This is a genomic window from Paenibacillus sp. ACRSA (genome assembly GCF_022346845.1).
In the GTDB taxonomy this organism is placed as follows: domain Bacteria; phylum Bacillota; class Bacilli; order Paenibacillales; family Paenibacillaceae; genus Paenibacillus.
The window spans coordinates 807,400-865,070 of the sequence record NZ_JAKRNP010000001.1 but is presented as its reverse complement, the minus strand read 5'-3'; the positions used below and the strand labels follow the sequence as shown (position 1 = coordinate 865,070).

The 57,671-nt window shown below is 44.0% G+C and carries 47 protein-coding genes (2 of these 47 only partly in view); 34 read left to right on the top strand and 13 right to left on the bottom strand.

The features are described 5' to 3' along the window. Together MH215_RS03975 and MH215_RS03970 are read left to right on the top strand one after the other, a co-directional pair. Positions 1–545, top strand: the 3' portion of a protein-coding gene (locus MH215_RS03975) for a DUF2625 family protein (RefSeq protein ID WP_239288324.1). Its footprint begins 112 nt before the window's first position; the window shows 545 of its 657 coding nt (coding positions 113–657); its start codon lies off the left edge, out of view; it ends in the stop codon at positions 543–545. Between the two features lie 42 nt (positions 546–587). Beyond that, a complete protein-coding gene (locus MH215_RS03970) occupies positions 588–1,043 on the top strand; it encodes an SMI1/KNR4 family protein (RefSeq protein ID WP_239288322.1) in 456 nt (151 codons plus the stop codon). A gap of 21 nt (positions 1,044–1,064) precedes the next feature. On the opposite strand, the gene MH215_RS03965 is transcribed toward MH215_RS03970, so the two are convergent. After that, a complete protein-coding gene (locus MH215_RS03965) occupies positions 1,065–2,408 on the bottom strand; it encodes an MFS transporter (RefSeq protein WP_239288320.1) in 1,344 nt (447 codons plus the stop codon). Between the two features lie 183 nt (positions 2,409–2,591). Here MH215_RS03965 and MH215_RS03960 point away from each other — a divergent pair, with 183 nt between their 5' ends. Next, a complete protein-coding gene (locus MH215_RS03960) occupies positions 2,592–3,317 on the top strand; it encodes a hypothetical protein (protein WP_239288319.1) in 726 nt (241 codons plus the stop codon). Between the two features lie 110 nt (positions 3,318–3,427). On the opposite strand, the gene MH215_RS03955 is transcribed toward MH215_RS03960, so the two are convergent. Continuing rightward, a complete protein-coding gene (locus MH215_RS03955) occupies positions 3,428–6,079 on the bottom strand; it encodes a cation-translocating P-type ATPase (RefSeq protein ID WP_239288318.1) in 2,652 nt (883 codons plus the stop codon). A gap of 374 nt (positions 6,080–6,453) precedes the next feature. Between MH215_RS03955 and hcp the strand changes: the two genes are divergently transcribed. The 9 genes from hcp (at position 6,454) to MH215_RS03910 (ending at position 18,636) form a co-directional block, all read left to right on the top strand. Continuing rightward, positions 6,454–7,746 (top strand): hydroxylamine reductase, encoded by a 1,293-nt coding sequence (gene hcp, locus MH215_RS03950; protein WP_056701675.1) that lies wholly within the window; start codon positions 6,454–6,456, stop codon positions 7,744–7,746. Positions 7,747–7,968: 222 nt separating this feature from the next. Then, on the top strand, positions 7,969–9,354 hold the full coding sequence (locus MH215_RS03945; RefSeq protein ID WP_239288317.1) for a PTS transporter subunit EIIC: 1,386 nt from the start codon (positions 7,969–7,971) through the stop codon (positions 9,352–9,354). A gap of 358 nt (positions 9,355–9,712) precedes the next feature. After that, positions 9,713–10,552 carry a BglG family transcription antiterminator LicT gene (gene licT, locus MH215_RS03940; RefSeq protein ID WP_239288315.1) on the top strand — a complete coding sequence of 280 codons (840 nt, stop codon included), beginning with the start codon at positions 9,713–9,715 and terminating at the stop codon, positions 10,550–10,552. Between the two features lie 146 nt (positions 10,553–10,698). Then, the gene (locus MH215_RS03935; protein ID WP_239288309.1) at positions 10,699–12,561 is read left to right on the top strand and encodes a beta-glucoside-specific PTS transporter subunit IIABC; all 1,863 of its coding nucleotides are present in this window, start codon (positions 10,699–10,701) and stop codon (positions 12,559–12,561) included. A 13-nt stretch (positions 12,562–12,574) separates the two neighbouring features. Next, positions 12,575–14,026 carry a glycoside hydrolase family 1 protein gene (locus tag MH215_RS03930; protein ID WP_239288306.1) on the top strand — a complete coding sequence of 484 codons (1,452 nt, stop codon included), beginning with the start codon at positions 12,575–12,577 and terminating at the stop codon, positions 14,024–14,026. A 258-nt stretch (positions 14,027–14,284) separates the two neighbouring features. Then, complete coding sequence (locus MH215_RS03925) at positions 14,285–14,734, top strand: V4R domain-containing protein (protein ID WP_239288305.1); 450 nt, start codon at positions 14,285–14,287, stop codon at positions 14,732–14,734. 132 nt (positions 14,735–14,866) lie between these two features. After that, positions 14,867–15,409 carry a CueP family metal-binding protein gene (locus MH215_RS03920; protein ID WP_239288304.1) on the top strand — a complete coding sequence of 181 codons (543 nt, stop codon included), beginning with the start codon at positions 14,867–14,869 and terminating at the stop codon, positions 15,407–15,409. Positions 15,410–15,589: 180 nt separating this feature from the next. Beyond that, positions 15,590–16,594 (top strand): ABC transporter substrate-binding protein, encoded by a 1,005-nt coding sequence (locus MH215_RS03915; RefSeq protein ID WP_239288299.1) that lies wholly within the window; start codon positions 15,590–15,592, stop codon positions 16,592–16,594. Continuing rightward, positions 16,591–18,636, top strand: a complete 2,046-nt coding sequence (locus tag MH215_RS03910; protein WP_239288295.1) for an iron ABC transporter permease — start codon at positions 16,591–16,593, stop codon at positions 18,634–18,636. The genes MH215_RS03915 and MH215_RS03910 overlap by 4 nt, the downstream gene beginning before the upstream one ends. 163 nt (positions 18,637–18,799) lie before the next feature. Here MH215_RS03910 and MH215_RS03905 read toward each other — a convergent pair whose 3' ends face one another. Beyond that, positions 18,800–19,975 (bottom strand): aminotransferase class I/II-fold pyridoxal phosphate-dependent enzyme, encoded by a 1,176-nt coding sequence (locus MH215_RS03905; protein WP_239288294.1) that lies wholly within the window; start codon positions 19,973–19,975, stop codon positions 18,800–18,802. Between the two features lie 106 nt (positions 19,976–20,081). After that, positions 20,082–22,151, bottom strand: coding sequence for a methyl-accepting chemotaxis protein (locus MH215_RS03900; protein ID WP_239288289.1), 2,070 nt, complete (start codon positions 22,149–22,151; stop codon positions 20,082–20,084). Between the two features lie 262 nt (positions 22,152–22,413). Between MH215_RS03900 and MH215_RS03895 the strand changes: the two genes are divergently transcribed. From MH215_RS03895 to MH215_RS03885, 3 genes are all read left to right on the top strand, one after another. Beyond that, on the top strand, positions 22,414–24,159 hold the full coding sequence (locus tag MH215_RS03895) for a methyl-accepting chemotaxis protein (RefSeq protein WP_239288287.1): 1,746 nt from the start codon (positions 22,414–22,416) through the stop codon (positions 24,157–24,159). 319 nt (positions 24,160–24,478) lie between these two features. Further along, on the top strand, positions 24,479–25,507 hold the full coding sequence (locus MH215_RS03890) for a leucine-rich repeat domain-containing protein (protein WP_239288285.1): 1,029 nt from the start codon (positions 24,479–24,481) through the stop codon (positions 25,505–25,507). 264 nt (positions 25,508–25,771) lie between these two features. Further along, positions 25,772–26,989: a glycoside hydrolase family 5 protein gene (locus MH215_RS03885; protein WP_239288283.1), complete on the top strand. Its 1,218-nt coding sequence runs from the start codon at positions 25,772–25,774 to the stop codon at positions 26,987–26,989. A gap of 105 nt (positions 26,990–27,094) precedes the next feature. Here the strand turns inward: MH215_RS03885 and MH215_RS03880 are convergent, their stop codons facing one another. Continuing rightward, entirely contained in the window at positions 27,095–27,814 is a 720-nt protein-coding gene (locus MH215_RS03880; RefSeq protein WP_239288281.1) for an SDR family NAD(P)-dependent oxidoreductase, read from the bottom strand. Between the two features lie 230 nt (positions 27,815–28,044). Here MH215_RS03880 and MH215_RS03875 point away from each other — a divergent pair, with 230 nt between their 5' ends. The 6 genes from MH215_RS03875 to MH215_RS03850 all read left to right on the top strand — a co-directional run bounded on the left by MH215_RS03875 (position 28,045) and on the right by MH215_RS03850 (position 32,661). Continuing rightward, positions 28,045–28,626: a TetR/AcrR family transcriptional regulator gene (locus MH215_RS03875; RefSeq protein ID WP_239288279.1), complete on the top strand. Its 582-nt coding sequence runs from the start codon at positions 28,045–28,047 to the stop codon at positions 28,624–28,626. Beyond that, positions 28,626–29,132, top strand: coding sequence for a flavodoxin family protein (locus tag MH215_RS03870; RefSeq protein WP_239288277.1), 507 nt, complete (start codon positions 28,626–28,628; stop codon positions 29,130–29,132). Before MH215_RS03875 ends, MH215_RS03870 begins: the two co-directional genes overlap by 1 nt. Continuing rightward, positions 29,129–29,767 carry an NAD(P)H-dependent oxidoreductase gene (locus MH215_RS03865; RefSeq protein WP_239288276.1) on the top strand — a complete coding sequence of 213 codons (639 nt, stop codon included), beginning with the start codon at positions 29,129–29,131 and terminating at the stop codon, positions 29,765–29,767. The genes MH215_RS03870 and MH215_RS03865 overlap by 4 nt, the downstream gene beginning before the upstream one ends. A gap of 379 nt (positions 29,768–30,146) precedes the next feature. Then, a complete protein-coding gene (locus tag MH215_RS03860) occupies positions 30,147–30,506 on the top strand; it encodes a hypothetical protein (RefSeq protein ID WP_239288275.1) in 360 nt (119 codons plus the stop codon). Positions 30,507–30,541: 35 nt separating this feature from the next. Next, positions 30,542–32,047, top strand: coding sequence for an exosporium glycoprotein BclB-related protein (locus tag MH215_RS03855; protein ID WP_275445962.1), 1,506 nt, complete (start codon positions 30,542–30,544; stop codon positions 32,045–32,047). Between the two features lie 215 nt (positions 32,048–32,262). After that, on the top strand, positions 32,263–32,661 hold the full coding sequence (locus MH215_RS03850; RefSeq protein WP_239288273.1) for a hypothetical protein: 399 nt from the start codon (positions 32,263–32,265) through the stop codon (positions 32,659–32,661). 263 nt (positions 32,662–32,924) lie between these two features. Here MH215_RS03850 and MH215_RS03845 read toward each other — a convergent pair whose 3' ends face one another. Then, positions 32,925–34,847, bottom strand: a complete 1,923-nt coding sequence (locus MH215_RS03845; protein WP_239288271.1) for a carbohydrate-binding protein — start codon at positions 34,845–34,847, stop codon at positions 32,925–32,927. 958 nt (positions 34,848–35,805) lie between these two features. Here MH215_RS03845 and MH215_RS03840 point away from each other — a divergent pair. Further along, the gene (locus MH215_RS03840; RefSeq protein WP_239288270.1) at positions 35,806–36,840 is read left to right on the top strand and encodes an ABC transporter substrate-binding protein; all 1,035 of its coding nucleotides are present in this window, start codon (positions 35,806–35,808) and stop codon (positions 36,838–36,840) included. A 118-nt stretch (positions 36,841–36,958) separates the two neighbouring features. Then, positions 36,959–38,587, top strand: a complete 1,629-nt coding sequence (locus tag MH215_RS03835) for a helix-turn-helix domain-containing protein (RefSeq protein ID WP_239288267.1) — start codon at positions 36,959–36,961, stop codon at positions 38,585–38,587. A gap of 56 nt (positions 38,588–38,643) precedes the next feature. Here MH215_RS03835 and MH215_RS03830 read toward each other — a convergent pair whose 3' ends face one another. Then, a complete protein-coding gene (locus tag MH215_RS03830; protein WP_239288265.1) occupies positions 38,644–40,629 on the bottom strand; it encodes a hypothetical protein in 1,986 nt (661 codons plus the stop codon). Positions 40,630–41,017: 388 nt separating this feature from the next. On the opposite strand from MH215_RS03830, the gene MH215_RS03825 reads away from it, so the two are divergent. Beyond that, on the top strand, positions 41,018–41,635 hold the full coding sequence (locus tag MH215_RS03825; protein WP_239288255.1) for a DUF2975 domain-containing protein: 618 nt from the start codon (positions 41,018–41,020) through the stop codon (positions 41,633–41,635). Between the two features lie 18 nt (positions 41,636–41,653). Further along, the gene (locus MH215_RS03820) at positions 41,654–41,884 is read left to right on the top strand and encodes a helix-turn-helix domain-containing protein (protein ID WP_239288253.1); all 231 of its coding nucleotides are present in this window, start codon (positions 41,654–41,656) and stop codon (positions 41,882–41,884) included. A 273-nt stretch (positions 41,885–42,157) separates the two neighbouring features. On the opposite strand, the gene MH215_RS03815 is transcribed toward MH215_RS03820, so the two are convergent. Next, the gene (locus tag MH215_RS03815; RefSeq protein ID WP_239288251.1) at positions 42,158–42,736 is read right to left on the bottom strand and encodes a TetR/AcrR family transcriptional regulator; all 579 of its coding nucleotides are present in this window, start codon (positions 42,734–42,736) and stop codon (positions 42,158–42,160) included. A gap of 84 nt (positions 42,737–42,820) precedes the next feature. Between MH215_RS03815 and MH215_RS03810 the strand changes: the two genes are divergently transcribed. Continuing rightward, the gene (locus MH215_RS03810; RefSeq protein WP_239288249.1) at positions 42,821–43,723 is read left to right on the top strand and encodes a CPBP family intramembrane glutamic endopeptidase; all 903 of its coding nucleotides are present in this window, start codon (positions 42,821–42,823) and stop codon (positions 43,721–43,723) included. Positions 43,724–44,399: 676 nt separating this feature from the next. Continuing rightward, entirely contained in the window at positions 44,400–45,956 is a 1,557-nt protein-coding gene (locus tag MH215_RS03805) for an acetamidase/formamidase family protein (RefSeq protein WP_239288247.1), read from the top strand. Positions 45,957–46,233: 277 nt separating this feature from the next. Here the strand turns inward: MH215_RS03805 and MH215_RS03800 are convergent, their stop codons facing one another. Next, positions 46,234–47,088: a sulfurtransferase gene (locus MH215_RS03800; protein WP_239288245.1), complete on the bottom strand. Its 855-nt coding sequence runs from the start codon at positions 47,086–47,088 to the stop codon at positions 46,234–46,236. 79 nt (positions 47,089–47,167) lie between these two features. Beyond that, positions 47,168–48,112: a DMT family transporter gene (locus tag MH215_RS03795; RefSeq protein WP_239288243.1), complete on the bottom strand. Its 945-nt coding sequence runs from the start codon at positions 48,110–48,112 to the stop codon at positions 47,168–47,170. Between the two features lie 228 nt (positions 48,113–48,340). On the opposite strand from MH215_RS03795, the gene MH215_RS03790 reads away from it, so the two are divergent. The 3 genes from MH215_RS03790 to MH215_RS03780 all read left to right on the top strand — a co-directional run bounded on the left by MH215_RS03790 (position 48,341) and on the right by MH215_RS03780 (position 51,028). Next, positions 48,341–49,240 carry a polysaccharide deacetylase family protein gene (locus MH215_RS03790; protein WP_239288241.1) on the top strand — a complete coding sequence of 300 codons (900 nt, stop codon included), beginning with the start codon at positions 48,341–48,343 and terminating at the stop codon, positions 49,238–49,240. An 89-nt stretch (positions 49,241–49,329) separates the two neighbouring features. Then, a complete protein-coding gene (locus tag MH215_RS03785; RefSeq protein WP_239288239.1) occupies positions 49,330–49,983 on the top strand; it encodes a YkyA family protein in 654 nt (217 codons plus the stop codon). A 139-nt stretch (positions 49,984–50,122) separates the two neighbouring features. Continuing rightward, positions 50,123–51,028 carry a hypothetical protein gene (locus tag MH215_RS03780; protein WP_239288238.1) on the top strand — a complete coding sequence of 302 codons (906 nt, stop codon included), beginning with the start codon at positions 50,123–50,125 and terminating at the stop codon, positions 51,026–51,028. Positions 51,029–51,169: 141 nt separating this feature from the next. On the opposite strand, the gene MH215_RS03775 is transcribed toward MH215_RS03780, so the two are convergent. Further along, positions 51,170–52,342, bottom strand: a complete 1,173-nt coding sequence (locus MH215_RS03775) for a mannitol-1-phosphate 5-dehydrogenase (protein WP_239288236.1) — start codon at positions 52,340–52,342, stop codon at positions 51,170–51,172. A gap of 50 nt (positions 52,343–52,392) precedes the next feature. Beyond that, the gene (locus tag MH215_RS03770; RefSeq protein WP_239288234.1) at positions 52,393–53,061 is read right to left on the bottom strand and encodes an HAD family hydrolase; all 669 of its coding nucleotides are present in this window, start codon (positions 53,059–53,061) and stop codon (positions 52,393–52,395) included. A gap of 707 nt (positions 53,062–53,768) precedes the next feature. Between MH215_RS03770 and MH215_RS03765 the strand changes: the two genes are divergently transcribed. The 4 genes from MH215_RS03765 to MH215_RS03750 all read left to right on the top strand — a co-directional run bounded on the left by MH215_RS03765 (position 53,769) and on the right by MH215_RS03750 (position 57,547). Continuing rightward, a complete protein-coding gene (locus MH215_RS03765) occupies positions 53,769–54,704 on the top strand; it encodes an ADP-ribosylglycohydrolase family protein (RefSeq protein WP_239288232.1) in 936 nt (311 codons plus the stop codon). A 158-nt stretch (positions 54,705–54,862) separates the two neighbouring features. Beyond that, positions 54,863–56,107, top strand: a complete 1,245-nt coding sequence (locus tag MH215_RS03760) for an MFS transporter (protein WP_056695701.1) — start codon at positions 54,863–54,865, stop codon at positions 56,105–56,107. 265 nt (positions 56,108–56,372) lie between these two features. Next, positions 56,373–57,110, top strand: coding sequence for a tRNA(His) guanylyltransferase Thg1 family protein (locus tag MH215_RS03755; RefSeq protein WP_239288231.1), 738 nt, complete (start codon positions 56,373–56,375; stop codon positions 57,108–57,110). 2 nt (positions 57,111–57,112) lie between these two features. Continuing rightward, positions 57,113–57,547, top strand: coding sequence for an AAA family ATPase (locus MH215_RS03750; protein WP_239288230.1), 435 nt, complete (start codon positions 57,113–57,115; stop codon positions 57,545–57,547). Positions 57,548–57,647: 100 nt separating this feature from the next. On the opposite strand, the gene sigK is transcribed toward MH215_RS03750, so the two are convergent. Beyond that, positions 57,648–57,671, bottom strand: partial view of an RNA polymerase sporulation sigma factor SigK gene (sigK, locus tag MH215_RS03745; protein ID WP_056695710.1) — the 3' portion only. It continues 678 nt past the right edge of the window; only the last 24 of its 702 coding nucleotides appear in the window; the start codon falls outside the window, past its right edge; it ends in the stop codon at positions 57,648–57,650.

Sequence of the window (57,671 nt, the reverse complement as noted above, 5' to 3'; positions counted from 1 at the left end):
GGAGTAAGGGCGAAGAGGCTATCTATAGTCTCCAAGTGAGCACAAGATCTTATCTGGGTGCCATAGCCTATGAAACAGGAGGCGTTCTGGTGGATCATGGCTGGATTACCGTGCTTGGCGCAGAGACGGAACAGGTCGTGGGAAGTCTGATAAGTTGGAATGGGCTCTCAGATCGTCCCGCTCTAGAGGCTCTTGAAGGAATGCTGGTCGTTGCATATGATGTCGCCGGCGGATTCTTTGCATTCGATACAGGGAAGTTCGAAGGAAGCGGCCACATATACTATTTCGCACCAGATACGTTGGAATGGGAATCGACGGAACTTGCGTACTCTGAATTTATGAACTGGTTAGCGCATGGAGATCTGGAGCAGTTCTATCAGACATTTCGCTGGCAAGATTGGCAGAACGATATGAGTCAGCTACAGCAAGGACAGGTGTTTGCTTATTATCCGCCCCTTTGGACAAAGGAAGGTGGAGGTCAGACAAGTCAAAAAACACCTATTGCGATCACGGAAGCCTGGAAAATAGCACGGGGCGAAAGATAATTCATACAAGTTATCGAATGATGCTGAAAGGTGTGGAGAGATATGAATATAGCTGACATTACTAGTATACAGGATCATTACGGCGTTGTATTTCCGCAGGAGTATTTGGATTTTCAGCAGACGAACAGCGTTAATTCCTTCAATCTCATGGAGAGCGGAGAGGTCATGGATTGGGAGATCCGCTTCTCTGCATTAGATGACCAGTTCATCACGAATAACATTCAGATGGTAGACGAAGTGAATCCTGATCCGAAGCGTATTATCCCAATCGCATGGAGTGTCAGCAGTGGCAATAACTATTTACTGGATTATCGTAAACATTCAGCGAGTCCAGCTATTTTACTTATGGAGCATGAAGAAGCTATCGTGCGGGAAGATGCCGAGAGTGAGACAGATTCACCAGAGGAAGCTCAGCGGTTAATGGAGGGAAATGTGAGAGAGATTGCCGACAGCTTTACGTCATTTCTGGCAAAGCTGAGGGCAGATCAAGCTCTCTAAAGAGGTCTCCTGTTATATATCCTAGGAATTGTTCGACAAGGAGGCAGGGATTGTGGGACGGGATGCTCGGTGATGATTGATGACAAGCACCAGAGAAACAACAGCAACGATCAATAGACATCCATAGACATAATGGTAAGCCTGTTCAACTGTAACGTGTGGAATCTTATGGAGCAACAAACCACAAGCCGCCACAGATACCGAGCCGCCGAAGAACTGAACAAGTTGTAGCAGACCCATTCCTGAACCAATCTGCGATTTGGGCAGAATACGTGATGCTTCGTTATTGAGGGATGACATCGACGCCGAAATGGCAGGTGAGAAGAACAAATAACCTACTGTAATAACAAACGCCGACTGATGCAATCCAAGCATAAATAACGTAAGGACAGCGGCAAGCAACACATGCCCAATGATCAGAAAGCGCATATTGCCATATTGATCAATCCAGCGTCCTATATATCTAGCCATAAATGCAGCGACAATCGCTCCAGGCGCGATGAGCAGCCCGATTGCCAGTGAAGAACGTGCGAACAGGTCAGCGAGCACAAGGGGCATGAGGAACAGATTGCCTAAGTTAACCACCAATACACAAAAGCCAATCATGACTAATCGTGTGTAGCCTGGAGCCTTGAAAACCTGTGGGTTAATAAACGACAGCTTCGCTCTGCGAATATACAGAATGTGCACCACAAGAGACAGGATACCTACCGCAAACCATAAGAGCGACTGCTGGGTGATCGCGACCAACAATGTTACTGCGTTCAGTGTCGTGAGAATGGCTCCTGTTGTATCAAAGGGCTGATCGGTCTTGGTCGTTTCATTTGGTAGGAAATAGAACAGTACGGGTAGGGCAAGCAATACCAGCACGGTAATTGCAAAAAGCCCATTCCAGCCCCAATACTCGCTGATTAATCCGCCGACGATTGGACCCAGACCAAAGGCCATCGCACTACCGGAGGATATTAGAGCAATGGCAGCGCCTCTTCGCTCCAGCGGGATATAGCGACTTGCGATGACGAGTCCTAAGCCGGCCATAACTCCTGCTCCAGCCGATTGCAGGATCCGAGTGAGCAATAACACGGCGAAACTATGTGCAAACAGACCGAGTAAAGAAGATAGTCCTAGAATGAGCAGCCCAATGGTTAACAGCTTACGTACCGGAATCCGATCCGACAACCGGCTATAGATTACGGTTGATAAAGCGTATCCGATGGAGTAGCTGGAAATGACCCAAGAGCCTAGGTCAGACGTAATTTGTAGATCATGGATAATGATAGGTAGTGATACGTTAAACATCGTAGTATTCATCACTACAATGAAAAGGCAGCATGTCCACAGTGGCATGACAATGTGATCTTTCATGTAATCCTTCCTGTCTATATGTTCGATATGGAATGATAAATGCTCGTAGATATCATGCAGTCATACCAGTCCGTTATAACATTTTACGTTAGTGAATTGAATATGGCAATAATGTCATAAAAATTCATGAGGGTTTTAGATTGAAATGGGACGAGCTATAGAGTATAGAAGGAGTGAGCAGATATGCCTGAATTGAAATTAGGTATTAAGCATATTATTCAACTTATTGTTCTGATTGTTGTAATCAGCATAGTTGTTCTATTTTTTGTTGTGCTCCGCCCTTTTTTCTTCTCGTCCATCAGTGAGAAGCAGGCAGAAGCTATTGCTATTAAGTATGCCGCTGAAGAATATGATGAGGATGTGATCATTGATCGTGTTTTTCTCCATGGGGGATTTCTATCCTACCTCATTGATGGGCATTTTCAGAATGAGTATCAGACGTCATTTAGAATGCTCGTTGATGATGATAGCGGCAGGGTATCCGACTTTGAGTTTTCCAAAGACTATGCGAACATGCAGATGCTAGAACTTAATAATACATATGCAGATGAATTGATAGCCAAAGGATACGAGGTGCCAGAGCGGTATGTCTCCAGCTATGGAGATACTTTTTTTGTAGCGTATAGCTGTGCTGAGTCTAAAGGTTGTGATATTCATGAATTGCAGGTACGACTGCCTGACGGGAGTAATCAAGATGAGATTGGTGCTTTTGGTGATCTATATCGGTGGCAGAAGACATTGCCTGTGCGAATCGATAGCATCTATGTTGATTCTCCAGAAGGTGAAGGGGTGTCCAGATGCCTTCGTCCCGATGCAAGTATAGAAAATCCGGATCATGGACAATCAGATCAATATGCGTGGATGGATTTCATAGAGCAAGGAGAGTGTACGAATCGGGGTGACAAGTGATCTTCCTATCAAGGGAGAGCGAATGCGTAACTTGTAGGCATACAGCGGGCTATATATCGTGTTATATAAAAATAAACAGGCTCCCTTCCACGGAAGGGAGCCTGACTCGGTTAAGCGACGGTTGTTGCTTTACCTCGATGACGAATCCATTTGATCAAATCCATCAGAATGACTGCGGCAAGGGCAAGCCCACCAGCAATGAGGAATTCATACCAGCCAAATGCATCTGGGATCGCGAAGATGCCGCGTACACCTGGAATCAACGTGATTCCATACAGACATAGACACACGAAGATGGAGCCGAGCACGAATTTGTTTGTCGTAAAGCCTACTTGAAAAATAGTCTGCGTATTAGAACGTGCCGCAAACGTCTGTAGACTACGTGCTAGTATCAGCGTTGTAAAGGCCATCGCCACACTAATCTCCTCAGAGATACCAAGTCCAATATACTGGGATATGATGACGGCAACCCCGATCAGAACCCCACGTGTAATAACAGCCTGTAGTGTTCCACCAGCAAAGATACCTTCATGGATATCGCGCGGTTTCCGCCGCATTACATCAGGTTCGGCTTTTTCGGTGCCTAACGCAATGGCAGGTAGAGAGTCATTGACTAGGTTGATAAAGAGCAGTTGCAGAGCCGTGAATGGATTCACCCAACCGACCACCAGTGCGAACAGGATCGCGATAATGGCACCTAGGTTTCCAGCAAACAGGTACGCAATCGCTTTTTTGATATTATCAAATACCATCCGTCCCACACTCACCGCGTTAACGATGGATACAAAATTATCATCCGTCAAAATCATGGCTGCGGCGTCTTTGGCCACATCGGTTCCACTTCCCATCGCAACTCCGATATCGGCCTGCTTCAAAGCAGGGGCATCGTTGACCCCGTCTCCGGTCATTGCAGCAATTTTGCCTTTACGCTGCCATGCACGTACAATGCGGATTTTGTTTTCCGGTGATACCCTCGCATACACCGAAATTTGTTCTAACTTCTGATCCAGCTCCTCATCAGACATTTTGTCTAGTTCGCTGCCTGTAATAGCCATATCATCTGGCTTAGCAAGCCCGATGTCGATACCAATGGCTTGAGCAGTTGTTTTGTGGTCACCCGTAATCATAATCGTACGGATGCCTGCCTTTTTGGATTCTTCAATAGAGCTATATACCGCTTCACGGGGCGGGTCAATCATAGCGGTTAGACCCACGAGGATCAGATCATGTTCATCCTCAGTAGTAACTTGCTTTTTATCATCAAACCTCTTGTAGGCATATGCCAAAACCCGGAATGCACGTTTGGAGAAGGCTTCGTTTTTCTCCTCGAATTGTGTACGAATCTCTGGCGTCAACGGCTGAACTTCACCATGAATAAACACATGAGTACAGCGGCTGAACAGAACATCAGGTCCACCTTTGGTCAAGAGAGCAGTCTGTCCTTCAAACGTATGCACGGTGCTCATTAATTTACGATCCGAATCGAAAGGAAGCTCGGCTTCACGTGGAAATTGATCACGAATTTCGTTGTAGTCCTTGTTCACTCGGTTACTAAAAGCAATGAGCGCAACCTCTGTTGGATCACCGAGTTCCTTGCCTTCCTGATTAATGTTAGAGTCATTGCAGAGCACGGCAATATGTAATAACCGACGTTCCTCTTCAGACCACTCTTTCGGGTCATCAGGAAACTCTTCTTTGGTGCCGTGCGGGATATAATAATCCACCACCGTCATTTTATTCTGGGTGAGGGTTCCGGTCTTGTCTGTGCAGATGATGCTAGCTGAACCAAGTGCTTCTACCGCAGGCAGACGACGGATGATGGCATGTTGTTTAGCCATTTTATTTGTTCCCAGTGATAGGACAATCGTTACGATGGAGGATAATGCTTCGGGGATTGCTGCAACAGCTACCGCGACAGCAAACATTAGGGCATTAATAATCGATGGACCAATGTTCTCCGTACCTTCCGTTAACCATACCCGTCCTGCTTCAATGGCAAAGATCAGAATGGATAGGCCAAGAATGAAGAAGCCTAGTTTTTTACTAAAAGCCTCTAATTTACGCTGCAACGGTGTTTCCTTTGCTTCAGCATTCTGGATGAGTTCAGCAATTTTGCCGATTTCCGTTTGAAGAGCTGTACCTGTAACGACAAAGGTTCCTCGACCATACACGACGAGTGATCCACTGAAAGCCATATTACGCCGATCTCCAATGGGTGCCTCTTCTGCGATAGCATCGGCATGCTTCTCGGCAGCTTCGGATTCACCTGTTAACATGCCTTCGTTGATTTTAAGACTTCCTGATTCCAATATGCGACCATCTGCTGGCACATAGTCCCCGGCATCGAGTAGAACAATATCGCCAGGAACAAGCTCCCTAGCTTGAATTGTCCTTTTCTGACCATCACGAATGACCTTGGCCTCTGGTGCTGACATTTGCCGTAAGGCATCAAGGGAGCTCTCTGCTTTCTTCGTCTGCACGACACTAATAACGGCATTCAGCAGGATGACGAGAAATATAATGAGTGATTCAATCAGATGCCCGAGCACAATCTGTACCGCAGCAGCGATGAGCAGAACGATAACCATAGGATCTTTAAAATTCTCAATAAATAGCTTCCACACAGGTGTGGCGTCTTTTCCTTTTATCTCATTGTATCCAACGGTTTCGAGTCTTTTGGTTGCTTCAGAGGTCGTGAGTCCGTTCAGTGAACTCTGTACTTCATGAAGTGTCTCCTCTGTACTGTGTCTATAATGTTCCAATGGACCAGCTCCTTGCGTATGGATTTCTCTGTTTATATAACCCTGTAGAATGAATAGAATCAGTGAATCCCATCCCAATTTCAGATATTTGAAGAACACTTTGTAGAACATGATGTGGCTAGAAAAATGAAACGTATCTAGATTTTTTTGCAGCTTACCTAAACGTATAATTTCCGATGGGATTCAATCTCATTCGCTTGGTTAGCATTACGCATTCTAAATGCATGGGGTTGCACTTATTTGGCAATGTCGTTTCATTAAAAGTTACAGAAGTTGGAAGATTACAGAACTGTGTTTTTAATCACACTTGTACCTTGAAGTCTCTGCTAGGCTTGTTAATAACGAGTTGTTACCAAGTTTGGAGGGAACGATATATGTTTTGTTATCAGTGTGAACAGACGCCAAGTGGGGGTTGTACCGTCGTTGGGGTATGTGGAAAAAATGAAACAGTAGCCAGTCTACAAGATACGATGATCTTTGCTTTAAAAGGAATTGCCGCCTATGCCACGCATGCACGGCAGTTGGGATATACCGATCCTGAAGTAGATCGGATTACGCATGAAGCTCTATACATGACACTAACGAATTCCAATTTTAATGTCCAAGAGCATATCGATATGGCGATGCAAGTGGGCAATGCAGCTATTCGCATCATGGATGTGCTGGATCGGGCGCATACAGAACGCTTCGGAATTCCACAGCCGATCACGGTAAGTCAGAATCAGATCGAAGGACATTGTATCGTAGTGACAGGACATAATCTGTATGCTCTGGAGGAACTGCTGCGGCAGACCGAAGGTAAAGGCATCAACATTTATACACATTCCGAGATGTTACCAGCACACGGTTATCCTGCACTCAAGAAGTATGCACATTTGAAAGGAAATATCGGTAAGGCTTGGTATGATCAGCGTAGACTGTTCGAACAGTTCCCAGGGGCTATTCTAGCGACGACGAACTGTGTAATGCCGATCAAAGGAACGTATGCTGATCGCTTCTTCTCGTACGAAGTTGCTGGATTAGAGGGCGTTGAGAAGGTAGAAAACGATGATTTCTCACGTCTAATTGAGCGAGCATTGTCATTGCCTGTAGCTAACGTACAATCGGAACAGGTTTTAACTACGGGGTATCACCATGAGACAGTCATTGGGCTGGCACCGGAGATTATCCAAGCGGTCAAAGATGGACATATTCGCCGATTCTTCGTCATCGCAGGTTGTGACGCACCGGGGAAAGGCGGCAACTATTACCGTGAGTTGGCAACATCTCTTCCGAATGATACGGTAATTCTGACTACTTCCTGCGGTAAATTCCGCTTCAATGATGTGGATTATGGCACTGTAGGCGATACCGGTATTCCGCGTTATATCGATCTGGGGCAATGCAACAACTCCGGTTCTACTGTAAAAATTGCTATGGCTTTAGCTGATGCCTTCGGTTGCAGCGTGAATGAATTGCCTGTCAGCATTGTGCTGTCATGGTTCGAACAGAAGGCTGTTGCAATCTTGTTAGGCTTGTTCAGCTTAGGCATTCAGGATATTCGTATTGGACCGAAACCGCCGGAATTCATTTCGTCGGGAGTATTAGAAGTGTTGGTAGAGATGTTTGGTCTGAAACTCATTACAACTGCTGAAGAAGACATGAATGCAATGCTGGCATTGTCTTAATTATACTTATAGATTTTGAAGTGAAGAGCCTACCATTACGGTAGGTTTTTTTGCTTTACTTTATTTTGTATTTCTGGTGGTTCATTTCACCTAGTGTACATACTCAGATGTGCAATCATAATTGGTTTATTTATCCTATTGTGATTTATTTGTGGAAATGGATATATAGATAGAGGACTTAAATAAACTCGGTTTACCGTTGTAAGAGGAGAAGATATATCCATGAAACACAGGCAACTTGTATCAGATCTTTTGCAAATTGCAGGAGGGGAGGACAATATTAGAGGTGCAGAGCATGAAATGAGTGCAATTACATTCGTGCTGAAAGATCGGACTCAGGCGGATTTCTCCATTTTTTCTGCGAAGCAGTTTACAGCTAATGTTCAGCTTGAACGTAATCGATGCCGGATCGAATTAGAATCAGAGAGCGTAGCATTAGAAGTATTCAACACCCTTACGGGTAGCTATTATGTACATAAGATTGAGGATGGAGAACAGGAAACCAGGCTTGAGGCAAAGAGATCCTTTTCAGTTTTGCATTTTATATCCGATGTATTTAGACCATTACTGCCCGTGATTCTTGGGGCGGGGCTTATTAAGGTCATATTGGGCATCATTCTACTACTGAATCAACTCATATCGGATGATCCGATGTTGATAGATGAGCCTATATTCAACTTGCTGAGTATGATCGCAAATACCCCGGTATATTTATTACCTGTACTTATCGCGGTTAGCACGGCTTATCGATTGAGAAGCAATATGTATGTGGCAGCCTCCATCGGCGGATTCATGTTCTATCCTGAGGTTTCCATGTGGTTAAACGGTGAGAAAACAGCTCGTTTGTTTGGCGTGGAAATTATCTCACAGCCATCTCTCTATTCCTCCGTTCCATGGGTTATTCTAGCTGTAATCGCATCAGCATATCTGGAAAGAAAGATTAATAGCAGAGCACCTAGAGCGTTCCAAGGGATTGCCGCTGCATTCATGAGTTTGGTGATCCTCGTGCCACTCATGTTACTCATTCTAGGTATCATTGGGACATTCGTGGATGATTATGCTGGAGAGTGGATTAGCTCACTTGTGGAAAGTGCGCCCGTACTGGCGGTTATGTTAATTGCTGCATTTTTCTCCCTGTTGATGATTGCTGGATTGCAATATTGTCTAGTTCCAATTATCATTTATGAACTTACGTCTGCGGGTTACTCTATTGTACTTCCTGCGATGTTTGTTGCAATGTTTGGACATGCGGGTGCAGCGCTGGCAGTTGCCCTTCGAAGCAGAAAGGGCGAAACGAAAAGAACAGCCGTATGGTCCTCCGTTGTAGCACTTCTAGGCGTACCTGAACCTGCAATCTACGCAGTGAATATGAGCAAGAGGATCGCCTTTTACTCAGCACTACTAGGTGGGGGTATAGGTGGATTATACATGGGACTTACATCTGTTAGTATTTCTGTAATTAGCGGTGGTTTCGGCAGTTTGTTCCAGATTCCATTGTTCATAGAAGAAGGCTCATTGAATGTATTGCATGCTTGCATAGGATTGGCAGTATCCTTTGTAGTAGCAGGTGCATTGAATTATTGGTTAACTGGACGACAAGCTAAATAACTACATCAACAGAAGTATGAATGAACTAACTATTCCAGACAAACTACAAGGGACTGATCTTTGCTTCGCGCATAAAAAGGTCAGTCCCTTTTGTGCGTCAGTACATGTTGATTTTCCTTTTTGAATCATTCGAAAATTGCTTATTAAAGCACCTTAAATGACTATGTTGACAAATATTAAGTCTTCAACTAAGATACTTGTATAAATGAATAATGGATATAATCAGGATTGTTACTGATCAGCAGGCAAGACCGATTGATGTGCAAACATGTAGATTTTCGATAAACATGTGTGCACTATTAATGGTCTTTTTTTGTTTCCAAATAATGTTAACGTGCCATTTTAAAAGGAGATTGTTATGAAAATCACACGAATTATTAATAATAATGTCGTTTGCGCAGTCAATGAAAGACACCAGGAGATGATGCTGTTAGGGAGTGGCATTGGCTTTCAGAAGAAAAAGGGAGACGATGTTACAGTAGAGAAGATTGAAAAAGAATTTTTTCTAAAGTCCAAGCATGTAACAGGCAAATTGTACGCCCTGCTCGCGCAAATACCGATGGAATATATTCGTGTGTCCGACAGCATTATTCAATATGCCAAACAATCCTTGGATAAAGAGCTGAATGAAAATATATATTTAACGTTAACAGACCACATCAACTTTGCAGTATCTCGTTATAAGCAGGGGATGAATTTTAATAATGCGTTATTGTCAGAAATTAAAGCGTTTTATGCAAATGAATATCGTGTGGCTTTGAAAGCGCTGGATATGATTAATCAGGAATTCAACATTACGTTGCCTGAAGATGAAGCTGGCTTTATTGCGCTTCATATCGTTAACGCAGAACTGGGCTCTGAAATGGAAGAAACGATGAAGATCACGCAGTTGATTCAGAAAGTACTAAATATTATTCGTTATCAGTTCAAAATTCACTTTAATGAAAATTCCCTTCATTACGCCAGACTGATCACACACTTGAAATTTTTTGCATATCGTCTGTTTAACAATACGGTAGTGACAAGTAACGATAGCGATTTTCTCAATATTATTAAAGAAAAATATAAGCTTGAGTATCAATGTAGCCTCCGAATTGCGCAATTCATTCGGGTCGACTATGGTAAAGAATTAACTGAAGACGAATTGGTGTATTTAACGGTTCATATTAAAAGAGTGACTGATGAAGAAAAGGTTTGATTCCTCAGCGCTCCATAATGACTATACTAGGATTGTTACTGGTGAGGCAGGCAAGACCTAGAGTTCCATCGTTTATAGAGCATATCTATATTCGATAGAACTCTAGGTCTTTTTTTATTAAAAAATATGTTAAGGGGGAGCAGTACATGAAACACGAAAGCACGGCCGCCGATATCTTGAAATTAGTCGGTGGCGAAAAAAACGTAGATAGTGTAACACACTGTGCGACTAGGCTGCGATTTAATCTTAAGGACGAGTCAATTGCCAACAATGAAGCATTGAAGAACGTTCCAGGGGTTATGGGCGTTGCCAGTAGTGGAGGGCAGTATCAAGTCATTATCGGTAATGAGGTAAACAACGTCTACAAAGCCTTGGCGCAACTCGGAAACTTCACAAGTAAGAATGATGGCCCAGCGGTGAAAAAGGGAAAAATATCTACGGTTCTGGATACGATCTCTGGTATTTTCACCCCGATTCTACCCGCTATGATTGGTTGTGCCATGATCAAGGCAGTTCTGCTCATTCTGAAAACCTTTGATCTCGTTGATCTTGATGGTCAATTCAATACGATTATGACCTTCGTTGGTGATGCGGCTTATTATTTCTTGCCGATGCTCCTCGCTTGGAGTGCGGCAGTTAAACTTAAAGCTAATGTGGGCTTTGCCTTAACGATTGCAGGTATCTTATTGCATCCTAGCTTCTCTGCTTTGCTGTCTGCAGGTGAGCCTGTTTCATTCTTAGGTTTGCCTGTTACACAAGCAACGTATTCGTCTTCAGTCATTCCCATCATTCTAGCAGTATGGATTCTGTCCTATGTGGAGCGATTTGCAGAGAAGTTCTCTCCTTCCGTGATTAAATCAATCTTGAAACCGTTAATTGTAATCCTTGTCATGGCGCCTTTGACATTAATTGTTCTAGGACCATTGGGTGCAATTGCTGGTAACTATCTTGCATCCGCTGTCTCTTACGTCAATGCACATGCAGGATGGTTAGTGTCTGGTATTATCGGCGGAGCGTTCCCTTTCCTGATTCTGACGGGGATGCATTATAGCTTGGGGCCAGTTGTTCTCACTGCTTATGCACAAACCAAAACCGATAGCATTGTCGGCCCAGGTATGCTCGTACACAACATTGCTCAAGGCGCAGCTGCGCTCGCTGTCGCATTAAGAACCAAGAATAAAGCATTCAAACAAGTCGCTTACTCTACCAGCGTAACTGCATTGCTCGGGATTACCGAGCCTGCACTATTTGGTGTTACTCTACGATTGAAAAAACCTCTGATCGCTGTTGTCATTGGTGGTGTTATAGGTGGTATTTATGTAGGTTTGTTCGGTGTAGCTCGATCCGCTCTAGGTATTGCCGGCTTGGCTACGTTACCAGCATTTATCACCGATAATCCATGGAACTTAGTGCATGCAGCAATTGGTCTTGTTATTAGCTTTGTTGTCACCTTCTTGATGACTCTTATTTTAGGATTTGAAGATGTACCTGAGAATGTAAAGAAGGAAGAAGAAGTAAAGTCTACTTCGACTAACCGTACGCCTGTTGCCGGTATTTCGGAACATGTACTCACTGCACCGATGACTGGTCGCGTTCTAGAGTTGTCCACTATTCAGGATGAAGCATTTGCAACGGGAGCAATGGGAAAAGGAATTGCTATTAAACCTACTGTTGGGAAACTCGTTTCACCTGCGGATGGTGTAATCTCCGCAGTGTTCCCTACCTACCATGCCATCGGTATTAGCTCCAATAATGGCGCAGAGCTTCTCGTTCACATTGGTATGAATACAGTGAAGTTGAAAGGTGAACATTTCAAGGTTCATGTGCAAGAAGGTGATGAAGTAAAAGCTGGAGATTTGCTCATCGAATTCGATACGGATGCAATCGCCGCGAAAGGCTTTGATTTAACTACACCTATTATCGTTACCAATTCAAATGACTTTACAGATGTAATTGGTACTGATAAGCCATCCATCACGATGGGTGAGAAATTGATAAAGATTATTTAAGGAGGATTAATACATGAATAATATAAGCGTATTTCCAGAATCTTTCCTATGGGGTGGCGCTACGGCTGCGAATCAATATGAGGGTGCTTGGAATATTGATGGTAAAAAGGCCAGTACAGCAGATATGATGACGGGTGGAACGCATACTATTCCAAGACGCATTACGAAACATATTGAGGAGGGTGTACACTATCCTTCTCATGAGGCAGTAGACTTTTATCATCATTACAAAGAAGATATTCGACTGTTTGCAGAGATGGGTTTCCGTTCCTTTAGAATGTCCATTGCGTGGTCCAGAATTTTTCCAAACGGAGACGATATCACGCCAAATGAAGCAGGACTACAGTTTTATGACAATGTGTTCAATGAATTAAAAAAGTATAATATTGAACCGATCGTAACGATCTCTCATTATGAAGCTCCGTTTGCACTAACTGAGAAGTTCAACGCCTGGGCCTCTAGAGAGATGATCGAGTGTTACGTCCGGTATTGCGAGACTATCTTTACACGATATCAAGATGTTGTGAAATACTGGATTACATTTAATGAAATCAACAGTTTGATTGTTCCAGCAGGTGCGTATATAGCAGGAGCATTGCTGGTTGATGACAGTGGTATATTCAACAATACTGCTGTGGATAGTACACAGTTGAGATTCCAGGCTCTACATCACCAATTTGTAGCGAGTGCCAAAGCTGTTAAACTGGCTCATGAGATTAATCCGGCATTTCAAGTGGGTTGCATGATCAATTATAGTCATGGGTACGGAAGCACATGTAAACCGGAAGATATGTTAAAGGCTCTGCGAATGGATCAGGTTAACAATATGCTGAGCAGTGATGTGCAAGTAAGAGGAGAATATCCTGACTTTGCTAGAAGATATTTTGAAGAAAACAATATTCATATTGAGATGGCAGAAGAAGACGAGGCTATATTAAAACAAGGCTGTGTTGATTTCTATAGCTTTAGCTACTACAAATCGCATGTGGTAGGCACCCGTCCAGAGGGTGACGAAACCCAAGGTAATGTATTTGGCGGATTCAAAAACCCCTATTTGAAAGCAAACGATTGGGGCTGGCAGATTGATCCTGTAGGACTTCGTTATGTTCTTAATCATGTCTATGATCGATATCGCATCCCAATGATGGTTGTTGAAAATGGCCTTGGTGCAGTTGATATTGTTGAAGAAGACGGTTCTATCAATGATACGTACAGAATTGATTTCTTGCGAGATCATATTGAACAGATGAGAGAAGCCGTTCGTGATGGGGTTAATCTGATTGGCTATACAGCTTGGGGTTGCATCGATATCGTCAGTGCTTCGACTGGCGAGATGGCTAAACGCTACGGATTTATCCATGTGGATAAGGATAATGAAGGTAACGGAACCCTGAAACGAAGTAAGAAGAAGAGTTTCCATTGGTATAAACAAGTGATTGAATCTAATGGGGAGAACCTGGGCTGAGATTATATGAAAAATATTCTGTTTAGCAAAAAGCTGCTGATGTAGTGGTTGCATTGCTAGATTAATAAAATGCTTATAAGTAAAACCTCTCATTCCTGATCGTTTAAACGACAGGTAAGAGAGGTTTTACATTTTTTAATCCAATAACTCGGTTAAGCATAAAAAAACGCATTATACATACTATTGATTCAAATCAAGGCAAGGTATGACCTCTTCTGTCAGTATAGAAGCATAGATTATTACTAGGAGGTCGTAACGATGCTAGATTATACATTTGACGATATGAAACAGATAAATCGTGAGAAACTAGGGAATATGGTACCACTGGAATTGTTTCGCACCATTCGTTTAATTGGGTTGAATCAGGGGCTGCCGATGGGTGGCAAAGGTACAACGCTAACTATTGGTCGAAAAATTGGAGAGAACCTGCCTGTACATACGGTTGAGGAGTTGTTAAACCTGTTTGAAGAGTTGCAGATTGGCATTCCCCGGATTTTGCAGAGAGATGAACATAAGATGACTGTTGCAGTAGATGACTGCTTTTGCAAAGGACTACCAACTCTTGAAGATGAGAAGATGGTCTGTGACCTGGAAGGCGCGATTCTTGAGGGTGCACTGACGAAGATGATGAAACGAAGGGTGACAGTGAAGGAAACAAAATGTAATGTGAGTGGGCATGAGCACTGCGAGTATGAGATCCGAATGTAGAGTAATATCATCAGTATTCAGACAATGAGTCATACATATTTGTGAATATCTGGTGAATTCCTGGTTGTTAAAGTCCATAGTCATCTGTTCTCCATTATAATGAATGAAAATGGTTGAGGGGATGTACTCCGGATGAAGAAAACAATGTGGATCATTGTTAGTCTAGTCGTAGTGATTGTGTTAGGAACCTATCTGATTGCAATCAATACGGGTAGAGAAGAGACAGGAACCGAGAATGCGCCTAATGTTAGAAAATTGGTTCATGATATCAGTACAGGTAAAGAGATGCCTTTATCTGCCTCTATTGATGCGAAACAGTTAATTGTTACGGATCAAGATAAACACACCAAGACTTATGATTTACCAACAGATGAATTTTTCCTATCCATTGCTCCTTTCGTGCAGCAGACCCATCCTTGTGAAATTCATAGCTTGACCGGTTGTCAGGGAGAATTGATCAATGAGGAATTCTTGGTAACGGTTCACGATTCCGAGGGGAATACCTATATGAAAGAGTCTGCAATGAAGTCAGGTGCAAATGGGTTTATGGATATGTGGCTGCCCAGAGATCGAACCTATCTCATTCGTGTCGTTCATGATGGCAAAGTTGCTGAAGCCCAACTGTCTACATATGACAATGATAATACGTGCATCACAACGATGCAGCTAAGTTAAAATAAACGTAATATATCTAAGGGAAGGGATTACTTAAGAGTAATTCCTTTTTCTTTTTGTGAAGATCATATCAAACACATGGCAATCCCATTGACAAAATAGTACAGGTAGGTGATAATTCAATAGTGATAATGATAATTGTTATCATATAAATATATATCAATAGGGGAGAACAGAATTATGAAAAAGAGTTTGAACGGACTTTTGTTGATGTTAGTATTTGCACTCGTGCTAGCGGGGTGTGGTCAATCTACTAGCACAACTAATGATACAAGCAAGGAAGCCGATTCGGGCAGTGCCCCTACTGAAGAGACAGCAGGCCCTGTAACGGTGAAACATAATCGTGGTGAGCTTAAATTAGACAAGCCTGCAGAACGAGTTGTTACATTGGAATGGACTTATACCGAAGATGTGGTTGCTCTGGGCGTTCAGCCAGTAGGTAACGCAGACAACGCTAACTATAAAGTGTATGTGACTTCCGAAGCTGCTCTTGACGACAGTGTGACGGATATTGGAACACGCAGTGAGCCAAACTTGGAGGCCATTGCTGCCCTCAAACCCGATCTAATCATTGCAAATGCTGATAATAATAATGCTGTTTATGATCAACTGAATGCAATTGCACCAACGCTTGAATTTGATCCATACAACGGTGATGGTTATAACTATGACAAAATGACAGAGATCTTCAACTCCATTGCAACTGCACTTGGAAAAGAGGATAAAGCAAAAGAAGTGCTTGCTGATCTCGATCAGCATTATGAAGAAGCGAAACAAAAGCTAGCTGATGCGGGTAAATCAGACTTCCACTTTGCACTGACACAGGCATTTACTTATCAGAATGCTGCAAGCTTGCGTATGTTTACGGATAATTCAGTTGTTGTAGGTACTTTGGACAAAATTGGACTCGTTAATGACTGGCAGCCGGACAAATTGGAAGGATACGGATTCTCCACAGTGGGTATTGAATCCCTGTCTGCCGTACAAGATAGCAACTTCATTTATATCACACAGCCAGATGATGACGTGTTTGGCACAGCAATGAAAGATAACTCTGTTTGGAATGGTCTGAACTTTGTTAAAGACAAACGAGTATATCAACTGGACAGCACAACATGGACATTTGGTGGGCCAATCTCATCCAAAGTTCTCGTTGATGGAGTCGTTGGAGCGATTACGAAATGAGTTCGGTTCAAGCTAAGCCAGCCGTGAACTGGCGCACAATAAGCATCTATGGGGGCGGTTTAACCGCTCTCATCGTGCTTTTTTTTGTAAGCCTTTGTTATGGTGAGGCAGCCATTCCATTGCAGACTGTTGTCGATTCTCTGATTGGTAAGCAGAATACATTAGAGCACAATATGATCTGGGATCTACGTATGCCTCGAACTGTTATTGGTATTCTTGCAGGTGGAGCATTAGCTGTAGCAGGGGCTTTACTGCAAACGATTACGCGTAACCCGCTGGCTGCGTCAGATACATTAGGTATTAATGCGGGAGCATATTTTATCGTTGTGCTCGGAGCGATTTTATTTCCAGGTTTACTCAGTCAGTCTCCCTTCTTATTTGCTGCTTTAGGTGGATTGGTGGCTGCATTTGCAGCTTATTTCATGGGTGGTGGCAGAGCTTCAAGCCCGGTTCGACTTGCATTATCAGGTATGATTGTATCGATGGTACTTGGTTCATTCACAAGTGCATTACATATTTTTTTCTCCATGGAAACACAGGGGTTATTCCTCTGGGGCTCCGGAACACTTGTGCAAAATGACTGGAGTGGCGTAGCCTATGCTTGGCCTTGGGTGATCGGTATTACACTCCTTGCTCTGTTGTTATCCCGGCAGTGGGACATGTTAGAGCTGGATGAATCAACCGCTTCCTCATTAGGGCAGAAGGTTGGATTGGCTCGCGCAGGTGGTTTGCTCCTCGCCGTATTGCTGGCAGCAGTAATCGTCAGCGTTATTGGGCCAATCGGTTTTGTTGGATTGGTTGCACCACATCTCGTTCGACTAAGTGGAGTGCGTTCTAATCGTTTATTATTACCGGGTGTTTTTATATGGGGTGCTGCGTTGCTCATCGGTGCGGATGTACTTGCCAAAATGGTACATAACTCCAGTATGGAGCTGCCAACGGGTGCTGTGATGGCGATCATTGGGGCACCATGGTTAATCTGGCTGGTGCTTACCCGGATGAAAGCAGCAAATGGCGGTGGCATGACCACCTCCATGAGTACGGGTGCACGTCGCCGCTGGGCTTTTGGTCCATTGGCGGTTGTATTCAGTGCCGCCACGATACTTCTGATTTTGGTTAGTACAATGTTTGGTGGGATGCGTATTCCCTTAGGTGATCTAATACCGAGTCTATTCACGTCAGATGGGTTATTCTCCGGCATAATCCAATTGCGTATTCCACGTACCCTTGTTGCGGCAGGTGCTGGAGCTGCACTGGCCATTAGCGGTGTATTGATCCAGATGGCGGTACGTAATCCACTGGCGGACGCTTCCATCGTGGGGGTATCCTCAGGCGCAGGTCTGGGAGCGATGATGGTCATGATTCTCTGGCCAGGCCTCCCCGTGTTTTTGCTGCCTATTGCAGCAATTATCGGTGCAGGTATCGCTGCAACAGTCGTGTTCTCCCTCTCGTGGAAAAAAGGATTAAATCCTTCTGCGGTCGTGTTGCTAGGAATTGCGATGTCCGCCATTGCTGGCGCAGGTATCCAGATTCTAATCGTGCGTGGCGCGGTATATGGAAGCAGCGGATATATCTGGCTGACAGGAAGCACGTATGCGCGTACTTGGGAACAGGTGAGAGTCATCGGTCTATTTTTAGTCATTCTCATACCGATTGCCTGGTGGCTTGCTCGTCGATTTGAATTGTTAGTATTTGATGATAATAGTGCGTCAGGACTTGGTTTAGGTGTACGCCGAACACGGTTAATGGCAATGGCAACAGGTGTGTTGTTGGCAGCCGGTGCTGTCGCATGTGTAGGTACAGTCGGCTTTATCGGTCTGATTGCACCGCATATGGTTCGATTACTTACTGGACATAAGTTAAGACGCTCGATGTTTTTGTCTGCCTTGGTTGGTGCGGTTATGTTGGTATTGGCAGACACGATTGGTAGAACGGTTATGGCACCAACGGAGATCCCATCAGGCATACTGATCGCGCTCATTGGTACACCATATTTCCTTTATCTGATGTATCGCTCCAACTGGCGCAAGTCGATCAAGTAAAAGCTAGATCAGGACATGGACATCCCATCATAGTATGTATATATGTAAAATAGCCTTGCAGCCCGCTCATGTAGCGGGCTGTTCTGCTTAGACAGCAAAGAAGAGAAGCACTGTGAGTCCCTATACAGGGCAATCGTGCTTCTCTTCTTTGTTGTTGCTGTATTTAGTTGTTAGGGTGTAAGATCCCACTGGCTTCTACGTATTGAAGTGCTTGTTCTAACTGTTCTTGACTCTGCACTAGAGCCAGTCTGACATACCCTTCACCAGAAGGACCAAATGCGCTACCTGGGGTAACGATTACGCCTGTTTGGTTAACGAGATCTGTCGCGAACTGTTCTGAAGACTTGTAATGCGCAGGAATCCGCGTCCAGATGAACATTGTCGCTTCGGGCTTCGCGATATTCCATCCGAGTCTGCTGAAGCCTTCGCACAGGATATCCCGGCGTTCCTCGTAAATGGCTCTTACCTGTTCAACTTGTGACTGGTCTCCGGTAATGGCTGCAATTGCGGCTCTCTGAATCGGTAGAAACATGCCATAATCCATGTTGGACTTTAATTTCTTTAGCACAGAGACAACCGATGCGTTACCTACACAGAAGCCAATTCTCGCACCAGCAAGTCCATACGTTTTGGATAAGGAATTGAATTCAATGCCTACATCCATCGCTCCAGGCAGGGAGAGGAAGCTCCCACATGTCTTGCCATCAAATACAAGTTCGCTATAGGCATTGTCATGAAGAACTATAATATTATGCTTCTTGGCAAAGGCAATCAGATCCACGTAGAATTGCTCCGGTGCCATCGCTGTTGTTGGATTGTTAGGGTAAGACACCAGCATGAATTTCGCACGGGCTGCGATGTCCGCTGGAATATCCTCTAGCTGAATGACATATCCGTGTTCTTCTTGTTGAGGCATATAATACAGTTCAGCTCCAGCAAGCAAAGGCCCATCTGCGAATACCGGGTAACATGGATCAGGAACAAGAACCAAATCTCCTTCATCAACGATGGATAGGGAAATATGAGCAAGCCCTTCTTGTGAGCCGAGTAAGGAACAGATTTGTGTTTTTGGATCTAAATCTACATTATAACGCTGTTTGTACCATGTACTGGCCGCTTGTAATAGTTCACTCTGGTCATTTACCGCATAAATGTAGTTTTGGGGATCTGCCGCGGCTTCGCACAGTGCTGTAATGATATGGGGGGCAGGCGGGATATTAGGTGTCCCCACACTAAGATCAATCACCGCTTGTCCCTTCTCTAACCGTTCGCGTTTGATTTCAAGCAAACGGGTGAAGATCCCCTCACTAAAGTGATTCATACGTTTTGCAAATTCCATGATGTCGTATCCTCCATTCCTCATCGTACACATATCTATCTATAATAGATGGACTGGGCGTAAATGAGAAGAGGAGACGGGTATGATACCCCGTAATACGGATAGTTTATTCGACTTTGAATTGTTTGAGTTCCTCTTGTAACTTGCTGGATAGTTGATTCAACTGTTTGGATAAGTCAGCAACCTGCTCAATACTATCTAGCTGTTCTTGCGTGCTGGCACTAACCTCTTCGGTTGAAGCTGAATTTTCTTCGGTAGTGGAAGAGATGATCTCCAGTGCCTGCAAAATTTCATCTTTGTGCTTATGCACATTAGCGGTATTTGTACTAATCTGAATCATGCGCAATTTCAAATCTTCCAAGTCTTTGTTGATGCTGAAGAATACTTGCTTCGTATCCTCTACAGATTTCGCATTTTCCTCCGCGATTTTCATGCCACGAGCAGTATGCTCAACCGATGTGGTTGTTTTTTCTTCAATAACACGTACTTTTTTATAAATCTCCTGGGTCGCAAGTGCGGTCTGTTCAGCAAGCTTACGTACTTCTCCCGCCACAACGGCGAATCCTCGACCCTGTTCTCCTGCACGTGCTGCTTCAATTGAAGCATTAAGGGCAAGCAGGTTGGTCTGTGTTGCAATCTGATTGACCGTGTCCACGAAGCTGGAAATCTCATGACGGCTCTGGTCAATTTCCTGAATAATGGATGAAATGGCTTGTGTGGAATTATGATTCTCTTCGGCCCACTGAGACAGCTGCTCTACGACAGTTAATCCTTGTCCACTTTGATCAGCCGAGGTCTGTACCATCGTTTCGATCGCTTGAGCATCGGTTGCAATTTCGTCGATCTGGCTTGATAACGATCCTGTTTTACGTAAAATGTTCTCTGTCTCAATCGACTGATAGTTGGTCGCATTCGCAATCTCATTAATGGCTATAGATGTATCATTCATCGTTGTAGCCGTTCTTGAAGAGATCGACTGTAGATCGGTAGAGGACTGATTCAGTACATGAGCAGAGCTGCCTACGATTTGCAGCATGCTCTGAATTTTTTGCACCATCGTATTAATGCCACGAGATATTTGACCGATCTCATTATTCGCTTGGGCGTCCAGCTGAATCGTTAAGTCCCCTTGCTCAATCAATTTGATCTTCGCGAGCAGTTGTGGAATGGATCTTAACAGATAACGAAGTGTAATGTAGCAGATGATCACCAATAAAATGGTAGCTGCAGCAAATCCGCTAAGTGTAATCCAGGTGAACGTCTTCAGTTCTTCAAGAACCTCTTGTTCAGATATCGTCAGACCTACCGCCCATCCGGTATCTTTACTGGTGGCATAACCGATATAACGTCGTTCCCCGTTGTCGTCTGTAATAAGCTGTACACCGGATTCCCCAGCAATCATCTTCTTACCGATTTCCCCCAGGTCGCTAGTGCTGTCTGTAATGTTTTCTTTTAGAACTTTCTCCTCATCCGGGTGGTACAGAATTTCTCCTGTCTTGGAAACCAGTATGGAATAGCCCGTGTTCCCAAGAGAATAGCTTTCCATAATAGCAGGAATGTCTTTGAATGCGATATCCGCTGCGGCAAACCCGATGAGTTGATTGTTATCTTTGATCGGATAGAAAATGCCCATCAGTACATTACCTGCTGCGATATCGATGTATGGATCTGAATAGTACAGTCCATCTGTAGATCGGATAGGCTCATAATAGGGACGAGTCTGAATATCAAAGTCCGGCGCGGAAGAGACGCCATCATTTTGTAGCCAGAATCCCTTTCCTTCTATACCTGCGATCCAAGCATCAGCAAATGAAGGCTCTTCTTTGACAATTGCTGCTAATGTTGCCTGTGTCTCTTCAGCATGTGGAGAGGTTGTCGCCACTTCTGCTGATTCGGTGGTTTCGATATATTGTTGAAAAAGTGTATTCGTTGACATCTGTTTCACGAGTGATCCTTTTTCTTTAAACATCGCATCAAATTCACTGACAATAGCTTGTGTCTTGGTCTGTAGCATAGATTCCTGTTGTTTGATCAGGATACTCCGTGTACTCGAAAACATAAATGTGCCAAGAACGGTGAAGACGACTACGATAATAATTAACAATACAATAGATACTGTGTTGGCGATGCTAGTTACTTTGGCACCGTGAGATCCCCGCTTCAACATTTTTTTCATGTTCCATCTCCCAGATGATTATTAAGCTAAATGCTCCTAAGTATATGTCGGAAAAATAAATAGATTTATGTAGGTTTTTATAGGTTGTACGAAAAAAAATGAAAGGGTCTAGATCGTATCTACGAGGGCAGAGTTCCTTCACATTTGTGCAATAAAGTGATGAACCTTTTTATCGCCATCTAACAATTGGAACCTCATTTGACCGATATATAGTTATCACGATGTGAAATTTAAGTCATATGAATAAAGTGGGGGAGTACACATGGTACAAAAATCATTACATAGTGAACCCAAGAGGAGGGGAATTAAACATCTGAGGTTAACTACAACCTTGATCTTGATGCTCGCAGTTAGTTTAGTGGGGCTATTTATCTTATTCCTGTCTGGAATATTCGGTATGAATGAGGTAAAAGAGGGACAGGGGAAGCTCTATACTGATCGCTTCCTACATCAGACGAACATTCTAGAAATCAAAGCGGACTTCTATAATATGCGAGCTAATTATACGAAGCTTCTCGACAAGCAAGAGTATACGGATAAGCAATATGAGCAAGTTCAGAAAAATAAGAGCAATGTAATGGCTGGAATGGATGAGTTCTCCGCACGATCATTAGATCCAACAGAACAAGAGATTTTTACTGATCTACAGGCTAAACTTGAAGTCTATGACCAGGATATCGAACGAATCATGAACGTGAAGAAGACAACAGGTACTTACGATGATGAAGAGAGAAATCGAATTAACAAAAGCAGTACAGTCATTGTAGAAACGATCACCAAGCTAAGTACATATATCGAAGAGGAATCCGCGAAGCTGTACGATGCTGCTCAGGAAACGATTAGAGAAAAAGCGGTATTACTTAGTATTGTGTTGATATCTTCATTTGCTATTCTTGGGGCTGTTTCGTTTATCACGATTCGAAATATTATTCTGCGGATGCGTGCGATCAATCACTACTGTGCTGAAGTGACGCAGGGGAATTTGACAGCTACTCTCGATCCGAATCTACTCGAGGGCAATAACGAGATTAGTGTCATTGCACGTGGAATCCATAGCATGACCGGAGCTACTTCAACGGTTATTACGAGTGTGGTTCAAGAGTCTGGTCAGATCAACGAGATGAGTGATCTTACTAATCAGAATATGTCGGAGCTTAACGAGCGTATACGGGAAGTATCTGCTACCGTGGAAGAGTTATCAGCTACGATGGAAGAGACTTCGGCATATACTGAAAATATGAATCAATCGGTTAATGAGGTGCTTCGAGCTACGGAATATATCTCTTCTCGTACGAAGGAGGAGGCAGAGTCCGCGAACGTTACTAGCGGTAAAGCTGAGGCTCTGAAACAGGAGGCTAGTGAATCTAGTAAGGTGGCGCAAGACATGTATACAAGTACAAGTGCGAAAATGAATGAAGCATTGGAACGTGCCAATGCGGTTGACCAGATTAGTGTATTATCCCAATCTATTCTGGATATTACGGCGCAAACCAACTTGCTCGCATTAAATGCTTCCATTGAAGCTGCTCGTGCAGGAGAGGCAGGAAGAGGATTTGCCGTTGTGGCTGAGGAGATTCGCAAATTGGCAGATGGCTCTAGAGTAGCGGCAGATCAGATTCGGCATGTCACCAGTGAAGTTACCGAATCGGTTGCTCATCTATCCTCTAGCGCTAAGGAAATGCTTGCGTTTATGTATAATCAGGTGGGAAGCGACTATCAGCTATTGGAAAATACGGCCGGGCAGTACTACAACAATGCAGTGGATCAAGCCAATACCGTTAACGATCTTCATAAGACGGCTCAAGAGGTAAAACAAACGGTTGATACGCTCGTACGTGCGATTCATGAGATCGCAACGGCTAGTGAGCAATCCGCTGCATCGAGTCAGCATATTGCTGAACACATGGTGTCCTCTACGGAGCAATCGTTGCAGGTAGCCGACCAGTCGGATCAAGTGAAGGAAAGTGCTTCGCGTCTAAACGATCTTGTGAAAGGGTTTAAAGTATAGACCTACGTGAAAATGAGTTGCTTAATTGATATGTATAGAAATAGAAATAGAAATACACCCTGTTGTACCGAATGTGAAGAGTCGGAGACCTTCGTGTGATCGGTAAACGGGTGTATTTTTTGTGATGATTATTTGCTGCTGGACATCGGGAAAGCTCGAAGATGATACATTTGTGTAGCTGTTTCGGAGCTAACCAATTGGTATAAATCCAACATTGTACTTCTCAATGTTATCAGCCTCCTTTACAATTATAGGAAGTGATCTAAAATCGGTAAATTCTCATTTCAATAAATAATAATGGGTAAATGGAGGATGACGAATGATGAGTGAAGTTTGGGCTGCATCAATGAGCGGGGTTCCCTGGACAATGGACAAGATGGATGACGCTGTGAGACATTTGCGGAATCGAGCGACGATCAGCTATGTAGTTGGAGTAGATAAGTTGCATGATCTCATTCAATTAGATCAACATGTATTTGCGAGAAGACCGGATCTGATTTTGTACGTATCCCAAGTGGAGAAGAACAGTCCTTCCTCAGAGGAAGTGTTAGCACAACTTGCAGAGTTGAAGCATGTTACTGCGCTGAAGCTCCATCTTCAGCAGAGACAGGATTTGAATCCATTGAGTGCATTAGACCGCATGGATTATCTGGAGATTCATTCACCAAAAGGGCAATCCCTTGATTTTATTCGAAATTTCAAGTATTTAAAGTACCTGTCGCTGAGTGGCAAATTCAATGATCTCTCACCGATCGAGGATTGTATCCGGTTGGAAACACTTGTACTGAACTGCGCTATCGAGAAGCTTGATTTTGTTGTAGATCTACCCCTCTTAACGTATCTAGCTATAGACAGCTGTACCTTAAATGACTCACTGGATGTCCTAGCTAGCTCAAACATTAACATGCTGCGGTTATCTGCCATACGTAATTTAAGCAACATTGATGCATTAGAAGCATTGCATAATTTGGTCTATCTGCGGCTGTCCCTTCCCAAAGTAGAGCGCTTATGCGATCTCTCCAGTATGAGTAACCTAAGACAACTTGAACTAGACTACATGAAGTCATTGCAGGATATAGATCATCTATGGAATGCAAACCAACTAGAGGTGCTTGAATTAAAAGAGATTAATCCAAAGCTTAAGGCCGAGGCCTTTGACCGTATGTCGGAAATGGATCATTTACGACAGGTGGATTTTCGTTTTATGGATGTCAATAAAGGACGAATCGGTGCTTTGCGTAAACGAATGGTCGAAGCAGGTAAAGCGGATCTTCTCTATGAAAATATTCCAGAAGAAAATCGAATTCAATCGATGGCGCTTGCGCACCTATCTCGTGTGTTGATGTAGCGTGATCATAATAGATTTTTCGACAAAATAGTTAAATTTCCCGAGAATAGTAGTTCCTTATTTTACAAATATATGGTATTATTTGGTCACATATTATTCAATTAGCATAGATGATTAAGGGAATCTATCGGTAAAGTTTGTTACCACTTTTATCTCCTTAAGTTAGTAGAAGGGAGGCTCCGTATTCTCCGAACGTTGATTGAATTTAATCATGGAACGGTTATGTAGGTGTGCATAAACTATTCATTTAAATGGAGGTTGGACATGCTTATGAAGATTAAGAAATTAGGCATTCATAGCTTAGCTCTCGTTTTGTTGGCTTCAGTGGTCTTCTCTGGATGGGGTTCTAAGGCATCAGCGGCAACACCAATTACTTCGGACTTCAGATCACTGCCGGCTTCGCAGATCGTTTATGAGATGGGTGCAGGATGGAACTTGGGGAATTCATTGGAGGCATCAGTCAATGGTACACCAAGCGAGACAGCATGGAATAATCCTACCGTTACTCCAGAGTTGATCAAGAAGGTTAAGGCAGCGGGTTTCAACACAATCCGTATCCCAGTGTCCTATTTGAGCCATATTGGAAGCGCTCCCAACTATACGATTAATGCAACATGGTTAAATCGGGTAAAAACGGTTGTGGACTACGCTTATAATGAAGGGCTCTATGTCATCATTAACATCCACGGGGATGGTTACAATTCCGTTCAAGGTGGATGGTTGCTTGTGAACGGTTCGAATCAAGCACAGATCAAAGAAAAGTATCAACGTGTATGGCAACAAATTGCCAATAAATTCATTAATTATGATGAGCGACTTGTTCTGGAGTCCATGAATGAAACATTTGACGGGAATTACGGTAATCCTAATCCTACCTACTATGCGAACCTCAATGCTTACAATCAGATCTTCGTGGATACTGTTCGGAAAACTGGGGGAAACAATAGTGCTAGATGGCTACTGATCCCAGGTTGGAATACGAATATTGATTATACAGTAGGCAACTATGGTTTCGTTGTGCCGACAGACACGTTTAGATCATCGACTATTCCGAGTTCAGAAAAAAGAATTATGATCTCGGCACACTATTATTCTCCTTGGGATTTTGCAGGTGAGGAGAATGGTAACATCACGCAATGGGGCGCAACAGCGACCAATCCATCCAAGAAGTCTACCTGGGGACAAGAGGATTACTTGGAAGCACAGTTCAAATCGATGCATGATAAGTTTGTGACACAAGGCTATCCTGTGGTCATTGGTGAATTCGGCTCCATTGATAAAACATCATATGATTCTACCAACAATACGTACCGTGCCATATTTGCAAAGGCTGTTGCGAAAACAGCCAAAAAGTATAAAATGGTGCCTGTATACTGGGACAATGGTTACAACGGTCAGCATGGATTCGGCTTGTTTAACCGATACAACAATACGGTAACTCAGCAAGGAATTATTAATGGAATTATGCAAGGTATGCAATAATTCGTTGTTTGGCGAGATGAATGCAATCGGCGCGCTCCTGATAGAAGGAACGCGCCGTTTTTAGGTTTTTTGAAGCCATATAATGGCGATCATATCGTTAATAAACTAGGTGTTGGTATCCGTCAATGCAGGAACGTTAATCTCTTTCACACAGGCAGCGTTGGATAGGCTAACGATACACTTCACAATGGAGACCATGTCCTGAAGCGGGATGCGTGTTCCGTTATATTCCTCAAGTGCTCGCTGGGCCCCTTGCTCATAAGGAATCTCGGCCGCAAGCTCCCCAGGGTTAATACACGTTACAGCAATGCCGTCCTGTCTGGTGTGTTCTCGTAGTGCTTCTGTAATTCCACGAATAGCAAATTTGGAAGCGACAAATGAAACCTGTGTATTATTGGCATTGTTAAGTCCCGCTGTTGAACCGATGAGGATGATCTTTCCTCCTGAAGATTGGCGCAGATGCGGCAATAAGGCCTGAATACATACAATCGTTGAGGTGATATTCACATGGATCAGCTGACTAATATCCGCAGGCTCATCCCGATCGAACGAATAATGATCCTCGAAGCCTTCCTTTTCCCAGATTCCCACATTGTAGATGAGAACATCTGGTCTTTCGTTTTTTAACTGATCCGTAACAATGGTAGCCGCATTTTGATTAGCAAGATCGGCCTGAACCCATATTCGCTCTACACCATCCTTCAACTTCAGACTCTCGGGTTTACTTCTGGATACAACCCAAACCTTATCACCTTTCTGAGGCACACCTCTAACAAAGGCATCTCCTAACCCCTTACTCGCACCAAATACAAGGTAACTTTTCATCTTCATGCCTCTCTTTCTTGTATGTATAAGATATTAATTTCTAAAAAAGGATTACAGGTTTTACTATATCATCTAGTGATATATAGCTCCAAATTTTGCAAGAAACAATGGTAGTTTTACTGACGGAGGAATGTTAATGTATTCATTCACAAATTAAACTTAACACTGTAAAGATGATATGATACAATCTTTACAGTGTTAAGTTATTGAGAAGGGAGGACTTAGATTTTATGAAGGAAAAGCCGTATCACCATGGCAATCTGCGAGGTCAACTGATTGAAGCAGGTATTCGACTGATTAACGAGGATGGCTTAAAGAGCTTCTCGCTGCGTCGGGTTGCTGCAAAATGCAACGTTAGTCACACCGCGCCCTATAGTCATTTTGAAAATGTGGATGAACTACTTGCTGCTATGGGGGAGCATGTGACAGCACAATTTATGGACAAGCTTCACACCTCCATTGATGGACAGGAGGACAGCCGCGAAGCCGTCTCCTTGTTGGGTCAGGCGTACATTGATTTTTTTGTGGATCATCCACCTTATTTTCAGTTCTTGTTCTATCATTCTAAAATCTCAATTAATCTGGATAACTATGACCAAGATGATTATCCGCCGTTTGTACTGTTTCGCACGACTGCATATCGTATGTTTCGTTCCGTCGGCCTTCCCGAGGAGCAATGTCCACAACAGTTAATTGCATTGTGGGCGATGGTGCACGGCATAGCTTCGCTACTCACTAACAATGGTGTTCGTTTCTCTGGAAATTGGCGTGATTATATCACGATCCAAACCCCATTTGAGGAGGGAAAATAATGAAAATGCTAATTCACGATTTGCCTGAACAGCAGTTGAGTCAGATCTATAATCCTACAGATGCTTTGAAGCTGGACGTTGTCACCAACAATGGCTCCATTCGGAAGTGTGTTGGCTGTTTTGGATGCTGGACCAGAACACCTGGCGTATGTATTATAAGGGATGAATATCAGCACATGGGAGAACGTCTCTCCAAAATCGATGAGCTGATCATTGTCAGCGAGTGTATGTATGGAAGCTATAGCCCTTTTGTGCTTAATGTACTTAACAGAAGTATCTCTTACGTGTTGCCTTACTTCGTTACGAAGAATGGGGAAACTCACCATAAGCAACGGTACAAAAATCGCTTCGCCTTGTCTGTCCATTTTTATGGTGAAGACATTATGGAAAATGAGAAGGAAACTGCGAAGAAGCTTGTTGCTGCCAATAGTCTTAACTGGGCTTCTACCAATAACAGTGTGTTCTTTCACACACATGCCCAAGATGTGAGGGGGATGCTGCAATGAAAATCGCGATGATTAACGGAAGCCCCAAAGTAAGACAAAGTAACTCTGCCTTCATGCTGCAAGCTTTGGAGCCTCTTATCCATGAAGAGCATGAAGTTACACACTTCCCGATTCGCCAGAGAGCACTTACAGACGTACAGTACATTGAACTATGTGACATGGATGTACTGGTTATTGCATCGCCACTATACGTGGACGGCTTGCCATCCCATTTATTTAGTATGCTTGTGACCTTAGAGAAATTTATGAAAACAGAACGTAACAAGGATATTTATCTATATGTCATGATGAACAATGGGTTTTATGAGGGACACCAAAATCAAATTGCTATTGAAATCATTCAAAATTGGTGTCAGCGCGCAGGGGTTACCTTTGGACAGGGTCTTGGTCAAGGTGGCGGTGAAATGTTGGGATTTCTCGAAAAGGTTCCACTCGGCCATGGCCCTCTTCGGAATCTCGGCAGAGCCATACAAGAACTTGCACACCATATTAATACACAAGGGACAGGACAATCTCGCTTTTTCAGTCCAAACTTTCCACGTTTTGCATGGAAATGGGCAGCAAAGCGCTCCTTTTGGGAAGCTACCGCCAAGAAAAACGGTTTGAAGAAAAAGGACATGTTGCGGAGATTGTAGAGTCAGACATAAGGAACAGCACGTTAGATTACATAAAAAACCGAACAAGTAGACACGAAAAAAAGTCTTAAACTGCGGCTGTTTCCATATAATTTACTGGGAACAGTCGTTTAGTTTCTTCTGGAATTGATTTTGGTTAAGACACAAAGAGTCAACCTGCGGATAACAATGAAATAACTTTATTGTTGCACTAGCATTATTTCTTCTCCTTGCTGTACATAATCCAGCCTTTTATAGCTAAGCACTGGGTGCAGACTGTTATTGTTTATTGATAACGGTGAATGTGCCCACTGTCTTTTGTCCGCACTGTTGGCTTATTGTTCCGATATACAAAATACCTCCAGAGTTAGAGGTTCATAAAAAAGGAGGGATGGAGAAAATGAGTATTTTATCAACTGGGTCGGTAGAAAACAGCCCCGTTTCAGGCGTTAGACCGACACAACAGGTAACGATTAGATTGGTAAATCGCGCTACTGTAGATTCTGTAACAGTTTATTTGCAAGGTTATGTAATAAGCACAACAAGGACGCTGTATGTGCATGAAGCAATCAGTATTGCACCTAACGAAGTCGTGAGCAAAAATTATTTCGCAGATTTGGATGCTTTTGAGTTTGTTTTTGAAACTAGTGCGGAAGGTGTGGGGGAAGTAGGGATTTCAGTATGGGGCAAACAAGCGTCTGGGCAATTAGTTGATGCACACCGAATAGTGGTACACGAAAACATAGTTAAGGATATCTAGCAAAAGGGATTCACTCACAAGAGGAGGATGTGGCGATGAGTTTTTTGTCAACAGGACCAATAGAAAATAATTCCGTTAACGGTGTAAGACCGACTCAGTCGGTTACGATCAGAATTGATAATCGAAGCGATACCGTAACTTCAACCATACAACTACAAGGATACTATATGACTGATGGATCCAGGATTCTATATGTCAGTGAGTCGTTCGACATTGCACCAAATCAAGTGATAACCAACAATTATTTTGCTAATTTTGATGCGTTCGAGTTTACCTTTACAACAACAGCGGTGGTTAATGATCCTGTTCAAGTATCCGTATGGGGAAAAAGCAGCACAGGCTCTTTGGTAGCAGCTCATCGTTTGGTTTCTTCAGAATTGATAGGTGTAATCCCAAGCATCACCGGCGCAACCGGGTCTACGGGATCTACAGGAGCAACAGGCACGCCAGGTACGGCGGGTACGACAGGAGTAACGGGAGCGACAGGCACACCGGGTACAACGGGAGTAACAGGAGCAACAGGCACACCGGGTACAGCTGGGGTAACGGGAGCAACAGGCACACCGGGTACAGCTGGGGTAACGGGAGCAACAGGCACACCGGGTACGACAGGAGTAACGGGAGCAACAGGCACACCGGGTACAACGGGAGTAACAGGAGCGACAGGCACACCAGGTTCAACAGGAGTAACAGGCACGCCAGGTACGACAGGAGTAACAGGAGCAACAGGCACACCGGGTACGACGGGAGTAACGGGAGCGACAGGCACAGCAGGTACAACAGGCGTGACGGGAGCGACAGGCACACCGGGTACAACGGGAGTAACAGGAGCGACAGGCACACCAGGTTCAACAGGAGTAACAGGCACGCCAGGTACGGCGGGTACGACAGGAGTAATGGGAGCGACAGGCACAGCAGGTACAACAGGCGTGACGGGAGCGACAGGCACACCAGGTACAACGGGAGTAACAGGAGCAACAGGCACACCGGGTACCACGGGAGCGACAGGTGCAGCAGGTTCTGGAGCGATCATTCCGTATGCATCAGGACTTCCAGTCGCGTTGACTACGGTGTTGGGTGGACTTTTAAATACTTCCAGTTTAGTTGGCTTTGGCAACAGCGCTATAGGAATAAGTATTAACGGAGGCATTATTGATCTCACAGGCGCTGCAGGAACCTTGCTTAACTTCGCTTTCTCAGCATCTCGTGCAGGAACGATTACTTCACTGGCTGCTTATTTCAGCACGACAGCAGGGCTTAGCTTGGTTGGATCTACAGTAACCATAACTGCACAACTGTTCCGTTCTACTGCACCTAATAACTCCTTTACGGCTGTACCTGGTGCATTGGTAACCTTGGCTCCTCCACTGACCGGTGTTTTGACACTGGGCACAATATCCAGTGGATTGACTACAGGGCTAAGCATTCCGGTAGCTGCAGGTGACCGCCTACTTATGGTGTTCTCGGCATCAGTTACAGCAGGGATTGATGTGGCCACAACCGTAGCCGGATATGCAAGCGGTGGCCTTAACATCACTTAACAGAATTTCACGCTTTGTATCCGATCCATAAACAGGAGCACCTTGCGGATTGCGGTGAGGTATACGAAGTAATGTACTCGGTATGCACCTCTATAATAGACAGAGAAAAGCAAGTCGATTACTCTGTCTATTATAGAGGGGTTTTTGTTTGGACGGCCTCTAACGTTTTCCAAATAGCAGCTTAAGCCAGCAAAAGACGAAGGAGGATATGGTTCATGCTTTCATTGGAACCAGAACGATTAGACTACCGGATTTCTACAACCGAGATGGAGGTTCGTTATACAGAACAGAATGGCGTGAATATTAACGTTGATGTTACACCGCTCGAAGAATCCGGAGAAATGAAGTATCACCAGATGCAGCTGAATTTTTCCAATGTGGCTGAGCTTCGGTGTATTACACTTAATTTCTATGAGGCCAACTACGATGCTTACGAGTTAATCGGGACTAATCCAGATACAGGGGTATACCAGGTATACACTTCGGAGTGGCTTGTACAAGAACGGGGGAAATACGATCCAAGGAATCGGTTGCAGCTGAGGCATTATATTGTGGTCGGTTATGACAGCTATGTTGAGTTGCTGGCTTCTACATACACTGTTGATATTCAATGAGGATATTTAATAATAAAGATATGTGTATAAGCCCGCGATGATCGCGGGCTTATGCTTGTTCATCCTCTCCAGTACCGACTGGATTCTCGTCTAACGAGTTCAATGAATATGAATTTTGCCTAACTCCTATTGCCAGCAAGTCACCAAAGCAAAGGCTCAAAGAAAGCCATGATAACAAGGTGCTTGTATCAGGGGAACTAGTTATATATTTCAAATGTGCAAACCGTCATCTTATCATTCGTCCTTCAGCCAATGTATGCAAGTTATTGGGAATGTTCAAGGTAGTCGATGTATGCATCCCATGTGCCGTTATCTGTGGTGACCACCAGCTTAACCTCCTGATTCCCTGTGGCATGGGTAACGTTCGACAGTGTCTGTACTGTGGGTTGGGTTCCAGTGAAGTAGAAGGAGCCAGCTGTTACTCCACCAATCACCAGATCGACGCGGGCGGTATTATTGTTGTTGGAAGCTCCGCGGACAGAAAAGTTGTGGGTAGGAAAGGCAAAATATTGATTATATGCCGCATAATCATTATTTGCATATAGAGCTACACCATTAAAAGGAGAGCTGATCAGGCCAGCATAGGGGCCACCGATGGTCATCGTTTCAGTCTCATAACGGCTCACGACGGGATTGGGGTTAGGATTGTTGCCTGAGCTCGATGTAAATTGCCAGTAATCCAAGTTGAACAGGTTTCCGTTTCCCGTGCCGGTAAAGACAAGATACAAGTGATGCATACTCGTAGCATTGGTCACATTTGTCTCTAGCTCTTTCCAAGTCTGAGAACCACCAGTTGAGCTTACGTTCAGCGTTCCAACTAGAGGCCCTGTTGGGCTATCCAGTCGTACCTCGATTTTACCACTTCCGGTGGAAGCGACATTGGCCTTGAATTTCGAAGCACCCGCCGAGCCAAAATCAACATTACTCACGGCAATCCAGTCTCCATCATGAATGTTTGTTACGTTCTGGTTAGCGACCGGGCCACCGCTTGCTTGGCTTGTTTCAGTTGTAATTCCCGCTTGCCAGCCAATGGTCTCAGCTTCTACACGTACATACGGATTTACGTTAGCAATCTGAGGAACACCAGCCATGTTGCCTTGTACCTCCTGAATGGTTCCATTCGCGTTGTGTGTCAGTTTATTGATATGCGTCGAACGATATCCTTTGCCATCACCGAGAAAAGCTTTGCTAACTGTTTGTGCGTGATAGGCGACATACCATTGATTGTTGAACTGGAACACGGCATGATGGTTATTCCCACCTACGCCGAAGAATGTTGCTGGATTTTTGAGAAAATGTCCTTGATACGTAAAAGGACCCATTGGACTGTCACTTACCATATATCCGATTTCACCTTTTGGGTATGCCGCAGGATGTGTCCCCGCAAAGTTGATGCAATAGGAGTAATAATATTTGCCATTGTATTTGTGGATGCCCGAATCCTCAAACATATAAGGAGCATCAATCGTTACAGCACTACCTACCACGCTGATCATATCCGCGCCGAGTCGGATCACCCGAGCTGTCTTGGGATTGGCAATGGATGCTGCATTGTTGGAGTCTGGAATACCTCCACCCGCGTAGAGATAAGCCGAGCCATCGTCATCGACAAGAACAGCCGGATCGAATAACCAGGTTACTCCTGCCATACCGGGTGTGTTATGTGTCAGGAGTGCGCGTCCCAGTGGATCTGACCAAGGTCCAATAGGTGAATCACCTGTCAGTACACCGATGCCGCCACCGGAATTGGCGAAGTAGAGGAAGAATTTATCCTTGCCACCGATCGTGTTCTTCGCCATTGCTGGCGCCCAGGATTGGGTTGCCCATTTGGCTATACCTTGACCGTTATTAGCATTGTTCGCACCAGCTACCGGAATATAGCCATGGTCTGTCCAATTCACCAGATCGGATGAAGAGATTACATTGATTCTTCCGATGGTACTATACTGATTCTCTCTAATGGAGCCATCATTGTTATAGAGATAGGAATCACCCGTCATGTACACATAGACCCGATTATTATGTACGAGCACATACGGGTCAGCTCCCAATTTATGATCGATAAGGGGGTTGGCGTTTCCAGGAAGCTTGGCAAGTGGAGCATTGGCTGCATGGCTTGACTGAGCGGGGAAGAGGAGCAGCACCAGAAGAAATGACATTAGCATGGCAAGGGGTTTACGGATCATACGTTTCGCCTCCATAAGTTAAAATGTGAAAACAGGAATGATCTCACTTCACCTCCGTTGTTTAGGTTTTTTTTCGTCTGGGGATCTCAGGTGCGTCATCTATGGCTCAAGCCATACGACATGCTCAGCGTGTACATATCCACGACGGCAATGGACAGCTATAACCCAACAGTATTGTTGCATCACCAGACTTCGCTAGAAACGCTATAATCTGTCCGGTTGTTGGCTGCAATCGCTTTCAATACAATAGGTTAAATGACATCGGTTCATAAAATAAACTGAATTAATTGTAATTATTTTTCATATTTTCTTTATAATGTTTATTAACTTGACGCTATCATATCACATTTTTGCTAGAATACAATCACTTTTTATCTGATTTTGTAAACGTAACTTGATTAGAGAGAGGAGAAATTGAGATGGCGGAAGTACAGTCTTGGCGGATTCTAAATTAGAGTACTTGTTCGGTGCAATGATAAGGGGAAGAGTGATCGTGGCACATGAACAAACCCGCAAGAATTGCAGGCTGAAAGTGAATTGATTGACTTTTGACATATGCATAATGATCGTTGGTCAGAGTTCGCCCTGCGATATACCTGTTTCACTAAAAAGTCAGGGGAATGTCCCTTTCTATTATCAAAAGAATCAATTTGCGAAAGGCCATTGTGCTTGCGGCTTGTCCATCCTTTTGATAACTGGCTCAAGAGTAGAAGCTTATGATCTTGGGAGTTTACTAGGTGAACTGCTTCATAACTTTGCTAATAAACGCTCTACCCGCTTGACTCAGGAATTTATCAGATCGATAGATGATGCTGATATCCCCCTGATCTACAACCTCTCAATGATCTAAAAAAAATCGCCGAATTCTCCATGTGCAAAGAAGAGGTCTGTCCAGTATTCTAGTTTAAGTGATATTGATTCTCATTACTGAATACTGCATAGCGAGGAGATCCATTTAATGAAACGAAAAGGGTTGTATAACATGATGTCTGCAGCAATCGTATTGCTGTTGATCTTAATTATGACGGGATGTGGCACGCAAGCCGATAGTGGTTCATCCACTGGAAGCCAGACGGCTTCGTCGTCAACGGATACAGGAACTACAACGCAGGAAGAAGTGGCATCCACTGATGCTCCACAAACGAAATCTTTTACAGATCCTACGGGAACCAAAGAGATTCCTGTGCAAGCACAGCGTATTTTCTCAATCAGTGCAACGACGCAATTACTTGCCCTTGGTATTACGCCAGTAGGCGGACTTCAGTATGAGATTGATCAGGATTATTATCTCAAGAACGCGGCTAGTAAGGTTGAAATCGCTGGAGACTATCCACCTAATATGGAAGCTGTAACAGCACTTACGCCAGATTTGATCATCGCGTCTTCCTTTGTCGAACCGGACATCATTGCTCAATTGGAGAAGATTGCTCCGACGGTGGTCTATCCATGGGAAGATAATCTGTACGATCAACTGAGATATATCGGTGATATCGTTGGCAAGAAGTCAGAAGCAGAAGAATGGATTACGAAGCATGAGGCGAAGGTAGAAGAACACAAAGCCGAAATGAGCGACCTTGTTGGAGCAGATCAGACAGTAGCGGCTGTCGAAATATTTAAGGATTCCTTCCAAGTCGCGGGTACTCGCAACATGGGCTTTGTATTGCACGATCTGCTCGGATTAAAACGTATGCCATGGGTTCAGGAAGAGGTTGATAAAAGTGACGGCTTCGTTGTGTACACCGAGCCACAATCTCTAGAGAAATTACCTGAGCTTACTGCGGATTACTTGATCATTAAGGTGAACGACACCCAACCAGGTTCAACGGAATTTTATGGACAAATGAAGGAATCCAAGCTATGGCAAAACCTGCCTGCGGTCAAAAATGGCAACGTCTTCATTGTTCCGCATGACAAATGGTGGTCTTACACGTTATTCTCCACCGATGCTCTGCTGGATGAAGCGGTGGATTTGTTCAAACAACACAAACAATAAGGAAAAATAAGTGTAAAAGCTTCCTATGTTTAGGGGGCTTTTCTGCATGTCTAAATTATCGTACAATACAATGAGATATAGATGAGAATCGTTTTCATTTGGAGGAAGGTGAACAACTGTGGATTGGCAGAGCTTCGATTTACCCATGGATAACGTACGTTTACGGTGGATTGGGCTTGAAGTCCATACGTTTCATTCGGGTATAGAGCATCGGGTGTTCACTTCGGACAATTATGCATTATGGGTGATGAATGAGGGCGAAGGTATTGCTGTTGTGGACGAACAACGTTTCCCAATTGTTCCTAGCAGCAGCATTTTGCTTCTTCCTGGAACGGTCATAGAGTGGGAACAACAGCCAGGACAGATCGTACATGCACACAAACTGGAATTTGATGCAGACTGGGATGGGGAGACCGAGGAGCATCCATTGACCACCTTCGGAAATCGATTGGTTTCCATACAGCCTTTGGCTAATCTGATGGAATTACTAGATCAGATTGCCGATCTAAGAATGACCGAGAAAGGAATGGGGCGCTTCAAGAGGGGGATTTTGCTACAGGAAGTGATTTTTCAATTCGCAGTTAAGGCATGTGCGGATCAACCTGCCAATACAAAGGAGGCTGTGCTTCGAACCATTACTCATATCGAGGAAAATTATCAGCAACATTGGAAGGTGGGGGAGCTGGCTGCCATGGCCTGTGTTGGCACAAGGCAGTATAGCCATATTTTCCGACAGGTCACAGGAACAAGCCCGATGGATTATTTGCATCGCGTGCGAGTAGATCAGGCCAAACGTTTACTTCGCTCACCAAGCCGGGATATGCACGCGATTGCTACACAGGTTGGCTTCAAGGACGAATTTTATTTTAGTCGCAGGTTCAAACAGCAAGAAGGAGTATCTCCCAGCATTTATATGAAACAACGTGAGCCGCGTGTAATCGGTCTGCTATTCACCTCTCATTTGCTTGCGCTGGGTATAACGCCTATTGGAGCACCTGATTATCATTTGTACCGGAACGATTATGTTCGCCCTTATTTACCCGAGATTAGACCGTTTGGATGGGAACCGTACGACTTGGAAGCGATTCGTGGTATGGAGCCTGATCTTATTCTGGGATATGAGCATATGACGACAGGAGAATACGAACAATTCTCAACGATTGCGGAAGTGGTACGCATCCCTTGGCAATCTCAGGATGTATACCAACAGTTGGACAGCGTCTCTACTGTCGTTAACAAACGGAGTAGAAGTAGAGAATGGATGGAACAGCATAAGCTTAGAGTTGCCCAAACCAAAGAGCGACTTGCTTCCATTATTGGATTAAAAGATACGTATGCGGCACTGGTGATCGATGACACAGGCTTTCGTGTGGCAGGTAACCGGAATATGGGACATGTACTACATCGCTCCCTTCAGTTGAACCCTCATCCACTCGTGCAGCAATTCATTAATAATTATAACGGTCATAATGCTTTCTCGGACAAGCTTCCTTTCGAAGAACTCCGCAAATACGATGCGGATCGCTTGTTTGTCATGGTGAACGGGCAAAATCCGCATGCCGAAGCCGCTTTCCGTAAGCTGTGTCGTTCAGAAGTGTGGGGGAACTTAAATGTTGTTCGTAAGGGAAACGTACATCCGTTATCCTACGATAAATGGTGGATGTACACACCGCTGGCAGTCGATGGGCAGTTGGACGAGATCGTTAAGTTGGTGGAGAGCGGGGATTCAGGATTCATTTCATCGTAAATTTATAAAAAAAGCCCGAGTCCTTATTTGGAATCGGGCTTGGAGCAATTCATGGTTTATTGTGAAATATAATAAGCACTGTTCAAATTCGTGTTACTTTCGAATACCAGCACGTTACCATCCACCTCGTACCAGCGTACCATTTGTCCTCCGGTCTTGGTTGCATTCGGCGTTCCATAGACGGCAATGACATGCTTCAGTTTATTGATATCGAAGATAATATTTCGCAACGTACGGCCACCCGCATTGTATATAGAAGCTACATTTACGAGTAAGCCATCTTTGAAGATGAGATTAGTTCCATCATAATAATACCTGTTGGCTTCCGACAACGGCCTTGCGGCAGGTTTGCCATTTTCCATTGAATAATAATTCCCTGAATGATTTTCGATGGCCTCATACAGATCAGGGCGAGCGATAACATCTGCTTCTTTCAGATCTTTGGAGAAAACGTGGAGCACTTTGTATTCGTAGCCTTTACCTAAGAGGGAATTCAAGAAACCCCCAGCCATGCCCAGTTTTTCGTTCAGTGTCTCCAACGGTACGAAGGTCTGCCCAGCCCAGGTTAATACCGTTTTATCGGTTTTGGAGACGGTCATTTTGTACTTACCACGATTGATCGTGAATCCACTGGAAGTTTTGGACAATGTAGCATCCGCTGCCTTTGCAAAATCATTCACTTCTACGTACCATCGGTTGTCCTTCGTCAGGAAGGGGCCTTGGCCGGCATAACGCATCGGTTTGCCGTTTACGAGCATTTGTGGTGGAGCCTGCATGGAGATCAACTTCGATTGGTCGCCCGTGTAGCCACCTGTATCGGTTTGTACCAATTGGGAGTTTTCCATATTACGGGTGACAATTCCTGTTGGCACATGCAGGTAGTAATCTTTCTTTTCGGCTTGGAATAAAAGAATTGAATCGCCAACTTCCTTATATACTCCACCGCCGGTATCCGGAATATCGGATACAACTTTTGCTGTTTTTGTATCAACGATTCGTATCGTTTTTTCTTTGGCTGTTTGTTGATGAATCAGGACGTAACGTTTGTTCTTACTGAATCTTATGTAACTTGAAGCATCTGCGCGAGATAATGGCTTGATTGCTGTACTTGTAGCAGTCCGATAACCTACCATGGTATTTTCGTTTTTTGGATTTTTATAGGATACATAAGTTATTGAACCAATTTTATCTTCATAAAAAACATTTTTTGGTAGTGCGGCGGGAATCTTGCTTTTTGTTCGGGTTCCATCTGAATTCAAAATGTATGTTTCTACCGAAAAATTATTATTGCCGATTTTGGCGTGAACTTTTGGATCATTGGATATTTTTGTGTACTCGGTGTATCTTAAGGTTTGGTCGATTTCCTGTGGATATCCAGCAATACGCGCCAGCAGTTTGTTACTGAGCAGTGAATAGATTCGGATATTTCGTTCTTCATAGTTTATTTCTCCGTTACCTTCTTGCAACGTATATCCTCCAAAGTCATAATAAATTCGGAACGGAGGCCGGCTTTTTCCGAATGTTTGTACCTGATTCAACACGCTTAGAAGATTGCGTTCGAGATCATATTTATAGATAACATGATTGCTTACTGACTTCTTTTCACCTTTTGCATCTGGTTGTTTGTCTGTCGTTGAATCACAATAAATCGTAAAAGCTAGTGGACCTTTCTCTGTGTTGATCACATGTGTGCCAAAGCCCCAACCGCAGCCTGGATAAAATGTTTGCTTCAGCGCTGGATCATCTTTTTTGCGTGCACTCTCTAAGGATTGCGCATCTTTCGATACAGCCCGTGCCTGCTTTGGAAATTCATGAAGTTCAGTCTCCACACGACCGTCATCAAAATAAAACTTCGTTACACGAACCTGAGGTATAACTCTGGATGCTTCCTCCTCGTACTTGAATTCAAATTCGAATTCGGATTTGTACCGCTCTTGTGCTGCTTCTGCTTTTCCACCTGTAATCGATAGCAACCCACTAAACAAGATCATAGCTGCTACAGTTAAAAACCATGTGGTAAAGCGTCTAGTACTCTTTCTCATACTGCATCTCCCTATAATAGTATATTATTCTTTAACTTATCCATTATAAGAGAATTGGTGGATAATACCAACCATTCACAACGTATTATAATCCGAATCTAGTTTTGAATCTCAGGATGACGGCAGAATGAATCTACAATCGGCTTGAATTAGAACCAACCTGCCTCCTCAGTTCATTCCTTCAGCTCACAAAACCATCGGTCAATACAGCGAAGAGACTCTAGCTTCCTGCTTGTCTGTGCGAAGTTGTGCCAGCAGATCGTTCATCATTAAGCAGTTTAAAGTAGTTCCTCGATAACTATTTAATGTTTATCATTAAATAGTTGTTGTTTTTCGTGAAAAAATCATTTAGTATATATTGTAAGTTCACATGGAAAGGAGATTGTTCATGGACGGAATTGAATTCAAAGCCAAACCTGGCCTCAAAAGAATGCACGTCGCACTTATGATCGGATATTGGGGAGGAATTGCGCTGCTCGTTGCGTCGGTCTGTTTTAAACTATGGATCGGATTAAAGCCTCAGGAGCTGTTCACTGCAGAGAAGGGAATTGCGCACTGGTTTTTTTCAGTACCATTATCGGATACGGTGACGAATAGTGTCATGGTTCCTTTCACTTATTTTCAACCGATCAATCCTGATATGTTCGATGCCAAAACCGCTTATCTGGTCGTCACTTTGACCAATACTACGCTTATCTTCATTACTTACATCTACTCGATCGGCCAGATTCGCTATATAATAGGTAGCATACTTAGCGGAGGCAGTCCGTTTAGCCTGGCGAATGCCACGCGCCTAAGAAGGCTGGGAGTCGTCGTTATCCTGTATTCTTTGCTGGCGAAGTTGCTTCTCAACATCCTGATCTGCCTGTTCGTTACTCGTATCTTCTCTATTAATCTAGGCAGTATCTCTTTAATCGGAATTATCATCGGCATACTCGTGCTGTTCGTCTCCGAGATTTTCAAATATGGCGCTCTCCTGCAGGAAGAGCATGATTCGACTTTATGAGAATGGAGACTGATGACAGTGCCGATTATTATACGTCTCGACCGAGTTCTGGCCGACAAAAAAATGAAATTGAATGACCTGGCTGATAAGGTAGGGATCTCCAATGTCAATCTGTCCAATCTGAAAACGGGGAAAGTGAAGGCGATCCGCTTCTCTACTTTGGAATCAATCTGCGAAATCTTAGATTGTCAGCCAGGAGACATTCTGGAATTTGTTCCAGGCGATAGCGACAGCCGTGAAGTGGATTGAGAGTGCCTATTTACTCTATAATTGTTTCGGAGTATATCAGAGCACTATGTACCGAGGGGGAGACCACCCAAGCCCGAACACAAAGAACCCGCGCAGAGCACGGGTTCTTTGTGTTCAGTGTCTGTAGCTATTGCATGGTTACACAGCAGGCAGCCGTAGACTCCAAGAGAATATCAATGCCTGCACGCTCGAATAGGCTCAGGCACGGAAAGTGTATTCTGCTTGGCTCTGGCTAGCTGACTTAACTTCTCGACTTATGCATCGAGCTTTCCTCTAACGTATAATCCAATTGATATAGTCTTGTATCATTTCTTTACTTCGTGTTCGATTTATCTTATCCGGTTCCAGATACAAATTGAGAGCCATTCCATTAATAAAGGCATACAGTTTTTCTTGTTCCTTCTCTTCATCGGTTGTGCTCAGAAGACCTTCATTCTTTAAGTATAAAATGCAATTCTTGATTGCATTTTGGAGATCCTCATAATTGGCATCGAACCCTTTTTGTGTTTTTCCATAGGTTACAAATGCAAACCAAACCTCCATCTCCAATAATGTTTGTTCATCAGTCGGGACTAACTCAAGCAAGTATTCAACAATTCTTTCTTGAGGCGCAAGCTCTCTTCCATTCAGATTTCTTAGTCGAATAAGTACCTTTTCCTTAACTAACTCCATCGCAAACGCTAAAAGGCTCTCTTGTTTTGAAAAGTAATGTCTTAAAGCTCCTTGAGATAATCCGGCCTCCTTCGCAATCGTTCTTGACGTTGCATGATGAATGCCTTTCTCACTAATGATTTTCCAAGTTGCTTCAGCGATAATATTCTTCATTTTCTCATGATCTACGATTTTTGGCATACACACAGAATATCATATTATTTAACTCAACTGAAATAAATAAAGAGGGAAATGCGGCATGCAATTCAAAGGAGTGCAATTGGAATGAGTCAGCCATTCAAAGCAATGCTTCCAACATGGGGAAGGGCAATCGGATTATTGTGCATGAATATTATATTGGTTGCTGTATTGTGGTTAGTGTTGACCGGAAACTTGAATATAAGGTACACAGCTGATCGTGAGGCAGTGATTCCAATATGGCATAGTTTGTTGCCGTCACTCTTTGGCATTTTTCTAATCCGTGTGATCCCTTATAAAAGTCAATATCACCCTTTTATCCAACCAATGGAGAAAAAGCACTTGGTCGTTCAATCGATTATATTATTGTTGTCAGGCGTTTTATTTACGGTTTCTCTGATAACGATAGACCAGCAAGGATTACATTTCCAGCTATATTATTTGACGTTCAAGTTGACGACATTATTGTTCATCCCGTTGAGTTTATTGCTGATTTATCGAAAAACGACTGGCGGGCAGCAAGATAATATCTCTGCAAAGCCTCGCACCCACAGACACGTCATCGCACCACTAATCGTTGTTGTGGTGTGGTGTTATCTAAGGTTCTATTCCCCAGTTGCACAACCAGAAGCAGCAATCACTGCAACCGATACGACAGAATTACTTCTCCTGGTGTTGATTGGTTTTATGATCAATAACGTATTAGAGGAAGTTTTCTATCGGGTATGGCTGCAAACCCGGTTGGAGGCGTTGCTTGGAATATGGCCCGCCATATTACTAGTTTCAATACTATGGTCCATCTGGCATGTCGCCATTCAAGGATCTGGTCAGTGGGATATTGATGTGGCAACAGTGATTGCAAATCATGGGGTAACGGGTCTGTTTCTTGGTTATTTATGGGCTCGTTATCGTAGAGTATGGGTGATTATCTTAATTCATGGACTCATGAATGCTTCTCCTCATTTTCTTTTGCAGATCTTGCTTCATTGAGCGGGAAGAGCTGGATAAGTATGCCTGTGCTATTCTGTCAAACGAAGTTGACTATAAGTTAATTGTCCCCAGAATGATGTAGATTTTCATTCGTTATGAAAGTGAATGTGGCCTCACCCTCTACATGTTGATTCCATGTTCACGCTCAGGCATTGCAAATAATACATCGCCCCCAGGCATCAGCCTACATGGCGGTGTTTTCGTCTTTGAGATAATGTAGACCCGTGCTCCTTACTCCGCACTTACTCTTCCAAAATTCCCACTGCGTTTCCCTCATAACTGACCAGTCGCTCCAGCTTCCGGAGTACAGCTTCAATTTCGAGAATCCCGCTTCTTCGAGTGCACATTCAGGCAGTTGATTATACCTGACCCGGAGTGCAGCAGTGTTCCTACCAGCGGAATCAGATTCATGAAAGCCAGACATTATTTTCATGTAACTTATTTCGTATATTCAAATCTCTTGGAGGAGATTCTCAAGCGCTAGATATATTTTTAATTTTACATAATTTATATACAGGAAGTGTGATGACATTGGATTTATGTATATAAGGTGATATTGATATATAGTTAATTTATGTAAAGTTTATTCACATAAATGCATTGTTGTAAATATATTTATATGTTAATGTGTATTTAAATGTTAGGTAATATTACATAATGTGATGGAGGAGATGTAATGTTTATTAACCGAACGATTAGGAAATTAGGGGTTTCAGTCGGGATTGTAGGTATGTTTACATTTGCTCTACCTTCAGTGGGCTTTAGTATGCCGCTGCAACCAACAACCATCGATAAGGTAGAAGGCGATTATTATGTAACGTCTGCCATTGAGAACATTCGCTGGGGATCACTGCCTAATCGAGATAGCTCTCCTATTATTACTGTACCATCAGGAAGCGCTGTAACATTTGATACGGTATCGCATGAGGGACTGATCGAGGATCAAGGGAGAAATCCAGTGGAGTACTTCGGCAAATATGGTATCTCGCCCGATGGCGTATTGGATGATGCGAAGGCAATTGCAGCTTCTGAGATTCAGCATGATTATGTAAAAGACGGACCTCATATTATCACTGGGCCAGTAGCGGTTGAGGGAGCGATGCCAGGAGATGTTCTTAAAGTAGAAGTCCTCTCGTTGCAAACTCGAGTACCATATGGTGTCATTTCTAACCGCCATGGTAAAGGTGCCCTACCTGACGAATTTCCAGAAAATACAGGCCCACAAGAGGGGGCTAGCGCAACAAAACCGGAATTATATAATAATGTATCTATATTTACGCCGATTGAAGAAATCAACGGCAATTGGTATGGGGTATTACCAACAAAAGCTGGCAAAAATGTACGTTTCCCCATTAACCCGTTTCTAGGTGTTATGGGGGTTGCACCGAATACCAGTGAAGTTGTGAGTTCGATTCCACCGATTGAAACAGGAGGGAATATGGATATTAATGAGTTGGGTGTTGGTGCAACTATTTATTATCCGATTCAAGTTAAAGGCGGGCTATTCTATACTGGAGATCCTCACTTTGCTCAAGGGGATGGAGAAGTAGCGTTGACTGCATTGGAAGCTTCCTTGAGGGGGACTGTTCGGTTAACGGTGTTAAAGAAAGGTGATCCATCAATCCCGCATAGTGGAGAATTCACGCAACCCTTTGCTGAAACAGAGGATTATTGGATTCCCATTGGACTGGATCCTGATTTGGATGAAGCGATGAAAGAATCAGTACGTGAATCGATTCAATTCTTATCCGATAAGCTTGATATGGATCGAAGTGTGGCTTATGCGTATCTATCGGCCGCAACGGATTATGAAGTATCTCAGGTTGTAGACCGAACGAAAGGGGTTCATGGACTCATTCGAAAGACCGATTTCCTTGAATATGTTGACGTTACAATGAATGTAGGTGGTACGTCAATCAAACCGGTTGTTCATAACGATGAGTTCTACGTACCGATTCGAACCATTTCGGAGCTATTGGGCGGCACAGTAGAATGGGATCATAAGACGCGTTCAACGCAAATCAAATTAGGCACGAAAAATATAAGTGCTCAAATTGGTTCAGATGTGTATTCCATTAACGATAAACTAGTGTTCAATAGTAAAGTACCTAAGCTTTTAAATGGCGAAACCGTAGTTCCGGTTTCTGTTATTAATGAAATACTAGGTGCTTATGTAAACTGGACGACGATCGATAAGACGTTAACAGCAAATGTATCGTTAAGTAAAAAGTAATAATCGATTTCATTATTCAACCGTGGTGGACAGATGTCCATCACGGTTTTTAGTTATCATGAATCAAAAAAAGCTGCTACCTTATGTCTACTTCTCCTAAACTCACATACTACTAACTATTGTCATTATAGGAGATTTGCATTCATTGCGTTAGATAAGCGGTTGATCTACCGTTTAATCAAATGTCAGTTGGATATCGTTGTTGACTCCGAACATAGAAAAATACATCGCCGGGGCAGATAAGCCACCTGGCGATGTATTCAACATCGATACACTGCTATACGTCTTTGTGCGCTTCCTTATTACCTATAGCCACTGCATTCTCCTCATAACTAATCCAGTCGCTCCAGCTCCCGGAATACAGCTTCACATTCGTATATCCCGCTTCTTCCAGCGCAATCACGTTCGGACAGGCGGAGACACCGGAACCGCAGTACACGATAATAGAATCATTTTTCCCCAGTTTCACGAACCGCTCCTCCAATGCATCAACACCAGACCAGCGACCATCCGCATTAAGCACGTCTTTCCAAAAATAGTTCAAAGCCCCCGGAATATGTCCGGCCTTCGCATCAATCGGTTCCTCCAGCCCTGCATAACGGCGGGCATCGCGAGAGTCGATGAGCACGGCGCTACCGCTTGCCGACGCTTGTTGCACATCCTCTACACTTGCCAGCATCTGAGGTTGTACGTTCCACTCGAACGAAGATGGAATCTGAACCGGTACATCTGTCGTAACAGGGAACTGCGCATTTTGCCAAGCGGTAAAGCCTTCATCCATCACATACACCTGTTCATGTCCCATATAACGTAGCAACCACCATAGCCGCGAGGCGTTCATGCCGCCCTGATCATCATACGCAACGATGCGAGCGTTAGAACTGATCCCAGCTTTGGCTAGGCGACTTGCGAGCGCAGCCGGATCAGGCAGGGGATGACGGCCGCCATGAGTTGATACTGGGGAGGAAAGATCCTGTTCTAGATCGAGGTACACTGCCCCTGGAATATGACCCGCTTCATATGCCTCTCTTCCGGCAGTCGGTTGACCGAGTAGGAAACGGCAATCCGCAATGACAACATCTGGTTCGTACATTCTGGCGAGCAACCAGCGCATGGATACAATATTTTTCATAACAATACACCGCCTTATAAGGATTAGATTAGTTTGTAACGCATGAGTTTCATATAGCTATAGCACTGCCCGGCTCACTTTACACAATAGTTGGTTTAGCCGGGGTGTTCCCTACAATACTGTCCTCGGTGGGAGCAAGTTGTGGCTTCGTTTTGCCATATCGAATGAAGATCCACACTCCAAATAGGATGAACACGCCGGCAGACATCTGCAGCGTACTCAGTGATTCGCCAAGCAGCATCCAGGCCAGCAGGGACGAGAAAACGGGCTCCCCAAGTACCCCCATGGACACCGTCGTTGCATTCATATATTGAAGTAGCCAGTTGAAGAGATAATGTCCAAAGATCGTTGGCACAATGGCAAGCAACAGGAAGATTCCCCACTCGGATGCCGCATAACCGCCAAAGGCATGACCCTGGATTAGATTGTAGACAGCTAGTGTACAGGCAGCGACGAAGAATACCCAGAAATTATAGGAAAAGGCGCTAAGCCCTGATCGCAAAAACTGACCTAACAGCATGTGTACCGCTACAGCAATGGTGCCGAGCAATGAGAGAATGTCCCCTTGAAGTGCGGTTCCTGCTAACTGGAAATCTCCTGCGCCAATAGCGATGGAACCGAGCAGTGCGATACCCATTCCGATAATCATCATGCGGTTCACTTTAGCTTTGAACAGCCAGATGGAGCCAGCCAAGATTAGAATTGGCTCGAGTGCTAGAATCACAGTTGAGCTCGCAACACTCGTTAGGCGCAGAGATCCCATCCAGAGTAGGAAGTGAAGAGCTAGCATGACCCCAGATGCACCTAATAATACCCATTGTCTGACGTTAAGGCGTAACATTTCATGTCTGTACTTCCAGACAAACGGAAGCATTAGCAGGTTGGTGAGGAATAACCGATACATGGCAATTACCGCAACATCCGCGGAAGACCAGCGTACAAAGATAGAAGAGAACGAAATAGCAATGATACCGACAAAGAAGAGCAGATAAATCGATCTGCCGGTATGTTTCAAGCTTGTCATGGGTGTAGCTCCTTCTTGAAGTCAAATGGCGTAAATGAAATCATTATACAGGAGAATGAATCCGCAGGAAATGCATCATGTGAAAATAGATAAGTAGATTGTAACCGAGCTTGTAACTATTCTGTCATTCTCCCAAAGGGCTTTTCTATTAATCTTCTATATAGAGACATGAAACGATATAATATACCAAGATTCGGGAAAAAATGAAATTAAGGAAGTGGCCTGGCAGTGAGAGTAGAGCAGACAGCAGGAGAGAAAGGCGCAATTACGCGTACAACAAGCCGAATGAAGACGCATAAACGTAGACGAATCCGGTATGGGAGACTTAGTGCAGCGTTGCTGATTCTTGTAATGCTGATAACCGGTTTAACATATATTTTCATTGGAATGACACACTGGATCAAAGATTACGTTGCACCCCCACCCATCACGGCCATTGAGCAACCAACGAAGCTTGGCATGATTGCAATGACTCCAGATGTGAAGGAAGAGCCTGTGAGGTTCCAAGGTCAGGTTCGCAAGCTGGCATACATAACTTTTGATGATGGACCAAGTGAACATACCGCAACACTGCTAGACATTTTGAAGCAACATGAGGCGAAGGCTACCTTCTTCATGATCGGACGACAGTTGAATCAGCACAAAGAGGTGGTCGAGCGGCTTGTAAAAGAAGGCAGCTATCCCGGTCTTCATAGTATGACGCATAACTATAATAAACTGTATAAGAGCGGTAGTTCCTCGAATTTTGTCAAGGAGTTTAAGAAGGAACAGAAGATGGTACAAGAGCTGATTGGTTTCACGCCTCATCTGATTCGCGCCCCTTATGGCAGCAGCCCGCAGATCGGAGAGAAATTCCGAGGAGACATTGCGGCAGCCGGATTCAAAATGTGGGATTGGACCACAGACTCCCTGGATTGGAATCTGCCTGGACAGCCAGATAAGATTGTAGATCGCGTCAGCAGTAGCGTACATCGGGATAAAGAAGTCATTCTTATGCATGAACGTGAACAGACCGTACAGGCATTGCCTCGTATTTTGAAAATGCTAGAAGAACGTGGTTATGAGTTCGAGGTATATGATCCGAGTGCGCATTGGATTGCTAATTTTAGCGGAGATACGCGTTTATAAGAGGTAGTTCAAGAACACGTACTGTAGGAGAACATTGGAATAGATTCGAAATAGGGCATAACAGATGCAAAAGGGAGAGAGTCGATCAGGTGTTTGGCAGAATAAAAATAATGTGGACGGCAGTCAGCATAGGGCTGATCCTGCTTCTTACCGCCTGCGGACAGCCACAGGAACCAGCGGCGAATCAGGTGAATCAATGGCTTCAGCAAGATCAGGGGATCGATGAGAGCCTGAAGGAGCTTTCTCGTCATGAGCAGGAAGACATGGAATTATATACGGAGATTCTGAGTAAAGGTAAGAACAAAAACAGCCATATTGAGGATCTATTAGACCAGGCAGCCCAGCATATTAATGAACGTCGGAAATTGCTGGACGAGGCAGATTCGGTCATGAAGCAGACGTTGGAGGAGATTGAGGGTCTTCGAACGTCTCTAGATGAATTGTCTTTTGAAAAAGAAGAAACGTTGGCTCAAGCACAGGCTGTGCTGGATCAATATCAGGTAAGAGCAGCTACGTTCGACGGATTCGTTGCGTCCTATCAGCAGAGCTTGGATGCAGAAGAACTACTGTATTCGATGATGAGAGCCGACGTTAAGCCGAACCTTGTAAAGATTAAACGAGCAATTCGAGAACGGAATGCGCAATATGTGCAAGTTGCCGAGTTCAGGAAGCAGTTCAATATCCAGACCAAAACCTTTAACAGTGCGAATGCTAAGCTTGTGGAAATGGATCAGGCAAGCTAAGCGTAATGAGGTGCTTGTCTACGAGAGTAACCTTTTGATTGAGTCTAACGTCAGTGGTGTAAGTACTAGTAAGTAGCTCAGTTAAATGTCAAGCAACATGGACAAGCATCATTGCGTATAAGCTAACGGAGGTGTTCATATGCGAAATACAATGAATATTAGTGCATCATTAGTGGTTTTAGTAATGGGGTTCTCACTCGTCGCCTGTGGCAACAGTAATCCGGCGGTGCAACCACCTACCAACAATACAGGGGAACAGACACCTGTGCCAGCACCGGAGGAGCAACCTGCAGAGGGTGATGTCATTGAAGCGGAAGGCATCCTTACAGGTTGGGCGGATCCTCATACGGTAGAGATCCGGGTGAAGGATGAACCGATGTCGTTCCAGGTAGAAGAGAGTGTTCAGCCCTTATTCGACGATATAGATGATGAGGATACGGTTCGTTTCAAGTATGTAGAGAGAACCTTTGCGGGAGATACGACGATCATACAACTTGTGGTCAAGGAAATTACGAAGGTTGAAGTAGATGACGATCGTGCGAGTACAGGTGCTAATGGTACATCGAATCGTCCCAAGACGTCTGAGTTAGAAGTGACTGTGGAAGGAATGACAGAGAAACGTCCCGTCACGCTGGCACAGGGTAATGGATATTCGTTGTATGTATTTGAACCGATGGCATTCGACGCAGATGAGAATGAATTGACGATGAAGATTGATCCTGATTATGAGGTAGAGATTGAAAAGTTGCCTTCTGACTATAATCTGGATTTCTTGAAGATGGATGCAAAAGAAGAGCTGTCAGAGACTGGAGAGGTTAAGGAATTAACCAAGAAAGAGCTTAGCACGGGATCGATGAATGATGCTCAGCTATACATGATGTCTCAGAACGATAAGAAGACAGAATATTATATTGTGAAAGAGCTGGATGGGAACGGGTTTATCTTCCGTGTGAATGCACCTATTGGTGAGCCATCCGAAGGGTTCTTGCCAATGGCATATGCGTCGTTGAACTCCATCATGAACGAAAAGGTTTCTCCTAAATAAGGATACAAACATGATAAAGCCGGAAGGGACTATGCTTAAGCGCATGGGTTCCTCCCGGCTTTTACTTTTGTTTGTTCTAAGGTCTTAGTTTTGAGCCCTTATTCTATTCATCTCAAGAATGACCTAGACATCAATATCTGATCAAGTCAAAATAGTAGCTTCTTTGCGCCCTTTAATGTCTTCGTAACGAGCGACAACTTGCCCATGAACGGGATGTGCGTCGGGAATACCCATGCGTTCGCGAATAAAGGCAGAGACGCCGTCCTCACGAATCATGTGTTGGAGCTTCATGGCTTCCTCGTCTCGTTCATAGTTGAACAACATCGCGGCTGCCATAGCGGAAGTTAAATGAGGAATGGCTATTCCGAATTCACTGGCCTGCATCGCTGGGCGAACAAGCCGGTCGTAAGGCGATAACTTGCGAAGAGGTGAGCGGCCGACCCGGGTCACCTGATCTGTCAGGTTTGGATTGGCAAAGCGTTCGAGAATGGTATCAATGTACCTGCTATGCTTCTGTGGATCGAAGCCATGTTTCTGGATGAGCATTGCTCCGGTCTCTTCCATGACATGACGAATTTTCGCACGAAGCGGTTTGTGACTCATGACCTGTCGAATGGTCTTGAATCCTTCGAGATATCCGAAGTATGCGGCAACACAGTGACCAGTGTTGACGGTAAACATTTTACGTTCAATATATGGCTCAAGAGAATCAACGTAGTTTACACCTTTAATTTTTTTGAATCCATCCAATAACGCGGGACGATGTACAACCCATTCGTAGAACGGTTCAACCGTCACCTGTAAGGGATCCTGGTGATCCTGAGCGGGTACGATCCGATCTACAGCCGCATTAGGGAAGGCAACATAGCGCTCCGCTTTCTGGCGAGTCTGTTCATCAAGTAAAGGGTAGATTCGCTTCTTAAGGCGTGTACTTCCTCCGATAGCATTCTCACAAGCGATAATATGGAGCGGAGCGGGGTTACGTTGTTGCATGCGAAGGTGAATGCCCTTGGCAATCGGTTCAGCGATATCCTCAAGTGCTGATACACCAACTGCCGTTGTTATCAGATCAGCCGAGGCAATATGCTCGGCTACTCGATCCTGTTCACCAACGTTGATGGCAGTTACGTTATTCACAATCGTTGTATCCTGATCACGATTTGCAAGTGTAATCGGATACTCTTTCCTCTTCTGGAGCATGGAGATTTGCTTCGGGTTACGTGCGACAAAGCAGACTTCGTAATCGGAAGCGGACAACATATGACCGATAAAACCGCGGCCTATATTGCCCGCACCAAAATGTACAGCTTTCATGTGTGAACTCCCCCTTTTAATCATTGAAATGAAGCAGCATTCGTTCAGACTTAAACCGTAGTGACGAGTGGCTTCGAGATCAGATCATTAAATTCGAGGTCGGTCAGGCAGGATAGCCGTTGGTGAGGCATGTCGAATTCAAGTGTCCCGGTAATGGTATTGGAGATAACGACACAGTGAATACCTGCCGCAGCAGCTGCACGCGCGCCGTTAGGTGAATCTTCAATCGCGACGGCTTCGTCTGCAGTTACTCCAAGGGCTTCAAGGGCTTGATTATATAATTCTGGATCCGGCTTCACATTGGCTACATCGTCAGCTGTACGGATTATTTCGAAATAATCCTTAAGCTTCAGTTGTTCGAGGTGTTGCTCAACCCACTCGCGCTTCGAGCTGGACGCAACGGCCAATTTCAATCCTGCTTCGCGTGCTGCATCGAGGTAGTTCTGGATACCGGGTCTGACTTGTTCTTTGTTCATCAGTGCTGCGTGATGCAACTGAACGGATTCCCTGAACGCATCCCGATCGATCGGAAGATTCAAATCTGTTATTAAGTACTCATAGGGATTAAATGTTTTTAGACTGGTACCAATGCATTGTGAATACATCTCCAGGGTCAGGTCAACACCATGTTCCTTATAGGCATCTCGAAAAGCGACATACCATGCTGTTTCTGTATCAATAATCGTTCCGTCAAAATCAAAAACCAGTGCCTTAATCATAAATTTGTTTCCTCCTGTTTCAGAATTAGATAAGTTCAACTAAAGAATGTTTACACTTGCCACTCCGATAACAGAATAACCTTCCGATCGCTGTTATCCCCAGATTTTTTGGATTCCCTTCTTCAAAGGGAAAATCCGGTGATAAAGGCGAACGCTTCGCTTCTTCACGTTATTTCTGTCCTCTCCGTTCTCGTGTAAAAAGTTTAGTTGAACCTATATCGTTTTGGGATGAAATGAAAACTTTCTGCAAATTCATTTCCTGTATCATTTAACCTGCGGCATGTTAGTTGACGCATACAACAGGTTAAAGTAATAAAATTGGAAAATAATATGCGCTGTATTGAATAAAACCGTAACATAGGACAAAGTGAAGGGTCAAGCGCGTTATGATTGTTTACATTGGGAATTTGCACATGAATGACGTGTTTTCAGAAAATAGAAAAAGTCATAAATCGTTATGCCTTTTGCATGTAAGCGGTGTACTGGAAAAACTGTATTTTCAGTTTACGTTTTTTAAACTTTTTTTATGGATTATTGAATATGACAACCGTTCAACAGGTTTCGACACTTTTATAATAGAAGAAAGGCAATTGAAATACGGCTAATTAAGTGCGGAATATTAATCTTTTTGCGCCACATTGAGGCATGTGTCAAAATGAAAGAAGTTAATCTAGGTTGGATGGTGAATGGAAGAGGAGGAATGGAAGATGCTTGATCAAGATCGCTTTAATGGAACGTTCATCGGACTTGCCGCTGGCGATGCACTCGGTACAACTGTGGAGTTCAGCCCCCCGGGAACGTTTGAACCAATGACGGATATGGTGGGTGGCGGTGTATTTGGGTTAGAGGCTGGGCAATGGACAGATGATACCTCTATGGCTCTGTGTCTGGCAGAAAGTTTGGTGCGTAGAGAAGCGTTTGACCCTGCAGATCAGATGCGAAGATATACGAACTGGTACCAAGTGGGATACATGAGCAGTACGGGAACATGCTTCGATATTGGCGGGGCGACGCGGAACGCTTTGGAACGATTTGCAGTGTCAGGGGAGCCATATAGTGGATCTACGAATCCGAATACGGCAGGCAATGGCTCCATTATGCGACTTGCTCCAGTAGCAATGGCCTATGCTAACCACCCGGAAGAAGCGGTGCGGTATGCCGAGATGAGTTCTCGAACAACACATGCCACAACCGAAAGCGTAGAAGCCTGTGGTGTGTTGGCTGCGATTCTGGTGGCTGGACTTCAGGGAGCGAGCAAAGAAACCATGCTGTCCCCAGTGACCATTCGTCAGTGGCGGGAAACGAAGACATTTTCCCCTGGCATAGAGGAAGTGGTGGAAGGGTCTTATCAGCGCAAGGAGCCACCCGAAATTCAAGGGAGTGGTTATGTCGTTCGTTCGCTTGAAGCGGCTTTGTGGGCTTTTTATAAATCTTCTACTTTTGAAGAAGGAGCACTCTTGGCGGTAAACTTAGGCGATGATGCAGATACAACTGGAGCTGTGTATGGGCAAATTGCCGGTGCATATTATGGTCTGAGTGGCATTCCAGTCCAATGGCGAGAGAAGCTGGCTATGCAAGAAACGTTAGATGAGGTAGTGAATGGGCTGTGGCATAGAGCGAATAAAAGCCAAAATCACGGGTGAGATCCTGTGATTTTGGCTTTGTTCGTGTTATATGACATACATCTGAATACCGAGAATTACTGTTCAGGATTAGAGCATGGCGGTATACTATATAAGTTGTGTTTATAGAGATGAGCAAGATTTTCATCATGTTAAACGGATAGGAGAAGAGACATCGTATGAGTAAGACAGAGAGCAAGAAGGCGCAAGCTTCGCCATCCAATCCACGAGGTGCATTTCCATTGTCCTTGCTGTGCCTCACTGTAGGTGCATTTGCGATTGGTATGACCGAATTTATCATTATGGGATTGCTGCCAAACGTGGCGACAGATCTGAATGTAAGCATTCCACAAGCAGGCCAACTTATTACGGGATATGCGCTTGGTGTAGCTGTAGGTGCACCGATATTAACGGTGTTTACACATAAAATACCGCAAAAGAGATTGCTTGTCCTATTAATGTGCATTTTCATTCTAGGCAACGCTTTGTCTGTTATAGCACCAACCTATGGGTTACTAATCTCCGCACGTATTTTGACGGCATTTGCGCATGGTACGTTTCTAGGTGTGGGGTCGATTATGGCAACGAAGCTGGTTGCTCCAGAGAGAAGGGCAGGAGCTGTATCCGTTGTGCTCGCAGGACTTACGATCGCGAATATCATTGGTGTTCCATTTGGTACATTTATCGGACAACAATTGGGGTGGCGATCATCGTTCGGTGCGATTACAATCCTAGGCATCATTTCGTTAATTGGGATCATTCGCTTTATTCCGGTTATCCCGCAAGGTGCTCCGGCGAATCTGATGCAGCAGTTTCGCAACCTGATTCGCCCGCAGGTATTATTGGTTCTGCTTGTTGGTGCGCTAGGATGTGGAAGTCTCTTTGCCGTGTTCACTTACATTACTCCAATGTTAGTGGATATTAGTGGTTTTGCGGAGCAGAATGTAACCTGGATTCTTGTACTGTTCGGCGTAGGTGTTACCCTAGGCAATATGGTAGGTGGACGTCTGGCGGATTGGAAGCTGATGCCATCACTAATAGTTAATTTCGGTATACTAGCTGTACTTCTAGCTGTACTTACGTTCACGCTAGAGAATGCTTATCTGGCGGTGTTTACGATATTTTGCTGGGGTGTCGCGGCCTTCGGTATTATGCCAGGATTGCAGATTCGCATTATGAACCTGACCCGAGAAGCGCCATTGCTTGCTACGACATCAAGTCATTCAGCCTTCAATCTGGGTAACGCCTGGGGTGCGTACTTAGGTGGCTTCGCAATTACCCATACGGGGCTGGGTTCCGTACCGCTCTACGCAGCCGTTATTGCAGCCTGTGGATTATTAGGGTTATTGATTAGTGTAGGAATGGATCGGAGAAAACGATTGATTGATAAGTCGGAAATGGTAGAAGTTGCATCGGCGAATTAAATAGGGATATCATGCAGCATACAAAACCTCTGTTCACGCATTTGAGATGTGGGATGGAGGTTTTTTTTCAGGATAATTAAGATGAAAAGTAATGATTAATCTCGAGTACGTCAGGAGAAACCAATAGTTCGCAAGCTTTTTACGTTGTATAATGAAGTGATAAATTGCTAGTGATGGAGTTGCACGTTAGACAGTAGATGTACCAACAAGACGAGACAAGACAACGAGGATTTTAATTACATAGGTTTTGCAGGAGGGGTAAGAGATGAGAAAAGATGATTTTGGAAATCGGATGAAGGGGTATGAAAATACATTCAGACAAACCCTGCCTCAGCGGCTACCGATTATTATTCGAATCGATGGATGTCACTTTCACACGTTTACACGTGGCTTGAAGAAACCATTTGATGAAGCACTGACAGGGGCTCTGTGGGAGACCAGTAAATACTTAGCGCAGAATATTATGGGGTGCAAATTAGTGTACCATCAGAGCGATGAAATATCTCTTCTGTTGACGAACTACGATAAATTAACAACGAAATCATGGTTTGAAAATAACCTGCAAAAGATGGTTTCCGTATCTGCCTCAATGGCAACTGCCAAATTTAATGAAGTGATCCGAGATTATTATCCAGACAAGCCACTTGCCACGTTTGATAGTAGGGCTTGGGTGCTCCCGCCGGATGAAGTGACCAATTATTTTCTCTGGCGCCAACAGGATGCAACGAAGAACAGCATCTCCATGGTAGCTCAAGCTAATTTTCCACATAACGAGCTACAAGGTCTAGATGGGAAAAGTCTGCAGGACAAGTTATTCCTTGAAAGAGGGATTAATTGGAATGACCTACCGATCTGGCAAAAACGTGGAGCCTGTATAACCAAGCAATTTTACAAGAAGGGTGAAGCTACGCGGAGCAAATGGGACGTGGATTTTGAAACGCCTATCTTTAGTCAGGATCGTGAATACATTAATCAATACGTTTATCTACAAAAGGATGAGTAACAGTGGAATGTATAATTTTTGTTGGGATACAGGCCTCGGGGAAATCGACATTTTATCAAGCAAACTTTTTCAAAACGCATATGCGAATCAATCTGGATATGTTGAGAACGAGACATCGTGAGCAGATTTATTTAACCGCTTCGCTTGAGGCGAAACAACCCTTTGTGATTGATAATACGAATCCCACGATCGAAGAACGAAAGAAGTATATCGATGCAGCCAAGAGGAATCGATTTAAGGTCGTTGGTTATTATTTTGAACCTGATTATGAGTTGTCTTATGCGAGGAATGAACTGAGAGAAGGAGCCGCTAAGATTCCGGAGGTTGGACTCAAAAGCACGATGAAGAATCTGCAAATGCCTACATACGCTGAAGGGTTTGATACGTTGTATCTAGTCCGTTCCGTGGATGGAAAGTTTGAGGTTGAGCAGATGTAAGTAGGTATGCAAAGGGAGCTATTCGGGCGCAGTTTTAAAGCACCTGATAAGCTCCCTTTTGGTTACAATGCAAAACCTGACTTCGAAGGTGAAGAAGTTTCTAACTCTTTTGTTTATAGAACTC

What these genes read in the sequence shown, in the direction of transcription:
- MH215_RS03885 (WP_239288283.1), top strand. Translation starts at nt 25,772, where the DNA reads ATGCTTATGAAGATTAAGAAATTAGGCATTCATAGCTTAGCTCTCGTT.
- MH215_RS03880 (WP_239288281.1), bottom strand. Translation starts at nt 27,814, where the DNA reads ATGAAAAGTTACCTTGTATTTGGTGCGAGTAAGGGGTTAGGAGATGCC.
- MH215_RS03855 (WP_275445962.1), top strand. Translation starts at nt 30,542, where the DNA reads ATGAGTTTTTTGTCAACAGGACCAATAGAAAATAATTCCGTTAACGGT.
- MH215_RS03770 (WP_239288234.1), bottom strand. Translation starts at nt 53,061, where the DNA reads ATGATTAAGGCACTGGTTTTTGATTTTGACGGAACGATTATTGATACA.
- MH215_RS03895 (WP_239288287.1), top strand. Translation starts at nt 22,414, where the DNA reads ATGGTACAAAAATCATTACATAGTGAACCCAAGAGGAGGGGAATTAAA.
- licT (WP_239288315.1), top strand. Translation starts at nt 9,713, where the DNA reads ATGAAAATCACACGAATTATTAATAATAATGTCGTTTGCGCAGTCAAT.
- MH215_RS03970 (WP_239288322.1), top strand. Translation starts at nt 588, where the DNA reads ATGAATATAGCTGACATTACTAGTATACAGGATCATTACGGCGTTGTA.
- MH215_RS03830 (WP_239288265.1), bottom strand. Translation starts at nt 40,629, where the DNA reads ATGAGAAAGAGTACTAGACGCTTTACCACATGGTTTTTAACTGTAGCA.
- MH215_RS03840 (WP_239288270.1), top strand. Translation starts at nt 35,806, where the DNA reads ATGAAACGAAAAGGGTTGTATAACATGATGTCTGCAGCAATCGTATTG.
- MH215_RS03905 (WP_239288294.1), bottom strand. Translation starts at nt 19,975, where the DNA reads ATGGAATTTGCAAAACGTATGAATCACTTTAGTGAGGGGATCTTCACC.
- MH215_RS03875 (WP_239288279.1), top strand. Translation starts at nt 28,045, where the DNA reads ATGAAGGAAAAGCCGTATCACCATGGCAATCTGCGAGGTCAACTGATT.
- MH215_RS03900 (WP_239288289.1), bottom strand. Translation starts at nt 22,151, where the DNA reads ATGAAAAAAATGTTGAAGCGGGGATCTCACGGTGCCAAAGTAACTAGC.
- MH215_RS03945 (WP_239288317.1), top strand. Translation starts at nt 7,969, where the DNA reads ATGAAACACAGGCAACTTGTATCAGATCTTTTGCAAATTGCAGGAGGG.
- MH215_RS03890 (WP_239288285.1), top strand. Translation starts at nt 24,479, where the DNA reads ATGATGAGTGAAGTTTGGGCTGCATCAATGAGCGGGGTTCCCTGGACA.
- MH215_RS03960 (WP_239288319.1), top strand. Translation starts at nt 2,592, where the DNA reads ATGCCTGAATTGAAATTAGGTATTAAGCATATTATTCAACTTATTGTT.
- MH215_RS03755 (WP_239288231.1), top strand. Translation starts at nt 56,373, where the DNA reads ATGAGAAAAGATGATTTTGGAAATCGGATGAAGGGGTATGAAAATACA.
- MH215_RS03910 (WP_239288295.1), top strand. Translation starts at nt 16,591, where the DNA reads ATGAGTTCGGTTCAAGCTAAGCCAGCCGTGAACTGGCGCACAATAAGC.
- MH215_RS03915 (WP_239288299.1), top strand. Translation starts at nt 15,590, where the DNA reads ATGAAAAAGAGTTTGAACGGACTTTTGTTGATGTTAGTATTTGCACTC.
- MH215_RS03925 (WP_239288305.1), top strand. Translation starts at nt 14,285, where the DNA reads ATGCTAGATTATACATTTGACGATATGAAACAGATAAATCGTGAGAAA.
- MH215_RS03795 (WP_239288243.1), bottom strand. Translation starts at nt 48,112, where the DNA reads ATGACAAGCTTGAAACATACCGGCAGATCGATTTATCTGCTCTTCTTT.
- MH215_RS03815 (WP_239288251.1), bottom strand. Translation starts at nt 42,736, where the DNA reads ATGCCAAAAATCGTAGATCATGAGAAAATGAAGAATATTATCGCTGAA.
- MH215_RS03965 (WP_239288320.1), bottom strand. Translation starts at nt 2,408, where the DNA reads ATGAAAGATCACATTGTCATGCCACTGTGGACATGCTGCCTTTTCATT.
- MH215_RS03850 (WP_239288273.1), top strand. Translation starts at nt 32,263, where the DNA reads ATGCTTTCATTGGAACCAGAACGATTAGACTACCGGATTTCTACAACC.
- MH215_RS03760 (WP_056695701.1), top strand. Translation starts at nt 54,863, where the DNA reads ATGAGTAAGACAGAGAGCAAGAAGGCGCAAGCTTCGCCATCCAATCCA.
- MH215_RS03810 (WP_239288249.1), top strand. Translation starts at nt 42,821, where the DNA reads ATGAGTCAGCCATTCAAAGCAATGCTTCCAACATGGGGAAGGGCAATC.
- MH215_RS03800 (WP_239288245.1), bottom strand. Translation starts at nt 47,088, where the DNA reads ATGAAAAATATTGTATCCATGCGCTGGTTGCTCGCCAGAATGTACGAA.
- MH215_RS03765 (WP_239288232.1), top strand. Translation starts at nt 53,769, where the DNA reads ATGCTTGATCAAGATCGCTTTAATGGAACGTTCATCGGACTTGCCGCT.
- MH215_RS03780 (WP_239288238.1), top strand. Translation starts at nt 50,123, where the DNA reads ATGCGAAATACAATGAATATTAGTGCATCATTAGTGGTTTTAGTAATG.
- MH215_RS03935 (WP_239288309.1), top strand. Translation starts at nt 10,699, where the DNA reads ATGAAACACGAAAGCACGGCCGCCGATATCTTGAAATTAGTCGGTGGC.
- MH215_RS03920 (WP_239288304.1), top strand. Translation starts at nt 14,867, where the DNA reads ATGAAGAAAACAATGTGGATCATTGTTAGTCTAGTCGTAGTGATTGTG.
- MH215_RS03870 (WP_239288277.1), top strand. Translation starts at nt 28,626, where the DNA reads ATGAAAATGCTAATTCACGATTTGCCTGAACAGCAGTTGAGTCAGATC.
- MH215_RS03865 (WP_239288276.1), top strand. Translation starts at nt 29,129, where the DNA reads ATGAAAATCGCGATGATTAACGGAAGCCCCAAAGTAAGACAAAGTAAC.
- MH215_RS03775 (WP_239288236.1), bottom strand. Translation starts at nt 52,342, where the DNA reads ATGAAAGCTGTACATTTTGGTGCGGGCAATATAGGCCGCGGTTTTATC.
- MH215_RS03860 (WP_239288275.1), top strand. Translation starts at nt 30,147, where the DNA reads ATGAGTATTTTATCAACTGGGTCGGTAGAAAACAGCCCCGTTTCAGGC.
- MH215_RS03805 (WP_239288247.1), top strand. Translation starts at nt 44,400, where the DNA reads ATGTTTATTAACCGAACGATTAGGAAATTAGGGGTTTCAGTCGGGATT.
- hcp (WP_056701675.1), top strand. Translation starts at nt 6,454, where the DNA reads ATGTTTTGTTATCAGTGTGAACAGACGCCAAGTGGGGGTTGTACCGTC.
- MH215_RS03825 (WP_239288255.1), top strand. Translation starts at nt 41,018, where the DNA reads ATGGACGGAATTGAATTCAAAGCCAAACCTGGCCTCAAAAGAATGCAC.
- MH215_RS03845 (WP_239288271.1), bottom strand. Translation starts at nt 34,847, where the DNA reads ATGATCCGTAAACCCCTTGCCATGCTAATGTCATTTCTTCTGGTGCTG.
- MH215_RS03930 (WP_239288306.1), top strand. Translation starts at nt 12,575, where the DNA reads ATGAATAATATAAGCGTATTTCCAGAATCTTTCCTATGGGGTGGCGCT.